53 protein-coding genes and 2 pseudogenes (2 of these 55 only partly in view) are annotated in these 57,671 nt (G+C 37.2%); 9 read left to right on the forward strand and 46 right to left on the reverse strand.

Annotated features, from left to right (window positions below; translation table 11 throughout):
• On the reverse strand, nucleotides 1-933 hold the 5' portion of the coding sequence (locus tag NSQ41_RS12465; RefSeq protein WP_339193020.1) for an MBL fold metallo-hydrolase. It extends 36 nt beyond the left edge of the window; 933 of the gene's 969 nt are visible here — the first part of the coding sequence; its start codon is at nucleotides 931-933; its stop codon lies beyond the left edge, outside the window.
• Between the two features lie 325 nt (nucleotides 934-1,258).
• On the opposite strand from NSQ41_RS12465, the gene proC reads away from it, so the two are divergent.
• A complete protein-coding gene (gene proC / locus NSQ41_RS12470) occupies nucleotides 1,259-2,095 on the forward strand; it encodes a pyrroline-5-carboxylate reductase (RefSeq protein ID WP_094246174.1) in 837 nt (278 codons plus the stop codon).
• Nucleotides 2,096-2,224: 129 nt separating this feature from the next.
• Nucleotides 2,225-3,250, forward strand: a complete 1,026-nt coding sequence (gene namA / locus NSQ41_RS12475) for an NADPH dehydrogenase NamA (protein ID WP_130157790.1) — start codon at nucleotides 2,225-2,227, stop codon at nucleotides 3,248-3,250.
• A gap of 904 nt (nucleotides 3,251-4,154) precedes the next feature.
• On the opposite strand, the gene rnz is transcribed toward namA, so the two are convergent.
• Nucleotides 4,155-5,084 (reverse strand): ribonuclease Z, encoded by a 930-nt coding sequence (gene rnz, locus NSQ41_RS12480; RefSeq protein ID WP_094246177.1) that lies wholly within the window; start codon nucleotides 5,082-5,084, stop codon nucleotides 4,155-4,157.
• Between the two features lie 177 nt (nucleotides 5,085-5,261).
• On the opposite strand from rnz, the gene zwf reads away from it, so the two are divergent.
• Nucleotides 5,262-6,737: a glucose-6-phosphate dehydrogenase gene (gene zwf / locus NSQ41_RS12485; RefSeq protein WP_066247642.1), complete on the forward strand. Its 1,476-nt coding sequence runs from the start codon at nucleotides 5,262-5,264 to the stop codon at nucleotides 6,735-6,737.
• 85 nt (nucleotides 6,738-6,822) lie between these two features.
• Here the strand turns inward: zwf and NSQ41_RS12490 are convergent, their stop codons facing one another.
• From NSQ41_RS12490 to shc, 8 genes are all read right to left on the reverse strand, one after another.
• Complete coding sequence (locus NSQ41_RS12490) at nucleotides 6,823-7,095, reverse strand: acylphosphatase (protein ID WP_094246179.1); 273 nt, start codon at nucleotides 7,093-7,095, stop codon at nucleotides 6,823-6,825.
• An 813-nt stretch (nucleotides 7,096-7,908) separates the two neighbouring features.
• Entirely contained in the window at nucleotides 7,909-9,087 is a 1,179-nt protein-coding gene (locus NSQ41_RS12495; RefSeq protein WP_327874122.1) for a sugar ABC transporter permease, read from the reverse strand.
• The gene (locus tag NSQ41_RS12500) at nucleotides 9,088-10,587 is read right to left on the reverse strand and encodes a xylose ABC transporter ATP-binding protein (RefSeq protein WP_130157813.1); all 1,500 of its coding nucleotides are present in this window, start codon (nucleotides 10,585-10,587) and stop codon (nucleotides 9,088-9,090) included.
• A gap of 91 nt (nucleotides 10,588-10,678) precedes the next feature.
• Nucleotides 10,679-11,767: a D-xylose ABC transporter substrate-binding protein gene (xylF, locus tag NSQ41_RS12505; protein ID WP_066247637.1), complete on the reverse strand. Its 1,089-nt coding sequence runs from the start codon at nucleotides 11,765-11,767 to the stop codon at nucleotides 10,679-10,681.
• 221 nt (nucleotides 11,768-11,988) lie between these two features.
• On the reverse strand, nucleotides 11,989-13,263 hold the full coding sequence (locus NSQ41_RS12510) for a response regulator (protein WP_311066304.1): 1,275 nt from the start codon (nucleotides 13,261-13,263) through the stop codon (nucleotides 11,989-11,991).
• A complete protein-coding gene (locus tag NSQ41_RS12515; protein ID WP_144596820.1) occupies nucleotides 13,256-14,689 on the reverse strand; it encodes a sensor histidine kinase in 1,434 nt (477 codons plus the stop codon). Before NSQ41_RS12515 ends, NSQ41_RS12510 begins: the two co-directional genes overlap by 8 nt.
• Nucleotides 14,686-15,672: a sugar-binding protein gene (locus tag NSQ41_RS12520; protein WP_339210034.1), complete on the reverse strand. Its 987-nt coding sequence runs from the start codon at nucleotides 15,670-15,672 to the stop codon at nucleotides 14,686-14,688. The genes NSQ41_RS12515 and NSQ41_RS12520 overlap by 4 nt, the downstream gene beginning before the upstream one ends.
• Before the next feature lie 344 nt (nucleotides 15,673-16,016).
• Complete coding sequence (gene shc / locus NSQ41_RS12525) at nucleotides 16,017-17,879, reverse strand: squalene--hopene cyclase (RefSeq protein ID WP_339196779.1); 1,863 nt, start codon at nucleotides 17,877-17,879, stop codon at nucleotides 16,017-16,019.
• Between the two features lie 192 nt (nucleotides 17,880-18,071).
• Between shc and NSQ41_RS12530 the strand changes: the two are divergent.
• A pseudogene (locus NSQ41_RS12530) lies at nucleotides 18,072-19,120 on the forward strand (DUF2515 family protein).
• Nucleotides 19,041-19,508: a CBO0543 family protein gene (locus NSQ41_RS12535; protein WP_338420485.1), complete on the forward strand. Its 468-nt coding sequence runs from the start codon at nucleotides 19,041-19,043 to the stop codon at nucleotides 19,506-19,508. The pseudogene NSQ41_RS12530 and the gene NSQ41_RS12535 overlap by 80 nt, the downstream one beginning before the upstream one ends.
• A gap of 194 nt (nucleotides 19,509-19,702) precedes the next feature.
• Here NSQ41_RS12535 and NSQ41_RS12540 read toward each other — a convergent pair whose 3' ends face one another.
• From NSQ41_RS12540 to gltB, 10 genes are all read right to left on the reverse strand, one after another.
• Nucleotides 19,703-19,966, reverse strand: coding sequence for a hypothetical protein (locus tag NSQ41_RS12540; RefSeq protein WP_339210036.1), 264 nt, complete (start codon nucleotides 19,964-19,966; stop codon nucleotides 19,703-19,705).
• 104 nt (nucleotides 19,967-20,070) lie between these two features.
• On the reverse strand, nucleotides 20,071-21,183 hold the full coding sequence (locus NSQ41_RS12545; protein WP_003353586.1) for an RNA-guided endonuclease TnpB family protein: 1,113 nt from the start codon (nucleotides 21,181-21,183) through the stop codon (nucleotides 20,071-20,073).
• A gap of 11 nt (nucleotides 21,184-21,194) precedes the next feature.
• A complete protein-coding gene (gene tnpA, locus NSQ41_RS12550; RefSeq protein ID WP_094245197.1) occupies nucleotides 21,195-21,593 on the reverse strand; it encodes an IS200/IS605 family transposase in 399 nt (132 codons plus the stop codon).
• A gap of 52 nt (nucleotides 21,594-21,645) precedes the next feature.
• The gene (locus tag NSQ41_RS12555; RefSeq protein WP_339210038.1) at nucleotides 21,646-22,158 is read right to left on the reverse strand and encodes an ATP-binding cassette domain-containing protein; all 513 of its coding nucleotides are present in this window, start codon (nucleotides 22,156-22,158) and stop codon (nucleotides 21,646-21,648) included.
• Between the two features lie 297 nt (nucleotides 22,159-22,455).
• Nucleotides 22,456-23,958 carry a hypothetical protein gene (locus NSQ41_RS12560; protein WP_094246182.1) on the reverse strand — a complete coding sequence of 501 codons (1,503 nt, stop codon included), beginning with the start codon at nucleotides 23,956-23,958 and terminating at the stop codon, nucleotides 22,456-22,458.
• A 161-nt stretch (nucleotides 23,959-24,119) separates the two neighbouring features.
• Nucleotides 24,120-24,671 carry a hypothetical protein gene (locus NSQ41_RS12565; RefSeq protein WP_094246183.1) on the reverse strand — a complete coding sequence of 184 codons (552 nt, stop codon included), beginning with the start codon at nucleotides 24,669-24,671 and terminating at the stop codon, nucleotides 24,120-24,122.
• A gap of 228 nt (nucleotides 24,672-24,899) precedes the next feature.
• Complete coding sequence (gene gndA, locus NSQ41_RS12570; RefSeq protein WP_063388147.1) at nucleotides 24,900-26,312, reverse strand: NADP-dependent phosphogluconate dehydrogenase; 1,413 nt, start codon at nucleotides 26,310-26,312, stop codon at nucleotides 24,900-24,902.
• Between the two features lie 110 nt (nucleotides 26,313-26,422).
• A complete protein-coding gene (locus tag NSQ41_RS12575) occupies nucleotides 26,423-27,646 on the reverse strand; it encodes a DNA polymerase IV (protein WP_242009269.1) in 1,224 nt (407 codons plus the stop codon).
• A gap of 266 nt (nucleotides 27,647-27,912) precedes the next feature.
• Nucleotides 27,913-29,394, reverse strand: coding sequence for a glutamate synthase subunit beta (locus NSQ41_RS12580; protein WP_144596811.1), 1,482 nt, complete (start codon nucleotides 29,392-29,394; stop codon nucleotides 27,913-27,915).
• Nucleotides 29,395-29,439: 45 nt separating this feature from the next.
• A complete protein-coding gene (gene gltB, locus NSQ41_RS12585; RefSeq protein WP_063388145.1) occupies nucleotides 29,440-33,999 on the reverse strand; it encodes a glutamate synthase large subunit in 4,560 nt (1,519 codons plus the stop codon).
• Between the two features lie 128 nt (nucleotides 34,000-34,127).
• On the opposite strand from gltB, the gene NSQ41_RS12590 reads away from it, so the two are divergent.
• A complete protein-coding gene (locus NSQ41_RS12590; RefSeq protein ID WP_063388144.1) occupies nucleotides 34,128-35,030 on the forward strand; it encodes a LysR family transcriptional regulator in 903 nt (300 codons plus the stop codon).
• A 194-nt stretch (nucleotides 35,031-35,224) separates the two neighbouring features.
• Here NSQ41_RS12590 and NSQ41_RS12595 read toward each other — a convergent pair whose 3' ends face one another.
• Nucleotides 35,225-36,346 carry a tripeptidase T gene (locus tag NSQ41_RS12595; protein WP_339196787.1) on the reverse strand — a complete coding sequence of 374 codons (1,122 nt, stop codon included), beginning with the start codon at nucleotides 36,344-36,346 and terminating at the stop codon, nucleotides 35,225-35,227.
• A gap of 150 nt (nucleotides 36,347-36,496) precedes the next feature.
• Between NSQ41_RS12595 and prli42 the strand changes: the two genes are divergently transcribed.
• Nucleotides 36,497-36,592 (forward strand): stressosome-associated protein Prli42, encoded by a 96-nt coding sequence (gene prli42 / locus NSQ41_RS12600; protein WP_153028099.1) that lies wholly within the window; start codon nucleotides 36,497-36,499, stop codon nucleotides 36,590-36,592.
• A gap of 425 nt (nucleotides 36,593-37,017) precedes the next feature.
• On the opposite strand, the gene NSQ41_RS12605 is transcribed toward prli42, so the two are convergent.
• From NSQ41_RS12605 to lpdA, 6 genes are all read right to left on the reverse strand, one after another.
• The gene (locus tag NSQ41_RS12605) at nucleotides 37,018-37,995 is read right to left on the reverse strand and encodes an aromatic acid exporter family protein (RefSeq protein ID WP_339196790.1); all 978 of its coding nucleotides are present in this window, start codon (nucleotides 37,993-37,995) and stop codon (nucleotides 37,018-37,020) included.
• A gap of 77 nt (nucleotides 37,996-38,072) precedes the next feature.
• Nucleotides 38,073-38,510: a BrxA/BrxB family bacilliredoxin gene (locus tag NSQ41_RS12610; RefSeq protein WP_063388141.1), complete on the reverse strand. Its 438-nt coding sequence runs from the start codon at nucleotides 38,508-38,510 to the stop codon at nucleotides 38,073-38,075.
• Between the two features lie 117 nt (nucleotides 38,511-38,627).
• The gene (locus tag NSQ41_RS12615) at nucleotides 38,628-39,863 is read right to left on the reverse strand and encodes a dihydrolipoamide acetyltransferase family protein (protein WP_063388140.1); all 1,236 of its coding nucleotides are present in this window, start codon (nucleotides 39,861-39,863) and stop codon (nucleotides 38,628-38,630) included.
• 30 nt (nucleotides 39,864-39,893) lie between these two features.
• Nucleotides 39,894-40,877, reverse strand: a complete 984-nt coding sequence (locus NSQ41_RS12620; protein WP_339210040.1) for an alpha-ketoacid dehydrogenase subunit beta — start codon at nucleotides 40,875-40,877, stop codon at nucleotides 39,894-39,896.
• Nucleotides 40,878-40,890: 13 nt separating this feature from the next.
• Nucleotides 40,891-41,883, reverse strand: coding sequence for a thiamine pyrophosphate-dependent dehydrogenase E1 component subunit alpha (locus NSQ41_RS12625; RefSeq protein WP_339196793.1), 993 nt, complete (start codon nucleotides 41,881-41,883; stop codon nucleotides 40,891-40,893).
• A 17-nt stretch (nucleotides 41,884-41,900) separates the two neighbouring features.
• Nucleotides 41,901-43,322, reverse strand: coding sequence for a dihydrolipoyl dehydrogenase (gene lpdA, locus NSQ41_RS12630; protein ID WP_339196796.1), 1,422 nt, complete (start codon nucleotides 43,320-43,322; stop codon nucleotides 41,901-41,903).
• A gap of 211 nt (nucleotides 43,323-43,533) precedes the next feature.
• On the opposite strand from lpdA, the gene NSQ41_RS12635 reads away from it, so the two are divergent.
• A complete protein-coding gene (locus tag NSQ41_RS12635; protein WP_063388136.1) occupies nucleotides 43,534-43,782 on the forward strand; it encodes a DUF2627 domain-containing protein in 249 nt (82 codons plus the stop codon).
• Nucleotides 43,783-43,802: 20 nt separating this feature from the next.
• Here the strand turns inward: NSQ41_RS12635 and NSQ41_RS12640 are convergent.
• Nucleotides 43,803-43,895: pseudogene (locus NSQ41_RS12640) on the reverse strand (sporulation transcription factor Spo0A); the annotation flags it as partial.
• Nucleotides 43,896-44,079: 184 nt separating this feature from the next.
• Nucleotides 44,080-44,292, reverse strand: a complete 213-nt coding sequence (locus NSQ41_RS12645) for a hypothetical protein (protein ID WP_339210041.1) — start codon at nucleotides 44,290-44,292, stop codon at nucleotides 44,080-44,082.
• Nucleotides 44,293-44,767: 475 nt separating this feature from the next.
• On the opposite strand from NSQ41_RS12645, the gene NSQ41_RS12650 reads away from it, so the two are divergent.
• Complete coding sequence (locus tag NSQ41_RS12650) at nucleotides 44,768-44,986, forward strand: helix-turn-helix transcriptional regulator (RefSeq protein WP_339210042.1); 219 nt, start codon at nucleotides 44,768-44,770, stop codon at nucleotides 44,984-44,986.
• Between the two features lie 72 nt (nucleotides 44,987-45,058).
• Here NSQ41_RS12650 and NSQ41_RS12655 read toward each other — a convergent pair whose 3' ends face one another.
• The 17 genes from NSQ41_RS12655 to terL all read right to left on the reverse strand — a co-directional run.
• On the reverse strand, nucleotides 45,059-45,616 hold the full coding sequence (locus tag NSQ41_RS12655) for a transporter substrate-binding domain-containing protein (protein WP_339210043.1): 558 nt from the start codon (nucleotides 45,614-45,616) through the stop codon (nucleotides 45,059-45,061).
• 587 nt (nucleotides 45,617-46,203) lie between these two features.
• Complete coding sequence (locus NSQ41_RS12660) at nucleotides 46,204-46,878, reverse strand: hypothetical protein (protein WP_339210044.1); 675 nt, start codon at nucleotides 46,876-46,878, stop codon at nucleotides 46,204-46,206.
• Nucleotides 46,879-47,120: 242 nt separating this feature from the next.
• Complete coding sequence (locus NSQ41_RS12665; RefSeq protein ID WP_339210045.1) at nucleotides 47,121-47,327, reverse strand: hypothetical protein; 207 nt, start codon at nucleotides 47,325-47,327, stop codon at nucleotides 47,121-47,123.
• A 59-nt stretch (nucleotides 47,328-47,386) separates the two neighbouring features.
• The gene (locus NSQ41_RS12670; protein ID WP_339210046.1) at nucleotides 47,387-49,924 is read right to left on the reverse strand and encodes a phage tail tape measure protein; all 2,538 of its coding nucleotides are present in this window, start codon (nucleotides 49,922-49,924) and stop codon (nucleotides 47,387-47,389) included.
• Nucleotides 49,924-50,133 carry a hypothetical protein gene (locus NSQ41_RS12675; RefSeq protein WP_339210047.1) on the reverse strand — a complete coding sequence of 70 codons (210 nt, stop codon included), beginning with the start codon at nucleotides 50,131-50,133 and terminating at the stop codon, nucleotides 49,924-49,926. The genes NSQ41_RS12670 and NSQ41_RS12675 overlap by 1 nt, the downstream gene beginning before the upstream one ends.
• A gap of 107 nt (nucleotides 50,134-50,240) precedes the next feature.
• Complete coding sequence (locus NSQ41_RS12680; RefSeq protein WP_327856772.1) at nucleotides 50,241-50,588, reverse strand: hypothetical protein; 348 nt, start codon at nucleotides 50,586-50,588, stop codon at nucleotides 50,241-50,243.
• Nucleotides 50,589-50,678: 90 nt separating this feature from the next.
• Nucleotides 50,679-51,197 carry a hypothetical protein gene (locus NSQ41_RS12685; RefSeq protein WP_327856773.1) on the reverse strand — a complete coding sequence of 173 codons (519 nt, stop codon included), beginning with the start codon at nucleotides 51,195-51,197 and terminating at the stop codon, nucleotides 50,679-50,681.
• Between the two features lie 15 nt (nucleotides 51,198-51,212).
• Nucleotides 51,213-51,641, reverse strand: coding sequence for a hypothetical protein (locus NSQ41_RS12690; RefSeq protein WP_339210048.1), 429 nt, complete (start codon nucleotides 51,639-51,641; stop codon nucleotides 51,213-51,215).
• A complete protein-coding gene (locus NSQ41_RS12695; protein ID WP_339210050.1) occupies nucleotides 51,634-51,963 on the reverse strand; it encodes a hypothetical protein in 330 nt (109 codons plus the stop codon). Before NSQ41_RS12695 ends, NSQ41_RS12690 begins: the two co-directional genes overlap by 8 nt.
• A complete protein-coding gene (locus NSQ41_RS12700) occupies nucleotides 51,960-52,274 on the reverse strand; it encodes a hypothetical protein (protein WP_339210051.1) in 315 nt (104 codons plus the stop codon). Before NSQ41_RS12700 ends, NSQ41_RS12695 begins: the two co-directional genes overlap by 4 nt.
• On the reverse strand, nucleotides 52,271-52,576 hold the full coding sequence (locus NSQ41_RS12705) for a phage head-tail connector protein (RefSeq protein ID WP_339210052.1): 306 nt from the start codon (nucleotides 52,574-52,576) through the stop codon (nucleotides 52,271-52,273). The genes NSQ41_RS12700 and NSQ41_RS12705 overlap by 4 nt, the downstream gene beginning before the upstream one ends.
• 12 nt (nucleotides 52,577-52,588) lie before the next feature.
• Entirely contained in the window at nucleotides 52,589-52,753 is a 165-nt protein-coding gene (locus NSQ41_RS12710; RefSeq protein ID WP_339210053.1) for a hypothetical protein, read from the reverse strand.
• A gap of 62 nt (nucleotides 52,754-52,815) precedes the next feature.
• The gene (locus NSQ41_RS12715; protein ID WP_339210054.1) at nucleotides 52,816-53,628 is read right to left on the reverse strand and encodes a hypothetical protein; all 813 of its coding nucleotides are present in this window, start codon (nucleotides 53,626-53,628) and stop codon (nucleotides 52,816-52,818) included.
• A 114-nt stretch (nucleotides 53,629-53,742) separates the two neighbouring features.
• Nucleotides 53,743-54,399, reverse strand: coding sequence for a DUF4355 domain-containing protein (locus NSQ41_RS12720; protein WP_339210055.1), 657 nt, complete (start codon nucleotides 54,397-54,399; stop codon nucleotides 53,743-53,745).
• A gap of 98 nt (nucleotides 54,400-54,497) precedes the next feature.
• Complete coding sequence (locus tag NSQ41_RS12725) at nucleotides 54,498-55,364, reverse strand: minor capsid protein (RefSeq protein ID WP_339210056.1); 867 nt, start codon at nucleotides 55,362-55,364, stop codon at nucleotides 54,498-54,500.
• On the reverse strand, nucleotides 55,357-56,637 hold the full coding sequence (locus NSQ41_RS12730) for a phage portal protein (protein ID WP_339210058.1): 1,281 nt from the start codon (nucleotides 56,635-56,637) through the stop codon (nucleotides 55,357-55,359). The genes NSQ41_RS12725 and NSQ41_RS12730 overlap by 8 nt, the downstream gene beginning before the upstream one ends.
• 17 nt (nucleotides 56,638-56,654) lie before the next feature.
• On the reverse strand, nucleotides 56,655-57,671 hold the 3' portion of the coding sequence (terL, locus tag NSQ41_RS12735) for a phage terminase large subunit (RefSeq protein ID WP_339210059.1). Its footprint extends 579 nt past the window's final position; 1,017 of the gene's 1,596 nt are visible here — the last part of the coding sequence; the start codon falls outside the window, past its right edge — the gene reads right to left on this strand; the stop codon is at nucleotides 56,655-56,657.

Below are 57,671 nucleotides of genomic sequence, written 5' to 3' on the forward strand. Positions count from 1 at the left end.
AACGCCATTTTCTATTCTTTTGTTAATTTTTCCATATTGTTCTAAATAATCAAGCTGAGCAACAGTTTCTGATATAGCAAATAAAAGCTCTTGTTGATAAGCAGACGGAAAAAGAAGCTTGCAAAGAGCAAACACCGTCATTTCCTGTTTTTCTAAATGCTTTAATACGGTGAGCGCGCGTTCATGCTGTTTGTCTAAACGGTTCCGAATCAACAGGTGAGGATCGAAAAATTCATCTTTATGACCCGGAAAGACAACAGAAATCGGAATATGCAAAAGCTTTTTCAAAGATTCATTATATTGCAGCTGAGGTTTTGGACGCTCTTTTCCTTCATACGGCATTTCAAGAACAGGATTGGAGGAAATGGTTTTCAGCAAATGATCGCCGCCGATCATTCGGCAGTCTTCCTCATTGTACAAAACGATATGGCTTTGGGCATGTCCAGGAGTCTCAATGACTGTAAACCCAGGCATCCCGTCTATTTCATCTCCTTCTTGAATGGAGGAGGTCAGCGGATGATTGCGTGGATATAAGGAAAGATCAAGATGATCTAAGTGTGACTTAAACGACTCTGGGACGGCAAACTGCTTCAACAATTCTAAAAAAAATTCCTTTTGCCGATCAAAAAAACGCACATCATGAGAAAGCCAAGGAGCAAGCAAACGATGGCCCAAAACACGAAGATCGCCATCAAAAAAATCGAGCAAACCGATATGGTCAGGATGATGGTGGGTAAGAATGACTTGCTCAATATCCTCAGGCACAAGCCCTATTTCCTTCAGCTTATGTTCAAAAACTCTCCACGCTTCCTCCGTTTTCATCCCTGCATCCACTAATGTCAATGCGTCCCCTTTTACAACATACACGTTCACATCTTTAATCGGATAAGGTATAGGGATCGTTATTTTATAAATTGCATCTTTGCTGAACATTTTTGCAAACCGCCTTTAATTTTTTAATATAACTTATTTTACACATGATAAATCAATTTGTCATTTTATTCAAATAATTCATAAGTATACTTGACAAGCCGTAGGAACTGATAAAAAATTAATTCTACAACGCTTTTAGAATTTAAGGCAGGGAAACATTTCATCATACAAGCCTATCCAAAGCATGCGCTTCTGTTGCTTAACAGATGAATAGTAAAACGTTTTCTCGCTACCTTTCCAACTGAATCTCTTCTCTTTTAAACTAAGTTTATAGGGAAGAAGTTCAAAAGAAACATATAAAACAATCAGGAAGGAGTCTCTTTTTATGTACAAGTTTGGATTTATCGGAGCCGGATCTATGGCGGAAGCTATTATATCCGGATTGATCAACGGGAACAAGTGCCGGAGAGAAGAGATCGTTGTGACAAACCGTTCCAATGAAAAGCGGCTCGAGGAGCTGCAAAAAACATACGGCGTCACGATGACAAAAGATAAAAAGCATTTGTTTGACAACACAAAAACGATTTTTTTCGCGATGAAGCCGAAGGACGTTGACGAGGCAGTAAAAACAGTCCGCGAATACGCAACAGAAAACCATCTTGTTATTTCCATGCTCGCAGGCGTTTCAACGAAAGCAATTGAAACATTATTCAACAAACGTATTCCCGTCATTCGAGCAATGCCGAATACGTCCGCTACCATCAGACAATCAGCAACCGCCTTGGCACAAGGACAATATGCAACGGATGGTGACCTGTCAGCAGCTGTTGAACTGTTTCAATTGATCGGAACAGTTGAAATTGTTGAAGAAGACAAGCTCGATGCCGTCACAGGACTGGCAGGAAGCGGACCAGCCTATATTTATTACATAGTAGAAGCAATGGAAAAAGCAGCAGAAGAAATCGGGTTAGAAAAGTCCATGGCGCGCTCCCTCATTGTTCAAACACTTTATGGGGCAGCATTAATGTTAAAAACGTCTGACAAAGAGCCGTCTACTCTAAGAAAAGAAATAATGAGCCCAGGCGGCACAACTGAAGCCGGCTTAAGCGTCTTAAACGATCATCACGTAGATGAAGCTATTATAAGCTGTGTGAAACGGGCAGTCGAACGGTCAAAAGAATTAAACAGCGCTTTGGAGGAAAAACTGGTGAACGAACAATAATCTGAAATCGGATTCGGGTTCAGCGAGCAATACTGAACCCCTTTTTTATATTTACCAAGCAGATCATATGACAAAAATAATCATAATTGCTAAAATTTCAAAGGAAATATTTAGGGAGGCGAATAAAAGATGAAAGACCGATTATTATTTTCTCCATTTACGATTAAAGATGTCACATTGAAAAATCGAATTGTCATGTCGCCGATGTGCATGTACTCAGCCGCAAATAAAAAAGGATTTCTTGAAGATTTTCATTTCACACATTACATTTCAAGAGCGGTGGGACAGGTGGGCCTCATCATTCTTGAAGCAACAGCTGTTACGCCGGAAGGCAGAATTTCTGAATTGGACCTCGGTATATGGGAAGATGACCATATTATAAAATTGGCTGAACTTGTGCAGCAAATCAAATCATACGGAGCGAAAACAGGTATCCAGCTTGCTCATGCAGGAAGAAAGTCAAATGTGAGCGGAGACATATTCGCCCCATCTTCAATTCCTTTTGATCAAAACAGCCGTACACCGAAAGAACTGACAAAAGAACAAATAAAAGAAACGGTTGAAAAATTTCAATTAGGAGCAAAACGAGCTAAGGACGCAGGCTTTGATATCATCGAAATCCATGCAGCCCACGGTTATCTCATTAACGAATTTTTATCTCCGCTATCAAACAAGCGCAATGATGAGTACGGAGGAAGCTTAGAGAACCGCTACCGGTTTTTAAAAGAGGTTATCCAAGCCGTAAGGAAAGTGTGGGAAGGCCCGTTGTTTGTTCGTGTTTCCGCCAGTGACTATGTTGAAGGCGGATCGACGATAAATGATTACGTACAAATTGCTAAATGGCTGAAAGAGGATGGTGTCGATTTGATTGATGTCAGCTCAGGAGGGCTTGTCCCGGCAAATATAGATGTTTATCCCGGGTACCAAGTGCCATTTAGCGAAAAAATCAGACAGGAAGCAAACATCAAAACAGGGGCAGTCGGCTTAATTACTTCACCTTTGCAGGCGGAAGAGATTTTAAAAAACAACCGGGCGGATCTTATTTTTGTCGCCCGCGAATTATTGAGAAATCCATATTGGCCTTACCATGCAGCTAATGAACTAAACGCAAAAATTGAATCGCCGACACAATATGAACGCGGATGGCGCGTATAAATCGAGTAGGAGGGAGCGATTAACTCCCGTCCTCTCACACCACCGTACGTACGGTTCCGTATACGGCGGTTCAATTAAGATAATTGACGCAAGTTTTCATAACTTCCGTGAATAGCTGTTCTCTTTATGCCAGTGGTCACTCCACCCTCCAAGAGATCTCCCACGGGATTCACCGCTTCCTCCCTCAAGTGAGGTACTACGTTTTCTGTGTTCATCATGACTCACTGAATGCCAAGGGCTATTCTCTCTTAATTGTTCGGTCCTTCTTAGTTGTTCTAGACCAACTAATACTATGACCTCTGCTGACTTCTGACTGTTCAGCTATCTATCACTAGATAGGTTACCAAGGTTACTTGGCGTGCCAGCCAGACCTCCCCGGGTAAGAGTGTAATCTTTCCTTCCATCCATCTGCTTCATTTACTCTGTATCACCTTCGGCAGAAAGGGCTTTGTTTTGTCTTGCAAACTCACCCAGTGATACCTAGCCTCATATGAAGTTCGTGTTCCGAGAGACCCAAAGTTTGCCGCTCGCTTCCTTCAGATTCCGCGTCACCACGGACACCCTTGCGTTAAGCTAACTGCTACTTCTGCCTTCGCAGCTCGGGACTTTCACCCTATAGATTACACCCATGCCGGGCGCACAAGAAGAAGCTGTCTCAAAAAAGCCTTTTGAGGCAGCTTTTGTTTGCATATTGCATTTTCCAAAGCATACAGTGAGTGTTGAATCAACATATCATTCTTTCATTGCCGCAACCGAAAAAATTTTGAAAGTTCAGAGATTCTGCAAGAATCATGTCGACGATTTTTTTGCCCGATTATAGGACTAAATATACCTGTAGACGATTCTTTTATTCTATGTAAAAAAGGCGGCGAAAGTTTCATTTTTGGCATCCCCATACCATTTTCTACTTTTTAGGAATTGGGACACATAAAAAATCATGGGCAAGGCTTGCTTCAGGAAATACAGCCCTTGCTTCAGCCAGAAGCATTTGACAATCCTTTTCGCCTTGATATCGCGAGCTAATATGCGTCAGCCATAACGTTTTTGCGTTTGCCTCTAAAGCAATTTGCGCTGCTTGAACTGTTGTCGAATGAAAATAATTGTAGGCCAAAAGCTCTTCATCCTTTGCAAATGTCGCCTCATGCACTAAAACATCCGCATCCTTTGATAATTCGACGCTTTGCTTGCAATATCTTGTATCACCCAAAATCGAAACAATCCGTCCTTTTTTGACAGGACCTAAAAAATCTTTTCCATTCAAAACTCTTCCATCAGCAAGTTGGACTGTTTCGCCATTTTTTAATTTTTTGTATATAGGTCCTGGTTTTACTCCAATTTCTTTTAATCGATCCGCTAAAAGTGTTCCGGGCAGATCCTTCTCTATAATCCGATAACCGAATGAAGGGATGCCGTGCTCCAATTTCTTTACCTTAACGATGAATTGATCATCCTCAAAAACGGTTTCATCGTCAAATATTTCTTTTGTAATAAGCGGATATTTAAGATGAGTAAAGCTTAACTTCAAAGTTTGTTCCACAAATTCTTTAATGCCGGGAGGACCGTAAATTACGAGCGGGCTCTCGGCGCCATGAAAGGATCTTGTTCCTAACAAACCGGGAAGTCCGTATATATGATCACCATGCAAATGCGTAATAAAAATTTTTTCAATTTTTGCCGGTTTGATGTTCGTATATAAAATCCGGTGCTGTGTCGCCTCGCCGCAATCAAACAGCCAAATAGAACCGCGTTCTTCAAGCAATTCAAGCGCAATGGAAGACACATTTCGATGTTTGGCCGGCAGACCAGCACCTGTTCCTAAAAAATAAAGATTCAACGTTCGCTCCTCCAAATGTCTTTTTATCTGTTATTATAATACATTCATTCAATATTTAGCAGAAAAATCAGCAAATATTATTTGCGTTACAGTACGTTTACCTTTAAAATTAAATATTTGAACGGGTACATATTTTTAGCAAAATTTATAGCAAAACGATAAAGTGAGGTACGTTCAGTGAATACAATCCAGTTACCAAAAGCAATCATCATTATATTCGGAGCAACAGGAGATTTAGCAAAACGGAAATTATTCCCATCCATTTACCGTTTATATCAAAGCGGTAAGATCAGCGAAGAATTCGCGGTCGTTGGCGTGGCAAGAAGACCATGGACGAACGAAACGTTCAGGGAAAATGTTAAAGATTCCGTTGAAAATGCAGTTTCCGTCAACAGCGATCTAACATCCTTTACTTCGCATTTTTATTATCATCCGTTTGATGTATCGAACCAGTCTTCGTATCACAGCTTAAAAAGCTTACTTTCCGACTTGGATGAAAAATATCAAACGGAAGGGAACCGAGTCTTTTACTTGGCGATGGCGCCTGAATTTTTCGGAATCATCGCTAACAATTTAAAAGAGCACGGTTTAAAAGATACAAACGGATGGACAAGACTTGTCATTGAAAAGCCGTTCGGCCATGACCTAGCTTCCGCCCAAAAATTAAACGATGAAATCCGCGCCGCATTCGATGAAGAGCAAATTTACCGAATCGACCACTATTTAGGAAAAGAAATGGTGCAAAATATTGAAGTCATTCGATTTGCCAATGCGCTTTTTGAACATTTATGGAATAACCGTTTTATTTCCAATATTCAAATTACTTCAAGCGAATCACTCGGCGTGGAAGACCGGGGCAACTATTATGAAACATCCGGTGCGCTCAGAGATATGGTGCAAAACCATATGCTGCAGATGGTGGCCTTGCTTGCGATGGAACCGCCAATTAAATTAACGACTGACGAAATTCGTTCCGAAAAAATTAAAGTGCTTCGTGCTTTACGGCCAATTCAGGAAAATGAAGTCGACAGCTATTTTGTAAGAGGCCAATATACAAAGGGAATAATTAATGGAAAAGAGGTTATCGGCTACCGAGAAGAAGCAAATGTAGATCCCGATTCCAATACAGAAACGTTTGTGGCCGGAAAGATTTTGATTGACAATTACCGTTGGGCAGGCGTTCCTTTTTACATTCGCACAGGAAAGCGGATGAAAGAAAAATCAACAAAAATTGTTGTCGAATTTAAAGATATTCCAATGAACCTATACTTTAAAAAGGAAAGCGACCGCGTTCCAAACTTGCTTGTCATCCATATCCAGCCTGATGAAGGGATTACGCTTCATCTCAATGCCAAAAAAGCGGGAGTAAGCTCAGAGGCTACACCAATTAAGCTTTCTTACAACAATAACGGCATCGACGGCATGAACACTCCGGAGGCATATGAAAGATTGCTATATGATTGCATGCAAGGCGATGCCACGAATTTTACCCACTGGGATGAAGTCGCCTTATCATGGGCATATGTTGATCCGATTTCAAATGCATGGTCCCGTAAAAAAGCAGCCTTCCCTAACTATGAGGCAGGCTCGATGGGTCCTAAAGAAGCGGATGAACTTCTTGCCAAAGACGGCTTCCATTGGTGGCCGATCTAATGACATTTTTCAATTTAAAAGTGTTGCCTTATTAAAACACCCCTTGTACAAATAGGGGTGTTTTATCATATTGATGCTTTAATGATTAATAACGAATATCAAACTTTTGAAAGCCTTCCACTTCATCATGTTCCGTTAATTGTATATTTTCAACTTTTGAAAAAGGACTACCTTTTTGAATAGAGGCAAGAAAGTTCTGTAAATTTTGCTCCTCTCCTTCTGCAACGATTTCAACCGTTCCGTCCATCTTGTTTCGAACCCAACCGGAAATTTGGTGCTCGACCGCTTTTGATTGCGTAAAATATCGAAACCCCACTCCTTGCACACGTCCTGAAACAATGATATGGTATTGCTTCATTTTTTCACTCCTTTCATAAATATTCTTCATTTCTATCTTAATTTATTTTTTACCGAATTTAGATATAAACGAAACGGTTTGTGAAAGAATTAATCAAAAAAGTGATAGTTAAAAAATATATCCAATAGAGGCTGTCTAAAAAGTCAAATCCTCATTGAAAAATATCAATCTATCAACATTTCTAAAACATTAAAAGAGCGTCTATAAGCCGAAAAACGACTTATTAAACATCCCCATCCAAATTATAGAAAGTAAAGTTCGTAGGGGGGAATTTACACAATAATTTGGACTTGACCAAAGAATTTTGCAAGTTAAAAAGATAGAAAATCAATATAAGATGGAAAAAATCCAATCACAACTAACGCCAACCGAATGAAAAATATTAGAGTTCATAGATAATACGTGAAATTGCAGATGAAATGTTCATTTCCATCCGAACGGTCAAAAACCATGTCAACAACATTTTAAAAAATGGAAGAAAAAAGCAGCAAAAAAATTAGGCTTATTTAAGAGGTAAGTTTAGTTATCGAACTTCTTAATTGCTTCTAGAATTACCTATAGGCTTTTTTATTTATGTGATTTTACATTTAATAAATCACATTCCGTCCTTAGTGATTTTCCTTCGTTGAAATACGATGCCTAAATGACCACAAGGATAGGAAATGAAATGAGGTTTATTCCAAGCTTTCCATAGTTTGATATAGTCTTCATAATTATATACAGCATACTGGTGCATTTTTTACCAATACAAATAGGGCTGAAACTATGAATGATATCCAAAGTTCAGCCCTTTTGTAGCAGATTTTTAACTACTTATTTTTTTTTACGGCTTGCAATATCTATCCAGACTGCTAGTACAAGAATACTTCCTTTCACAATGTACTGCCAATAGGTGTCCAACCCCATAAGGGACATTCCATTATCGAGCGATGTCATGACCATGGCCCCTATAATCGCACCAATAATCGTTCCAGATCCGCCCATTAAAGAGGTTCCGCCAATGACACATGCAGCGATAGCATCTAATTCATACATCTGGCCAGCCGAAATGGTAGCAGAAGAAAGACGAGCTGTTAACACAATTGCTGCAACGGCTGATAACAATCCGCTAAATACAAACAGCATCATCGTGCGACTTTTAATATTAATTCCTGATAAACGCGCAGCTTCTGAATTTCCGCCAATTGCATAAATATGACGGCCAAATGTTGTGTTATTCGCAATAAATGAAAAAATGACTGCCAAACCGATAACAAATATAATGGGAAACGGAATTCCTTTATAGCTGTTCATCGTGATGACGAATAAAACAATGAGTGAGCTAAGAAAAAGTATTTTCATGATTTCCAATGAAAGAGGCATTACTTCAAATCCATAATTTAAGCGAGTTTTTCGTTTTCTTATTGTTAAAATAACCAAAATGACTACTGCTAGTATGGCCAACACAATCCCAAACATATTTGTAAAATAGGCACTTCCAAGGGCAATAAAATTCGCATCAAAAATAGGAATGGTTGTTGATTTCGTTATTCCCATTAAGATGCCGCGAAATGCCATCATACCGCCTAAAGTGACAATAAATGCAGGAATTGCCTGATAGGCAACTAGCCAACCCTGAAGTAGGCCAACAATTGCACCAGCAACTAACGTGACAACAATGACAACAATCGTTGGCATTCCCATCCAGTTACTAAATATGGCAGCAATACCTCCTGTAAGGCCTACAATGGATCCGACAGATAAGTCAATGTGTCCGGCAACAATAACGAGGACCATTCCAATCGCTAAAATAGAAGTAACAGACATTTGAGTGAATAAATTTGAAAGGTTACGCGCTGTTAAGAATGTATCGTTCAAAATTCCAAAGAACAGCCAAATCGCAACTATGGCACCAATCATCGTATAAGCCCGTACGTCAATTTTTCCGATTATATCTTTCAACGACTTTTTTTTGACATTTGTCTTTTGTTGAGCCGTCACTTTTAATTCCATTTATTTCCCTCCTCCCGTTGCTGCTGACATAATTTTTTCTTGTGTGGCTTCTTCTTTCGTCAGCTCTTTCACAAATCTGCCTTCGTTCATGACCAGAATTCGATCGCTCATACCAAGTATTTCAGGCAACTCTGATGAGATCATAATGATTGCGACTCCTTCATTAACCAGCTGATTCATTAATTGATAAATCTCATATTTTGCCCCTACATCAATTCCCCGTGTAGGTTCATCTAAAATTAAAATTTTCGGCTTAGACATCAACCATTTGGCAATAACGACTTTTTGCTGATTCCCTCCCGATAATGCTCCAACTTTCGTTTCAAGAGATGCCGTTTTAGTTTTTAACTTCTGGACAAACTGTTGGCTTGATTTCATTTCTTCATTATGGTTCATAACGCCCCATTTGCTAATTTTTTTCAAACTGGCAAGAGTGGTATTTGTTTTCACATCCATACTTAAAACAAGACCAAAGCGTTTTCGATCCTCTGTCACTAATGCTATCCCTTCATTAATAGCATCTTGAACGTTGCGAATGTGAACCTTTTTACCTTCTATCCATACCTCGCCTTCCCGTTTTCCCTCATATGCTCCAAAAAGACTTGTGGCAAGCTCTGATCTACCAGACCCCATTAATCCAGCTATTCCAAGGATCTCTCCTTTTCTAAGTGAAAAGGAAATATTATCATTTACCTTCATTTTTGGCATGTCTGGATGCCAGACAGAATAGTTTTTCACTTCAAGAATCGTTTCTTTTGGAGTTCGTTCAGCTTGCGGATATCGTTCCGTTAATTCTCTGCCGACCATTAAAGAAATAATTTCATCCTCACTTGTTTCATCTTTGGATAGAGTTGCAATGGATTTTCCATCACGTAAGACGGTTATAGAATCAGCTAAACGAAAAACTTCAGGCATTTTGTGAGAAATGTAAATACATGTTACCCCTTTTTTTCTTAATTCCTCTAAAATTCCCATTAATATTTCGACTTCACTCTCTGTTAAGGCAGCTGTCGGTTCATCTAAAATCAATATCTTCGTATTTTTAGACAAAGCTTTGGCAATTTCCACAAGTTGTTGCTGCCCGATGCCAAGTGAATAGATTTTCGTTTGAGGAGCCACATTTAAACCTACTGCATTTAACCATTCGGATGACTCATAAAACAATTGATCCCATTGGATGACGCCATATTTTTTCGGTTCTGCTCCTAGAAAAATGTTCTCTCCAACTGTCAAATCTTTAACGAGTGCAAGTTCTTGGTGAATAATTGCAATCCCTGCCTTTTCTGCATCTTTAATATTGCGGAAATGTACAGGGGTTCCGTTTATACGAATCTCTCCTGAATATGTTCCAGTTGGATATAATCCACTTAATACTTTCATTAACGTCGATTTACCCGCTCCATTTTCACCACAGAGCGCATGAATTTCACCTTTTTTCACTTTAAATGTTACACGGTCTAATGCTTTCACTCCGGGAAACTCTTTTGTTATTTGATCCATCTCTAACGAATACAACCATCTTCCCTCCCATTCGCAGCATGATAGAATGAGAAAGGTCTGACTCTTTTGTAAGAGTCAGCCTTTATAACATTTAATTCTGTTTTGGCCATTGATCTTTTGGAACATTTTGATAGACATCTTCTAATTTGTGAAATCCATCTTTAATGACAGTATCTAGAACATTTTCTTTCGTTACAGCAATAGGATCGAGAAGGATAGATGGAACATCGATTTTACCGTTCGGTATTTTTTGATCTGTTTCGATTTTTTCTCCTTTTGCAACAGCTACAGCTATTTCAGCCGCTTTCGTGGCAATAGCATGAATTGGTTTATAAACCGTCATTGTTTGCGTTCCTTCCACGATGCGTTGCAGCGCAGCCAGCTCTGCATCTTGACCAGACACAGGGATTTTCCCTGCCAGTCCTTGAGCCGCTAATGCTTGAATGGCGCCGCCAGCTGTGCCATCATTTGCTGCTATAACTGCTTGAATATTATTTTTATTTGCTGTTAAAGCGTTTTCCATATTTTTCAATGCTTCTTCAGGCTTCCAGTCCTTTGAGAACTGATCATAAACAATCTTAATATCCCCTTTTTCTTCAAGCGGTTTTAACACATTCATAGCTCCTTCACGGAATAGGTGAGCATTATTATCTGTATCGGCACCACCGATGTATACATAGTTTCCAGTCGGTGCTTGCTTAACAATCTCTTTCGCCTGCATTTCCCCAACTCGAACATTGTCAAAAGATACATAGTAGTCTACATCTGCATTTTTAATCAGGCGGTCATACGAAATAACCTTAATTCCTTCTTTATGCGCTTTGTCAACAATAGCTGCTGTAGCTTCTGCATTATGTGGTACAACAACTAACACATCTACCCCTTCGGAAATTAATTGTTCTGCTTGATTCAATTGAGCGGCATCATCGCCATTAGCCGCAAGCGTTTTTACTTCTGCTCCTAATTCTTTTACCTTTGCTTCAAACAGGTCTTTATCGCGCTGCCAGCGCTCCTCCTTTAACGTATCCATTGAGAAACCAACCACAATTTTGTCGCCATCTTCTTTTGCTTGACTGCTTTTGTCCTCGCCTCCCGATGAAACAACGCCGCATCCTGTTAAAGCAGAAGCTAAAACAAGTGATGCAGCTGCCATCGATAAAGTTTTCCACCATTTCTTCATTTGAAACCCCCCTCGTAATGTTTACGCTTTCATTTTTAAGCCTATCACGCATATGAAAACGATTTCTTTCTTATTTCCTTCACTTTTTCGACTTATAAAGGGACATTTTTCACCTGTAAAAATTTTACTGACTACCAAAAAAGGACTCTTTTAATATTTGTCAAAAAAGTGCTAAAAAAAGATCACCCCCCCTGCACGTATAGGAGAAGTGATCGAATTTATCATTTATTTTTCTGCAGTTGGTTTCGATACTCTTTTGGCGTCATTTTTGTAACTTTTTTAAAAACTCGGCTAAAATAGTTAGGATCGTTATAACCAACATAATAAGAGATTTCTTTTACGTTAAGGTGGTATTGTTTCATCAGTTCTTTCGCTTTTTCAATACGCATGTGTGTTAAAAAATCAGAGAATGTTTGGCCCGTTTCCTGTTTAAATCGTTTACTAAAATAGTGTGGATGAAAATTCATCAATTGAGCGACTTCCTCTAGTGTAATATCTTCGTGAAAATGATCAGAAATAAATTGAAGTGCTATATCTAGTCCCTTCGTATTCTCTGAATTTAGTAAAGTTCGATTCTTTTCTTTCTTGTCTGAATCGTGTGCAGCCTCTACTTCTGAAATATGTTTTACCCGTCCAAAATACGGTTGAGATGTTACAGCCAGAAGAGCTTCTTGATATGACTTTTTAAAGCCTTGAATATCCTTTTGCAAAGTACCAATTCCTATTTTAATTTTTTTGTTTGTTCGTTTTTCGATTTCCTTCAACCATTTCATGGAAAGAGTAATCCATTGATTTCTCGTCATGTCCTGATCGGAAGGAAAAGAAAATATCGTCATACGATGATCGATTAAAGGACTGCATATACACTCTTGTTTATTTTTCATATACCTTTTGACAATTTGGTATAAATCTTGTTTCTCTTCCATCTTTATATCGGAAAATTCAATGACAAAGGCTACGCTAGTTCGGTGAGGGATTTTTAACAGAGAAAGCAATTCATCCACGTCTGTTTCTGATACTGCATCCATCATAATCATTAGGGCACATTCGGATTCACTAATTGAAAAAAGGTGTCCCAGCTTTTCTTTCATTTTCAGTTCCTTCTCACGATTTAGCAATTCTTCTTCTAATTCTGATATACATTTTTTCAACACAGAGACAATTTTCTCTTTTTTAGCTGGTTTTAAAATATAATCATTCACACCGAGTTCAATGGCTTCTTTTGCATAGGAAAAATAATCAAATGCAGTTAATATAATGATTTTAATCTTAGGATTTTGTTTTTTTATTTCTTCAATCGCCTCCAGTCCTTGAATACCAGGCATTTTTAAATCCATAAATATAATTTCCGGCTGATGCTTTTCCATCTGTTGTATCGCCAATCGGCCATTTTCAGCATGAAAAATTTGAAATTGATTGGGCAAACATTTTTGAATCATCAATTCTAACCCTTCACGCTCTAGAGGTTCATCATCTGCAATGAGAAGTTTATACATGCATCTTTTCCCCCCTTACTCTTGGTAATGACAACAAAATCGTGGTGCCGCGACCTTGCTTGCTTTTAATATCCACGATATCATGTACTTGGTAAAATAATCGCAAACGTCGAAACACATTTTCCATTCCTAATCCTGTTGAATGTCCTGTTGATTTTTTAATTGAAAAAGATGGTGACTCGAGTATTGTTTTCACAATCTTTTCATCCATCCCTACACCATTATCCGAAATTTTCACCAACACTCTTCCTTCTTTTTCTTTGACGCTTAACTCAATAACAGCTCCTGATTCCATTGATTCGATCCCGTGGACAAAAGCATTTTCAAGCAAAGGCTGAATCGTAAGTGCAGGTATTGATTGGTCTAAACAATGATTATCAATCTCCATTTGAAATGAAATACGGTCACGAAATCGTGCTTTTTGTATGGCAAAATACTCTTTTGCATTTTCAATTTCTTCACGCAGCATGACAGGTTCGTTTAATTTCCGCAAATTATATCGTAATAAATTGGAAGTAGAAATGGTTAGTTCACTCGTTTTTTCAGCTCCTTCAATATATGCAAGCTTTGAGATCACATTTAATGTGTTAAATAAAAAGTGCGGGTTAATTTGACTTTGAAGTGCTTTTAACTCTAATTCTCTCATTAATTTTTCTTTTTCTAGTATTTCCATATTTTTAGAGATTAATTTTCGTAAATTTTCAATCATCTGATTAAACACTTTTCCTAGTACCCCAACCTCATCATTTGGCTGGTATATCGGCACGTTCGTATTTAAGTCTCCCGCAGCGACTTGTTTAGCTGTTTGAACAAGCTGCTGAATGGGAATGACGATACTTCGAGACAGCCAGATAGCAAATACGATACTTAATGCTGTGGTTACAATAAACAAACTTCCTCCCCATTTATTCATATTTTCGTTAATTGCCAACATACTATTATACACAGGCTGGTATTCACTCAATTCCATGTCTACTAGTTGTTGGCTATCCTCCCGAATGAAAGAAGCAACTCTTTCTATTTCTTTGAATTGATCAGCTTGATCCAGAAATTTTTTTTCTTTTAAGTTTGTTAAAATAGCTTCTTCCAGTTGGAGAAAAGTATTGATCATATTTTTGTAATTATCAACTACTAAAGCATTACTGGCCGAATTGTTGCTTAAATTATTTTGCAGAGCTTCTAAATTAGCTTTATGTTTAATTAGCAAGTTAAGATTTTCTTTGTCTTGATATATGAGATAGCTGCTTAAATAGCGAAGATTTTCTTGAGTTTCATTGGAAATTTGTTTGTATAAGTAAATACGATGGACCATGAAGTCATAGCTCTTTTGAACTTTTTTTCCACTATCAAAAATAAAAAATGCTATAGTATTGAGTAAAATGACGAGCAATGGAATAAAGATAAACAATTTTGTCCGTATATTCACGGTGTTACCTCCATTTGTACGTTTGATGCATCTACTTTTTTGCTTGAAGTAAAATATACGTTTGGAATAGGTTGTCCTTGCAAATGCTTGGACATTAATTGAACAGCAATAAAACCCATTTCATATGGTTTTTGAATGATGGTTGCTGTAATCTCTCCTTTTTTTATTGCCAATAATGTTTCTTCGACGTCATCAAATCCAAAAATTTGAATATCGGATCGTTGCAAATTTTTCACAGCCACTGTCATACCAATTGCATCTAAAGCACTTGTCCCAACCATCACTGAAATATCGGGATATTTTCTTAACATAATATCAGCTTGAATGGACGCTTGTATTCTTGAAATATTGGATGCTTGGACTTCCACTACTTCTAACCTTGGATGTTGTTTAATAACTGACAAAAAACCATCTAGCCGCTCCTGTTGATTGTCAGATGATTCACTCCCAATAATAACCCCAATTTTATGCTGCCCTGTTGTCATATCTACCACGGTTTTCCCAAGCAATTGACCAGCTGCAAAATTGTCTGTCCCTATATAGGATAGACGACGGCTCGCTTTAGCATCTGTATCAATTGTGATAATTGGAATATTTTTGGATATTGCTTTATTAATGATTGGAGTAAATGCTTCTTCATCCAAACTTTGAACAATGATTCCATCTACTTTAGAAGCAATTGCTTTTTCTAATAGCTTAATCTGTTCTTCAATACTTGTTCGTAACGGAGCGACATATTCAACTTCTACTTGAAACTTTTTTGCAGCATCCTGAGCACCTTTTTCTACTTTCCGCCAGTATGGATTATCGAATTCTTGAGCAATAAGAATAAAATGCGGAGGTTCTTCATGTAGGGAAACCCTTTTGTCAAGAGCTTCCACTGTCTCTTCCATCTGCTTTGACGTCCATATAAATTGAATAAAAACATATAGAAACAAAATAATTAAGAATAAAAAAGTTAATGTCCATCTTTTGTTTGACATATATTTCACCTTTAGCTCAAATAAATTGTAACCGTTTACAGTTAATCCGATTAAATATTTTGATAATCTACAAGCCTTATATCTATTAATATTATTATAAACTAGTGCGATTTCCTTTTTATTTTTCATAAATTTCTCATGTATGACTCCTCATAGGGAAATAATTCATAGCTTTTGTCTTACACTGATCGCTTTTTCCCTTTAGGAGTCTCGCGAATTTCACTTTAAATGAGGATAGCTTTCCATTGAAACATCGTTCTACTATTTTTCGGTAAAAAGGTTAAAAATTAATTATCAAAAATGTTACGGCCGTAGCTTTTTGCGTACAAATTTCCATCCTCTAATCACCATTTCTTTACAAAATGAGCCAATGCCAGCAAAGGAAAAATATATTCATAGCTTGGATAATGAATGTAAAATCCGCCAGGTAAGCCTTGACCTTTTGGGTATGTGATTGTCCATGAATTTTCATCTTTTGAATTTAATAAATAGTTCACTGCTTGATTCATTTGTGGTGTAACCGTTTCTTCTGCCGCTACCAAAGCGTCTAATGCCCATGCGGTATGCACTCTAGTACTAGCTGGTAAAGGGATAAATTTTTTCTGTATATCACTTTTACAAGACTCTCCCCAGCCCCCATCGTCATTTTGAATGGAGTATAACCATTTCACAGCCTTTCGTACGGCAGGATGATCTCTTCTCACCTTTACTGCGATTAAGCCTGTTAATGCACACCATGATCCATAAATATAACAAATTCCCCATCGTCCATACCAAGAACCATCACTTCGTTGATTTTTTAAAAGCCACTTTACCCCTTGCTTTATAAACGTTTGATTGTAGCTTGATCGTGTAAAATTCCCTAAAAACTCCAACGTTCTTCCCGTTAAATCAGGCGTTGATGGGTCAAGAAGCATTTTTTCCCCGCCTTCTATCGGAAGCCAAGATAGCAATGACTTATTGACATTTTTTTCGAACGATCCCCAGCCTCCATCATCGTTTTGCATAGACAGGAGCCATTTCATTCCTCGATCCCAAAAGGAGCGATTATTTAATGCTTCTTTTCGCAACGCGCGTAAAGCCGCTGTTGTATCATCAATATCCGGATTCATCGTATTAATATTTGAAAATCCCCATCCCCCCGGTATTTGATACGGATTATGAACAGCCCAATCACCATATAGATAGTGCTGGCGAGAAAGCAAATATTGATTTGCTCTTTGAATAGCAGCTGACGCAGATGGCACACCAGCTTCTTGTAATGAATAGCTTAATAATGCCGTATTCCAAACAGTTGCCGTCGTGTATTGAATATGAGTATGTCCATCTATTGTTGTCTTCATTGACTTTAGCCCTTGAACAGCCCGAACAATAACTGGATGCTTTTTCGAATATCCTAGAGCCATCAGAGCAAAAATCATTAAAAATGTTGAACTAAAGTAGCTATAAAAGGTACCATCTTGTTCAATTCGATTTAACATATATTGTTCTGCTCGATGTAATGCCAATCGATGAAGCTCAAAAGGAATACCTACTAATTGTTTCATGCCGTCATATATAAACGAAAAAAAAGAACGCCATTCAGAAGAGTCCAAGTCCCAAAGGTCTTCAATTCTATGAACATATAAGTCTGATAAGTCAGGAGTATGCTTTGTCTTTATACTAAACTTGCGATCAGCAGCAATCAATATTGGTATTAAATTGGCTCTTGCATAAACGGAAAAGTCAAAAAAATTTACAGGAAAAGTAGTCGGAAATAAAATGAATTCGATCGGCAGATGAAAGGATTTAGGCCATTTGATTTGGTCCGTTAAAGCAAGCATGACTTTCGTAAACATATTTACTTTTCCAATGCCACCATGGTTTATGATAAACTTCCTAGCTAGTCGCATGTTTGTATTGTTTTGATCGATGAATCCCGAATAAAGTAAAGCATAGTATGCTTCAACTGTTGTGGATAGATTTCCCTTCTCTTCATCGTAAAACAGCTTCCATGCTCCGTTTCTCTCCTGTTTACTTAATATCCTGTCAACGAGTGATTGAATGAATTGTTCATCATGAATTTCCAATGTTCGTAATAAGATAATCATATAACAATCTGTGGCAATACCCGTTTCAAATGGGAAATCCCAAGCTCCGTCAAAATTTTGCCTCTTTAGGATTAATTCCGCCAATCGATTGATTTCAGCTTCAATTCGTTGTTTCATCCTATTCACCACCACTTCATGTAGTAAGTTTTAGCTTATTCCTATACATATTCAGCTTTTATGGAAGCTATTCGATGAGGGAGGAATAGGATGGTCTTTCCATGGTTGAACAACAATAAATTGATCGATCAACAGCTTTTGAAAATTAAGGAAGATCTCGTCGAAAAAATGAAATGTAACGTAAATCAGCCTATGCCTCCATTACAAACATGGGAACAAAACATCATTGATTCCATTGTGAACGTGACAAATACACTCAACACTAACAACGTAACTAGAACAGCTGCATATTTAAATTTTTATATCAGGCATCCAGACATCCATTGGGCGCTCTTAGGACATATGGTTTCCCGGAATGGAGGATGGCATATGACAGATTTAAAAGGAGACTTGTTAACAAGGCTAATATCAGAAAAGGAGCAAAAAAACTACTTTTTATTTTTAGAACGTGGAAATTGGTTAATCTTTCAAGATGTATTCCCGCAATTTTTACTTTATCACCACAGCTTGCGCATGAAACGAAACTTATTTTACCTCCTCCCCTATTTAAACGTATCAACATTTATGGAAACAATCTGGAATCACTATTGGGAAAACAGAAACTATTATCTACTGGCAATCGCAACGGTCATCAATGAACAAAACTATTTAGAAAAACATGTTATTCAAAATCATCATTTTCAAAAGACCGTATTAAACACGATTGGCTTCAAGCTTTATGATTTTTTGCGATTTAATCACATCATCTTTCCGTATGTTGAAAATGAAACAAAGCCTGCTTTAATCGGAGCGACGCTGCAGCATTTTGCATCGCTTCATGAACGAATTATGTTAGGTAAACGTTTATATTCTTTGCTTTTTCACCAAGAGAACGTTTTACAAGGAGTGCTGCGTTGGGCAAAAAAAATAAGCATACAGGTTCGAGAGCAGATTACTGGGGGCACCTCTTTCATCATGTGAAAGAATCATTGCCAGGCACAATCTATAAACGAAGGACAAAAAAGTGCGAGTTGAAAAAAGGAGAGCCGCGCATTTACAGCCCTCAATTAAAATTCGCTTGGGGAAATATCAAACACGAAGACGCGGACAGTGGAGATTGGTTCCATGATTGGAAGGTCATCCACTATTTAAAAGAAGAAACATTTTCAGGCGGGGATATTTATGAAGATTATTGTAAAACAATCGAAAAAATTGAACTTACCATCATGGCGAAAAAAGCAATTTTTCTTAGAAAGGAATAATATTGCTTTACTTGCTGCAACACTTTTTGCCTCTTTACTTGGAACATACTTAGATTTGATTTTTGTTGAATGCAGATTTTACGCCTTTCCAAAACGATTGTTCCCGAAAATCTTCTCTATTAACATCTTGTTTACGCTCGTCATTCTACCTATTATCACCGCCTCATTTTTAATCGTCATGCATAAAATCCGTCCTTTTGTTCGCCCAATCCTACTTTGCTTAATTGGTATTTTAGCCTGCATTTTTGAACAAGCGGCTGAACGAGCGGGCGTGTTTATCCATTCTTCTGATTGGAATCATTTCTATTCTTTTTTTGGATATATCCTTTTCTTTATAATTATATGGAGATTTTACAGCATACTGGTGAATTCTCCCCAAAACAATTAGGGCTGCAACGTTCAGCCCTTTTGAAGCTGTCGATTACGGGAAAAGAGGCTCCCAATAAAAGGATCAATGAGATCTTTCTGGAGAATGATAAATCGGTGATTTTTTCGGTCTTGACAATAATTGATGTTTTAAGCACGACAGCATAATTAACGGCATCGATTTTGAAATGGCTGAAGCATCTAGCAAAAATATTATTATATTTGATTTAACACATAATCTTCCAATTCGCTTTCGCTGTATTGATTGGCAACTTGATGAATTTTCCCGTTTTTCAGCAATAATATTTCATCGGCCAATTTATGGGCGATCGGGATCATATGCGTGGAAAGAAGAACAATATTTCCCCTTCTGGCATAAGAAACGAGCTTCTTATAAGTTTCAGCAATGTTAATCGGGTCTAAAGATACTAGCGGCTCATCCAACAGCAATACCTTCGGTTTTAGTGAACTACCCTCCACTTACCACCCTTGCGGGTCGCTTGAAGTGGGGGCTTCTCGGGTAATCCTATCTAACGATAAGAAATTGACCGAGCTTACCCTCTCGTTCCGAAAGTTATTATTCTTTATGCTAATATGCGTAATCCTTCATTTTTGATATTGATTGCTGAATTGTGATCACGATCTAATACAAAACCGCAAGAACATTCATATACACGTTTAGATAATGGCATTTCTTTTTCCTTGCCACAACAAGAACATTTCTTAGTAGAAGGGAACCACTTATCGATTTTTACAAGTTGTTTCCCTTGTTCTTTTAGCTTGTATTCTAAGAAAGTAGTGAACATACCCCAGCCATTATCATGAACACTTTTTCCAAAATTGAGGGCTTGAGACATTCCTTTCATGTCTAAGTCCTCAATGATAACTGCGTCATAGGTTGATGCTAATTCTTTTGATTTATGGTGAAGAAAATTCTTGCGTTGATTGGCAATTTTCTCTTGTAACTTTGCTACTTTCAAACGTTGTTTTTCCCAACGTGCAGAACCTTTTTTTCTGCGAGAAAGAATTCGTTGTGCTTTTGCCAGTTTGTCTAATGCTTGTCGATAGTACCGTGGGTAATTGGCTTTCTCACCCTGTTCACTCTCGACATATAGACCGTCCATAGCAAAATCTAAGCCAACTACTTTTTGAATCTTTACTGACTGAATATCTTTCTCGTATTCTGTCAAAATCGAAATATAATATTTACCTGTCTTTGTTTTAGAAATAGTACAAGATTTGATTTTATAATCAGCAGGTATTTCTCTATGTCGGTTCATTTTCATTGGCTTTTTGATTTTTGGTAGTTTGATATGACCATTTTCTAGCTTAATATTGCCGTTGACCATATTGGTTGTGTAAGATTGTTTATTTTTCTTGCTTTTGAATTTAGGAAACTCCGCACGACCTTCAAAAAAGTTCTTATAAGCATTTTGCAAATTGATCTGTGCGTTTGCTAAAGCTAAAGAATCCACTTCTTTTAGGAATGGAAATTCATCTTTGTATTTCGCTGGTGTCGGGAATGCTTGTTGTTTAAGCGTTTCTTTATCGTTTTTGAATTTCTCATACGTTTCCTTACGTTCTTCCAGCATCTTATTGTAGACAAAGCGAACACAACCAAATGTTTTGGCTAATTGGATTTTCTGTTCTTTATTCGGATACAAACGAAATTTGAAGGCTTTGTTTTGTTTGGCCATATCAAATCACCTCACTTCTGACCTTGATTTTCAATGTATTTTTTTATGACTTCTATTGGTGCACCGCCTGTTGTAAGCAGGCAAAAGCTTCTTGACCAAAACATCTCTTTCCATAGTCTTTTTCGGATATGAGGAAAGTTTTTCTTTATCAGTCGAGAACTTGCACTCTTATAAGTATTGATGAACTTCGATAATTCAGAATTAGGATGTGCTTTGAATAGGATGTGGATATGATCCTTATCATGATTCCACTCTGTCAAAGTAATGTTGTATTTTTTTCCGATCTCAATGAACATATCTTTTGCAAAATCAGATATTTCATCGGTGAACACTTCTCTGCGATACTTTACAACTAATACAAGATGATAATGTAATAGGAACACTGAATGATTATTACTATCCAATTTCATTGATATATCAATCCTTTTTTATATATAAGACTGATTATATCAAAACCTTTGGCTAAAGCCAACCGAAATTCATCTCCCACCTACTCATTGGGCTACGCCCTGCACATTCCTTGAGGATGGGAGACTTCTTTCGGAAATCCGTTAAAAAAGCAACGGCTAAAGCCAGCTGGTGCTTCATTCCATGCGAATAATTGATGACCAGTTCGTGGATAAACGACTGAATTCCTTGTTCTTCACAAAACCTTTCCAATTCATCTTTCGACATATTCAAATGATAGATTTTTTGAATAAAATCTAAGTTGTCAAAGCCAGATAAAAAATCTAGAAAAATTGGCTTCTCTGAAACATAATGAACAAGCTCATTAAGCTTTTTGTTATCTTTTATTATAATCGTGCCGGAATCATAAGCTAGAATGCCGGACAAAATTTTCATCAATGTCGTTTTTCCCGCACCATTCCTCCCTAATAGACAATAGATATTATTTGGTTCTAATGTAAATTGAACTCCTTTTAATATTTCCATTTTCGCCAGATACGACTTTTTTAAATCCGCAACTTGAATCATCTTTTTCAACCCTAACTTATGTTAATTTTTAACATTTCCCTCTATATTTAAAGAGGAGACAACATAATCCCATTGTTGATTCTTAATTGAAGCTGACTGCAAGCCAACGCGACCGCTGTCTTCCCAGCCTATATAAAATGAAGCGAAATGTTGATAAGCTGTCCATGACCGATCGCTGTTGAAAAAGCAGCAAAAATTAGCATAGTGAATAATGTGACAAAAATGGTGCGTTTTATTAATAAATTTTCGTAGAAGCCGATTGTTTAGGTAAATTCCAAGCACGCCATCATTCAAAAATCAATGAAATCGCTCATAAAAGAAGCCTCTTATTCGATCGATTTTATGAAAAATTAAAAATAAAATTGTACAAACACAAATGAGACTTAGCATTTCTCCTAAAAATAAATTGTTTAAACCTATTAGACGCAGCAAGGATTTTATAGCAGCAACGAAGGCAAAAAAGAGAACGATTAAAATCCCGCCTAATTTTTCAAACGCTTTTTCGTCAATAAAATATTTTTCAAATTGATAAATAAACGTACAATAAATGATTAGACTGGAAAATATAAAGGCAAATCCTAATAAAATAAAGGATAATGCTGCCAGATCAGCAGATATCAACTTCGCAGAAATTAGTAAAATCACCACAATGAAGTATTGAACCCATAAAATATACGAAAACATAACAGACGTTTGAATGATCGAAAGTTTATGTCTTTTACAAAGCAAAATGATATTCGAATGATTATGATTCATGAATAGTGAAATAAATAGAAAAACTGTAAAAAGGGATATATCATTCACCTTTATAGGAAGAGATTCGACAAATAGAAACAGCAGAACAGTTAATGTATACGTCACGAAAAAATGGCTGTTGATGATCCCGTTTGATCTTATATAATTGAAAAAAATATATAATGACTTCTTTTTAGGCAAATGGTATTTAGAAAAAGATCGGATTATTTGCTTTTCAATGAATAAATAATCGCAGGCTTTATGAAAGAAAAACAAGCAAATTCCTATTAAAACAATGCCCAGCCAAAACAGCCATCCATGTATTCTCAACTCATATAAATTGACTTCGGTAGGGACAAATTTTATTACAAAATCCGCAAAATCTCCGTGAATAAAATAACGAACGGCAGAACCAACAAAAAATTCAAGATCTTCTTTTTTTCCATTGATGAATAAACAGAGAAGCAAATAAATGAAAGAAATAATGAACCGATTGCTTCCAAAGGGGTAGCTTCGCTTGAACACAAATAATAAAAATTTTATAAATGCCAGCACAAACCCATAGAAGAACAAAAATGAAAAGATTTGCAGAAGAAAAACAAAGCCTGCATAGGAGTTGTAATATGTCTGTACGATAAAAAAAGGCAATGACACGAGCAAAAGAAACAGCCATATTAAAAAGAAGCCTAAAAATTCATTAGTGATGATCAATTTCTTCTTTATGTCTGCTGAAAATCTGCTTTCAATTGCAAAATTGCGAATTTCATCGCTAACACCGCTTCCAGCCTGAATTATACACAGCTGCAAAATATATAAGATAATCAATAAATTCAATGTTTTTATGGGCAAGGAAATATGGTGAAACAAGATTTGGAATAAGACCGCAAGTACAAACCAGAATATATAAGCAGCCAAACATACAAAAACAGCATATCTTTTCAGTATTTGAAGGATCGGATTAAAAATATTAGACTTCAATCCAATTCCATCGCTTAAATAAAAAAGCCTGTTTATAAATACTTTGATGATTTTATTCGTTAATAAATAGCATAATTTTAAATACATGTCTTATCATACTCGCTTACACAAGTTTAGATCGGTTTTCTCGTGAATAAGGATGAATCATGTGATATTTTAAGAGTACTAAATTTTAAAAGCCGCTTTTAGTGCACCCTTTATAATAAACTGCATAACTTCATCCTGATGCCATATTAGAAAAGATCACGTCACATAATGTATTCTTCATCAAATACGTAACCTCCTAAAAATGTAAAAGCCAAATAGACGAATAAAGAAAAAATGGTGAAAAGGAGCGGCTTTTTCCAGCTTAAATTCGCCATTCTTTTCAATAGAATAAAAAGAGCAAAAAGACCTGAGAGTAAAAACGGATTGGCTACAATGAAAAAAATATTCGAAGTATCTCGGAACATAAACAATTGCCAAATAATCGATAGCGCTAAAAAAGAAGTGAAAATAAGATAAACTCTATAAAATAAAGAAAATTGTAAAGGAATTCTAAATAGAAATTTTACGAAAAAATGAGTAATGGAAGCTCCTACAAATAATTGCATTATGACTGATAATATAATAAACACGAGGACAATTCCGAAAATTGCATAAGCCGGCGCCCCTTCTTTTTTCAGCATGATTGGAATATTTTCCGCCTCTGAGCCCATCGATATATAGATGGACAGAATGATCGAAATGAACGACAATGTAAAAGCAATAAAAAACAATACATAGCTGGAAAATTTATTATCCTTTATCCATTGGATCATTTTTTATCACTCATCTCGCTTTTTAGCAAATGAATTATAAGTCTAGTTTTATATCTTAATGGAATATATAACCTTTATTTGAATTTATAGTAATTTATGTTGAAATTTTTATCAAGAAAAATTTTGTATTTTTCTTTTTCAAAATGAAAAATAGCAGAACGGTGCTCACGAGAAAGGAAAATCATGGCGAAATGAAAAAGCATCGGTTAAAACCGATGCTTTTTATCGTTATTTATTCAGCCAATCTGTATGGAAGATGCCTTCTTTGTCAACACGCTGATACGTATGAGCGCCGAAATAATCGCGCTGTGCTTGAATTAAGTTTGCCGGCAATGTTTCAGTGCGGTAGCTGTCATAATAAGCAAGAGCGGCAGAGAAGCACGGCACTGGAATTCCTCTTTCGATGGCAATCGCAATAACTTGTCGTAAAGCTCCCTGATAGCTTTCAACAATTTCTTTAAAATAAGGGTCCAACAGTAGGTTTGGAAGATCAGGGTCGCGATCGTAAGCGTCTTTGATTTTTTGCAAAAACGCTGCGCGGATGATGCAGCCGCCGCGGAAGATCATGGCAATATCGCCGTATTTTAAATTCCAATTATATTCTTCGCTTGCTGCTTTCATTTGCGCAAACCCTTGAGCATAAGAACAAATTTTACTCATGTACAGCGCTTTTCGAACGGCTTCAATGAGTTCTTCCTTGCTTCCTTCATAAGGCCGTACATTCGGTCCGCTCAACAGTTTGCTTGCTTTAACACGCTCTTCCTTCATGGCGGAAATAAAACGGGCAAATACTGATTCAGTAATGATCGGAAGAGGGATTCCTAAATCGAGCGCGTCTTGGCTTGTCCATTTTCCTGTTCCTTTTTGCCCGGCGGTGTCAAGAATGACATCGACAAGCGGTTTTCCTGTTTCTTCATCGATTTTTGTGAAAATATCTGCTGTAATTTCAATTAAATAGCTGTCGAGCTCTCCTTTATTCCATTCAGCAAACACTTCATGAAGCTCTTGAGCATTTAACCCAAGAACATGTTTTAAAATGAAGTAAGCTTCGGAAATTAATTGCATATCTCCGTATTCAATGCCGTTATGCACCATTTTTACGTAATGTCCTGCTCCATCTGGACCAATGTAGGTGGTGCACGGCTCACCATTTACCTTAGCGGCGATCGCTTCAAAAATTGGACGCACAAGCTCATGAGCCTCTTTTTGTCCTCCCGGCATGATGGAAGGGCCTTTTAAAGCTCCTTCTTCCCCGCCGGAAACCCCTGTGCCAATAAAATGGATGCCGCGTTCAGCGAGCTGTTTGCTGCGGCGTTGAGTATCTTTATAATATGTATTTCCGCCGTCAATTAAAATATCTCCTTCATCGAGATATGGAAGAAGCTGTTCAATAGTTGCATCAGTCGCAGCACCCGCTTTAACCATTAGTAAAATTTTTCGAGGCTTTTCAAGAGAATTGACAAATTCCTCTATACTATACGTTCCGACGATTTTTTTTCCTGCTGCTTCTTTTAGCATTTCGTCTGTTTTTTCTGAAGAACGGTTGTAGACAGAAACGCTGTAGCCTCTGCTTTCAATATTCAATGCTAAATTTTTTCCCATTACTGCTAATCCGATAACACCTATTTGCTGTTTTGACATATGAATACGTCCCTTTCTATTTCGAATAACTATTCTACAGAACTGAAAATACCATAATTAATAGATTGTTTTCAAGTCAAAGCCATATACAAAGTACAAGTTTAAAAAACTTATTTAAAGAAAAAATCTTTCCCGAAGCTCGAGCCGAAAGAATCAATCTCTTTATGCATGCTCAATCCTTTTTTGATAATTCCTTCTCCATATTTTTCAGACAATTTTTCTATCGCCTGATGGAGCGGTTCATTTTTCGCTTCTTCTTCAAAAGTAAATAGATCAAGCTGTTTAAAAGCATTTTTTTTGTGCATCACATCCTGCCCTGTTATGCCGAGCAGGCGCACAGGCTCGTTTTTCCACAGCTTTTGAAAAACAATCAAAGCATGCTGGAAAATTGTTCTTTCATCATCGGTTGGGTTTTCTAATTTCATACTTTTTGTTACAGTCGTCCGGTCTTTATAGCGAAGCATCACTGCAACTTTTGTCGCTACCGCCTCTTTTTTCTTCAATCGGAGACTTACCGATTTCGCCAAACTTTTTAGGGCATTCTTTAACTCTTCTTCATTTGTTTCATCTTCGGGCAGCGTCATCTGATTTCCGACGCTTTTAAAATCATAAACGGACGATGGATCAACCGGGCGATGGTCAATGCCGTTTGCTTTTTCTTTTAACCTTAATCCATTAATACCAATTATTTTTTCTAGTTGAACGTCGTTTCCTCTTGCAAGGTCACCGATTGTCCGAATTCCGATCTTCTTTAATTTTTCAGCTGTTTTCGCCCCTACGCCATGCATCTCTTCTACATCAAGAGGCCACAATTTCTCTTTAATATCCCTCTTCCTTAAAACCGTTATGCCTAAAGGCTTTTTCATATCAGAAGCTGTTTTAGCCAAAAATTTATTCGGGGCAATTCCGATGCTGGACGGCAGCTCCAACTCATCAAGAAGCCGCTGTTGAATTTCTTTTGCCAGATCGAGCGGATGTCTTGCGACGTCTGTGACATCCATATATCCTTCGTCTATAGAAACCGGCTCTACAATCGGTGTGTATGAACATAAAATCGCAAACATTGCTTTCGATGCTTTTCGATAACGATCAAAACGGGGCTTTTTGACAATTAAATTCGGGCAAAGCTTCTTTGCCTCCCATACTGGCATGGTCGTCTTTACCCCAAACGCTCTAGCTTCATAGCTGCAAGTCACAACAATTCCTTTCCTCTCCTCCGGGTTGCCGGCTATCGCAAGCGGCAGCCCTTTTAACGACGGATCAAAGGCAGCCTCAACAGATGCGTAAAAACTATTCATATCAATATGCAAAATAACGCGGCTCATACACATCACCCAATATCATTGTACCATACATAAATAAAAGAGGCTCCCTTGTTCTTTTGAATGGGCGGACAGAGCTGAATGAAGCTGGCATTTCTTGCTGCCTGCTATGCAAATGCTTTAAAAATAAAGGAAAGGGGGTGTCTAATAAGTCGTTTTTACGGCTTATTGACACCCCCATTAATGTTTTAGAAACGTTGATATATCGGTGTTTATGATTTTTTATTTTCAATGGCGATTGGACTTTCTAGACAGCCCCGGGATTTCAAAATATAATTTTAAGGTAAATTCGTCGCTCCCATTAAGAAGCGATCCACTTCCCTTGCGGCACCTCTTCCCTCATGAATCGCCCAGACAATCAAGCTCTGTCCTCTTCTTGCGTCACCTGCGGCAAATACGCCTTCTACATTTGTTGTAAATTTGCCGTACGGAGCGTTCACTTTCCTGTTTACCGTTTCAACGCCAAATTGCTTCAGAACAGGCTGTTCCGGCCCTTCAAAGCCGATTGCGATAAAGACTAAATCGCACGGCCATACTTTTTCTGTGCCGGGTATTTCTTTAAACACCGCATTGCCGTTTTCATCAAATGATTTTTCCATTTGAATCGTATGCAATTCTTTTACATTGCCATTTTCATCGCCGACAATTTTCTTTGTTTGGATGCAAAATTGACGAGGATCCTGTCCGAATTTGCTTTTGGCTTCCTCATATGCATAATCTAACGTAAAGACCAGCGGAGCTTGAGGCCATGGATTGCCTTCCGCCCGCTCCTTCGGCAAGGCTGGATGTTTACCAAATTGCACAACGCTTTTACACTTTTGCCGCAATGCTGTCGCTACACAGTCAGCACCTGTATCACCGCCGCCAATGACGATGACATGCTTATCTTTTGCATCAATAAACTTTTTGTCTGCAAAATTAGAATTGAGCAGGCTTTTCGTCGTTTCTGTTAAATAATCCATCGCAAAGTGCACGCCGTTTAATTCTCTTCCTTCAATCACAAGATCACGCTGCTTTTGCGCTCCTGTGCATAAAACAACAGCATCATATTGGGAGCGAAGCTCATCAGCGGTGATGTCTTTGCCTACTTCCGTATTAGTTATAAACGTAATTCCTTCTTCTTCTAAAAGACGCACTCTTCTTTCAACAATTTCCTTCTCAAGCTTCATATTCGGAATACCGTACATTAATAACCCGCCGATTCGATCAGCCCGCTCATAAACCGTAACGGAATGTCCCGCTTGGTTCAATTGATCCGCACATGCCAGACCGGCAGGACCTGACCCAACAATAGCGACTTTTTTACCTGTGCGCTTTTCAGGAATTCTCGGCTGAACCCATCCTTCGTCAAAGCCCTTATCGATTATTGCGCGCTCGATGCCTTTAATGGCAACAGCAGGATCTGAAATCGCAACCGTACAAGATCCTTCACACGGTGCAGGGCAAACCCTTCCGGTAAATTCAGGAAAATTATTTGTTTTTAAAAGACGGTCCAGCGCTTCCTTCCATTTACCTCTATAAACAAGATCATTCCATTCAGGGATTAAATTATGAATCGGACAACCTGATGTTAAGCCGTTAATCTCCATTCCCATATGACAGAAAGGAGTCCCGCAGTCCATGCAGCGGGCACCTTGTCTGGCAAGTGTTTCATTTGAAAACGGGAATGAATATTCCTTCCAATCATCAAGGCGGGAAAGCGGATCACGTTTTTTCTCTTCTTCTCGTACATACTCCATAAAACCTGTTGCTTTTCCCACGAGTCTCCCCCTCCTTTTCATCCATTCACTAGGTGTGCAATGAGGTTAATTTGCAACAGCCTGTAAAGCGAATGGTTCACCGGCGGTTGTTTTCTCATTCGCAACCGCTTCAAATGCTGCAAGTACAGCTTCTTCTTTCGTAAGACCTGAATTTTCCATTTTTTCAATCGTGCTGATCATTAGTTTGTAGTTTCTAGGTATCACTTTAATAAATCTTCCGACATACTCTTCCCAATGATCTAATATATGCCGGGCCTTTGGACTTTCTGTATATTGGAAATGCTTCGAAATCATGTCATATACAGTGCGGATTTCTTCTTCATCTTCAAGAGATTCAAATAACACTAATTCCTTATTGGCTGTTCGTTTGAATTTCTCCTGATCATCCGCCAATACGTAAGCAATGCCTCCGGACATACCAGCTGCAAAGTTTTTGCCGACAGATCCGAGAATGACAACACGTCCTCCGGTCATATATTCACAACCGTGATCGCCGACACCTTCAACAACAGCATTCACACCGCTGTTTCTTACACAAAATCTTTCGCCGGCTCGCCCTTGAATATATGCTTCACCGCTCGTTGCACCGTAGAACGCCACATTTCCAATAATGACATTGTCACTTGATGCAAAAGATGCTTCTTTCGGGTGACGGACAATTACTTTTCCGCCGGATAAGCCTTTTCCAATGTAATCATTGGCGTCGCCAGTAAGCGTCATCGTCATTCCTTTCGGTACAAACGCTGCAAAGCTTTGACCTGCTGAGCCGTAGAAATGAAGATTGATCGTATCTTCCGGCAGCCCCTCTTCGCCATATTGTTTTGCAATTTCGCTGCCTGTAATGGTTCCAACGACGCGGTTCACATTTTTAATGTTCAAATGGAGTTCAACTTTTTCTTTCCGTTTAATTGCCTCTTCAACTTTCGGCAATACTTCGTTCACGTCTAATGACTGGTCGATTTTATGGTTTTGCGGACGTGCAAATGTTCGCGGACCCTCCACTTGATAAAGCAAGCGGGATAGGTCAAGATGCTTTGCTTTCCAATGTTTTTTTGCACGGTCGCTAACCTTCAATACATCTACTCTTCCAACCATTTCATCAATAGTTCGGAATCCGAGGCTTGCCATGATTTCGCGAACTTCCTGCGCGATGAAATACATGAAATTAACAACATGCTCTGGCTTGCCCATAAATTTTTCACGAAGTTCAGGATTTTGCGTTGCCACTCCGACTGGACATGTATCAAGATGACATACACGCATCATGACACATCCTAGAACGACTAGAGGAGCGGTTGCAAAACCAAATTCTTCTGCCCCGAACAATGCCGCCATCACAACATCACGGCCTGTCATCAGCTTGCCGTCTGTTTCAAGAACGACTCGGTCACGCAATCCGTTGAGCATAAGCGTTTGATGTGTTTCACTAAGGCCGAGCTCCCACGGAAGTCCGGCATGCTTAATGCTCGTCTTTGGAGATGCCCCGGTACCGCCGTCATAGCCGCTGATTGTAATAACGTCCGCTGCACCTTTCGCAACTCCAGCAGCAATCGTTCCTACTCCAGCTTTTGAAACAAGCTTGACGCTGATTCGGGCATCTCTATTCGCGTTTTTCAAATCATGAATAAGCTGCGCCAAGTCTTCAATTGAATAAATGTCATGGTGCGGAGGCGGTGAAATCAATTCCACACCCGGTGTAGAGCCGCGAACTTTTCCGATCCAAGGATACACCTTTTTGCTTGGCAGCTGTCCGCCCTCACCTGGCTTTGCTCCTTGAGCCATTTTAATTTGCAGCTCGTCAGCATTGACTAAATAATGGATTTTCACGCCGAAGCGGCCGGAAGCTACTTGTTTTATGGCACTTCGCTTCAAATCTCCATTTTCATCTGGAACATAGCGGTTCGGATCTTCTCCACCTTCACCGCTGTTGCTTTTTCCACCGATGCGGTTCATCGCAACCGCCAATGCTTCATGCGCTTCCTTGCTTAAGGAACCGAAGGACATTGCTCCTGTTTTAAAGCGGCGTACGATCGATTCCACCGGCTCAACTTCTTCAATAGGAATCGGTTTTCTAGATTCATTGAATTCAAACAAGTTGCGCAAAAACGTCACTTGCTCTTCATTGGCCATCTTCGAGTATTCTTTAAATAACTTATAATCGTTTTTCCGGCATGCCCATTGCAGCGTATGGATCGTTTTCGGATTGAATGCATGGTGTTCTCCGTTTCTTCTCCATTGAAATTCACTGCCTGGATCGAGCGTTTCATCTCGATAAGTTGTTTTAAATCCTTGAGCATGACGCATTTTCGCTTCTTTTTCAATTTCTTTTAATCCGATTCCGCCAATTTGCGAGGCTGTTCCAGTGAAGTATTCCTCGATGACTTCTTCTCCAATGCCGACCGCTTCAAAAATTTGGGCTCCGCGGTAGCTTTGAATCGTAGAAATTCCCATTTTTGACATGACTTTGACGACCCCGTCTGTCACCGCTTTTTTAAATCTTTTTACTGCTTCTTTATATGAATATGGAATCGTTCCCTTTTGAACAGCATTTCGCACTGTTTCTAAAGCTAAATAAGGATTGACCGCATCTACACCATATCCTATTAGAGCCGCAAAATGGTGCACTTCTCTCGCTTCTCCGCATTCAACAATAATGCTTGCTTTCGTGCGGGTTCCTTTTTTCACCATATATTGATGCAGAGCGCTTCCGGCAAGCAGTGCTGGAATTGCTGCATATTCTTCGTTTACTCCGCGATCTGATAAAACTAGAAGTGTAGCGCCGTTTTCCACCGCTTCATCTGCAGCTTGAAAGAGCTGATCCAATGCATTTTTCAAATCATCTTTAAACAAAGCCGGCAAAGTGACGCATTTAAATTCAGGATACGGATTATTTTTCAAAGCAGCGAGTTCTTCATTCGAAAGAATTGGAGATTCTAAGCGAATGCGTCGTGCTGCTGATGGATCAGGATCGAGAATATTTCCTTCTTTTCCTAACAGTGTCATCGTAGAAGTGACGATCGATTCACGAATCGCATCAATCGGAGGATTCGTTACTTGGGCAAACAATTGTTTAAAATAATTAAACAAGCTTTGCGGGCGATCTGACAGCACTGCAAGAGGAGTATCATTTCCCATTGCGCCGATCGGATCTTTTCCATCGATCACCATTGCTGCAATTGTTTTTTCAACATCTTCATACGTATAACCAAACGCTTTTTGGAGTTTGGTTAGATCGTCAACCTTTTCAACATCTTCAGGAACATTGATGTCGAAAATAGAAATCATCTGATCATTGATCCACTGGCGATACGGTTTTTCTTTGGCGATTTCTTCTTTGATTTCCTGATCAGAAATGATTCTTCCTTCTTCCAAGTCAATCAACAGCATTTTTCCTGGACTCAGCCGGTCTTTATAAAGCACATTTTCCGGTTCAACATCAATCACACCGACTTCTGATGAGAAAATAATGTAATCATCTTTCGTCACATAGTAGCGGGCTGGTCTAAGTCCATTGCGGTCCAAAATAGCTCCGATCTGCTTTCCGTCTGTAAACGAGATGGCCGTTGGACCGTCCCACGGCTCCATAAAACAGCTGTGAAACTCATAAAATGCTTTCTTATCATCATCCATTTCATCATCCCAAAACCATGGTTCAGGAATAAGCATCATCGCCGCATGCGCCAGCTTTTTCCCTGCCAACACAAAAAATTCAAAAGCGTTGTCTAAAATGGATGAATCGCTTCCGTTCATATCTAAAATAGGTGTGATTTTTGTCAAATCATCCCCGAAAACGTCTGAAACAAACAGCTTTTCCCTTGCAGCCATCCAATTCACATTGCCGCGCAATGTGTTGATCTCGCCATTATGGATTAAATATCTGTTTGGATGCGCTCTTTCCCAGCTTGGGAACGTATTGGTGCTGAATCGGGAGTGGACTAGAGCAAAAGCTGATTGAAATCTCTCGTCCTGCAAGTCTACATAAAATTCATCTAATTGTTCAGGCGTCAAGAGACCTTTATAAACAATTGTCCGGCTTGATAAACTTGCAAAATAAAATTCATTATTTTGAACAAGACGTTCTGCTTGTTTCCGAATAACATACAGCTTTCTCTCAAAAGTAAGCTCGTCTTGAATATCATCGCTCGCCCCAATAAATACTTGTCTGATGAAAGGTTTGCTCTCTTTTGCAAGCCAACCGATCTTTTCAGAATTTACCGGCACAGTTCTCCAACCTAATAATATTTGTCCTTCTTTTTCAATGATTTTGTTGATTTCTGTTTCATAATGTATCCGATCATGTTCACGACTCGGCAAAAAGACCATTCCGACTCCATATCGTCCTTTTTCTGGAAGATTCATTCGTCCGCAAGCAACTTTAAAATAATTGTGCGGAATTTGAACCATAATGCCTGCACCGTCTCCAGTTTTCGGATCGCTTCCTTGTCCGCCGCGGTGCTCCAATTGACAAAGCATGTGAAGGCCTTTTTTGACAATATCATGAGAAGGTTTCCCCTTCAGATGAGCATATAAACCGATCCCACATGCATCATGTTCAAATTCAGGACGATAGAGACCTTGTGCCTTTGGTAATCCTATCTGTTTCATCTCTTCTCCCCCATTCTCATGCCGATAAGTCTGTATGTATAATTGTAGTTTTCAAAAATAATATTAACAATATATAATTTAGATAATAATAATCTCATTTTGATATAAATTGCTTGGGGGTGAGTCAAATGGAACTGAGACAGCTTATATATTTTTGGGAGGTTGCGAAGCGGGAGCATGTTTCAGAAGCTGCTGAAGCCCTTCATGTCGCACAGTCGGCTATCAGCAGGCAAATAGCAAATTTAGAGGCGGAGCTCGGAGTGGAGCTTTTTGAAAGGGAAGGAAGGAATGTTAAGCTTACTCCAATTGGACGTCATTTTTTGCCCCATGTCGAGACGGCTTTAAAAGCGATCGAACACGCCAAACAGCAAATTGAAGAATTTTTGGATCCGGAAAGAGGAACAGTTAAAATCGGCTTTCCGACCAGCTTGGCAAGCCATACAATGCCGACTGTTATTTCCGCTTTTAAAGCAAAACACCCGAACGTTTCCTTTCATTTGCGACAAGGTTCTTATAAATATTTAATTGAAGCCGTCAAAAAAAGAGAAATCGATTTAGCTTTTCTCGGTCCTATTCCGACGGATGACAACGATGTGAAAGGGGATATTTTATTTACGGAATCCTTTGCAGCCCTTTTGCCGCACAATCATCCGCTTGCGCACAAAAAAAGCTTAGTGCTGACTGAATTGCGTAATGAACCGTTTGTGACGTTTCCAGAAGGTTATATTTTGCATAAAATCGTGCATGAAGCGTGTCAACAGGCTGGATTTTCCCCAATTATTTCATCGGAAGGGGAAGATTTAGATGCCATCAAAGGGCTCGTATCGGCAGAAATTGGCGTAACATTGCTGCCTGAAAGCACTTTTTATGAAACAATGCCTCGTTTTACGGTAAAAATTCCGATTGAAATGCCTCGTGTAAGCAGAAATGTCGGCATTATTATATCGAAAAATTACGAGCTGGCCCCGTCCGTTAAAGTGTTTTATCAATTTGCTAAAGAGTTTTTCTCAGTACTAGAAAAATATCAATAAAAAAGATGCTCTTCCAACACGACGCTGGAAGAGCGGAACGGCTGTCAATTCTTATTATAGAAGCCGGAGGTTGTAAAAACTATCAGAGGTCTTGCAGATGTTTTAGAGCTGTCAATTCTTATTATGAAGCCTAAGGCCTGGCACATCGGATCGTTTGCTGAGTGACAAGCTTCCGGCTTCAAATTTTCAAAGCTCTATTGGTTTGCTACCTCTTTTATAATGGCGACAACTAATTCTGCTGTTTTGACAAGCTCCTCGATCGGCATTTTTTCATTTGTTGTATGAATTTCCTCATAACCAACAGCAAGATTAACAGTCGGAATGCCGAAGCCAGCGATAATATTCGCATCGCTTCCGCCCCCGCTTTTTAACAATCTGCTCTCTCTGCCGATTGTTTTGATAGCTTTTTTAGCAATTTGAACGACCTTATCTTCATCGGTAAACGTAAATCCGGGATACATTACGTTAATATCCACTTCTGCTTTTGCTCCCATTTCGGCAGCTGCTGTTTCAAAAGCTTCCTTCATTTTTTGTACTTGCTGCTCCAATTTTTCAGGTACAAGTGAACGCGCTTCAGCTAAAATTTCAACGCGGTCGCATACGATATTTGTTTGCGTTCCCCCTTCAAAACGGCCGATATTTGCCGTTGTTTCTTCATCGATTCGGCCTAAAGGCATATTGGCAACTGCTTTTGCTGCAACCGTAATAGCGGAAATTCCTTTTTCTGGCGCAACCCCGGCATGAGCGGTTTTTCCGTGAATCGTCGCTTTAATTTTTGCATGTGTCGGCGCCGAAACAATAATGTCTCCAACTTTTCCGTCACTGTCCAATGCATACCCGTATTGCGCGGTAATCAGTTTTGAATCAAGCGCTTTTGCCCCAATTAAACCTGATTCTTCTCCAACCGTAATGACAAACTCGATTTTCCCGTGAGGAATGTTATTTTCTTTTAATACACGCACCGCTTCCAGCATTGCGGCAAGGCCCGCTTTATCATCAGCGCCTAAAATCGTTGTTCCGTCCGTCACAATATATCCGTTTTGTATAGAAGGTTTTACCCCTTTTCCAGGTACGACCGTATCCATATGAGAGGTAAAATAAATCGTATCAACGCCTTCTTTCGTCGCCTCTAGCGTACAAATTAAATTTCCTGCTCCATGTCCTGTTTTTTCAATTGATTCGTCTTCTATTACTTGTAGTCCAAGCTCGGTAAATTTTTGCTTTAATACATTTGCTATTTCCCGTTCAAATTTTGTTTCTGAATCAATTTTCACGAGTTCTAAAAATTCATTCACTAGCCGGTTTTCCTGAACCATTTTGTCTTTCCTCCTAATTATGTATTCATGTTTAGTGTAACCGATTTTGATTCCGCTTGTGAAATCAAAAAGAAGCTGTCGATGAAGGTTGTCCCCTCTAAAAAATCGTTGTACAATGTTTTATAAATCATGTATGTGGAGGGAATCATGATGACAAGCAAAAAAATGCAAAAGTGGGTTGTTTATATTATGTTAGGTTCATTGCTGATCACCTCAATTTTAACAGGCATCACTATGTGGCTTTAAAAATTCAACATGCACTTTTTACACCACATAGGCTGTTTGGTGAAAAACAATTTCTTTCAAATCGGTGCTTCCTCCTCTCGATTGCTCGTCCTCATACTACCTTTTGTTACATATTTTCCGATAAAGTCCATGAATTCCGCACATTCATTTTCGCAAAATCAATCTCGTCCGCTGCGGACTTTTGGCATCGTTGCCGCGAATTTTTTTACAGATCACGCTGATTTATTCCATAGCTGTTCACGAATATTTTCAGATCATGCGAACCGATATGGTGAACATTCTTAGCCGATTTTTTTCAGCAGACACGGTCCATTCTTCTGTTTGTATTTTGAAAAGTGCAGCTCGTAAAGGCGTTTCTTCTAAACATATGTATGAAAAAAGCATTGACACGATCTCTCGTTTTATTGTGCTCAATGACAAGAGCTTCATCCTTTTCCTTTTTTGGCGTCGGCAAGACCTTTAAACTGGCTTTTAATAATTAAATATTGCTCCATTTCATATAAAAAATGATAAAGCCTTGCTCTCGTTTCAAATTCCTTTCTTGTTTTCGGAAGCGGTGCCCTTTCCATCTCTTTTTTGATGTCATCTAGCTTTTTTAAAAATTTCTTTGCTGTATTTCCGGAATGAATGTTGTCTTTTAACTCTTCAATAAACTGTGCAATAAGGTGCGCTTGTTCTACGTTTGCGGTGATCATCGTGAACGTCGGCAGCACTCGTTCAATGATTTCTAATTGTTTTTCTCTCATTTTAAAATATGCATAATATTGGTCTTCATGTCTTAGCAAACGATTTTCTACATTTCGGAGCGCCAATCCTTTCCCTTTTTCAATGAGATCGGCTGTCTCAGGAATTTCTTTTCCATCCCACGTATAGTCGCCTTCTCTTAAAAAAGCTACAATTTTTTCAAAAATAACCGCAAAGTTTTTTTCTACTTCTTTTCGATAAACATTAAGGTCATTTTCCAGGCTCGGCATATACAGATTCATTAAGAGCGCTACTCCGATCCCTGTCACAATAATCAAAAGTTCGTTTTGAACAATATCCAGCGTTATTTGACCTGCTTCATATAAGTGCAAAATAATAACAGAGCTCGTTACAATGCCTTCTGTCGTTTTAAAAAGCACCATTGTCGGTATGAAAAAAAGCAACAGAAATCCAATGACAATTGGATGGTAACCAAAAATTTCAAAAAAAAGAAAAGAAAACATCATTCCCGTTATACAAGCAAAAAACCTGGACCAAGCGCTTTTCAATGATTTCTTTTTTGTTACTTGAATACAAAGAATCGCGATGATGCCGGTGGAAACAAAATGGTTTAAATCCATCAGCTGTGCTAAAAATATCGCTAGAGGAGCACCTATCGCTGTTTTTAACGTACGATAACCGATTTTAAATTTTCTCATTACTCATCACCATCATTTTCCTATTCTCTTTTCGAAATAAAAAAGGCGCCACATCTAAAAATGGCAGCCTTTTCTTTTTATACTTCGTCACAATATTGCTCGAATGCCTCTTGTAATTTTTGGACAACAGACATCGGCTCATGTCCTTCGATTTCATGGCGTTCAATCATGGTAACGAGCTTTCCATCCTTGAGCAGCGCAAAAGATGGAGAAGACGGCGGATAACCGGTAAAATAAGATCTAGCTCGTTCCGTAGCTTCTTTATCTTGACCTGCAAATACAGTCACTAATTGATCAGGACGTTTATCATAATGAAGCGCATGATATGCAGCCGGTCTTGCGATTCCTCCTGCACAGCCGCAAACAGAATTAACCATTACTAAAGTGGTTCCTTTTTTCGTTAAAGCTTCATCCACTTCTTCCGGTGTTTTCAATTCCGTATAGCCAGCGGCAACGATTTCCTCACGCGCTTGGCGAACTATGTCGTTCATGAAGAAATTAAAATCGATGCTCATTCATTCGCACCCCTTTCCCTTTTTTTCACCATTATATTGTTATCTTACAATAACAGCAATCTTTGAAGCAAATGTTAACCAATGTTGCTTAAGCATTATTTCTAATAACTCAAAGGACTAATATACGGATGTCGTTTCTTTCGAAATACCTTCTAATATTTGTTTTACTCTTTGCAAAAATCTTCCGCATACTACCCCATCTAATACTCTATGATCGAGAGAAAGGCAGAGATTCACCATATCGCGCACGGCGATCATTCCGTTTTTCATGACAACTAATCTTTTCACAATCGTTTCTACTTGCAGCAAAGCCGCTTGTGGATAGTTAATAATTCCCATTGATTGAATAGAGCCAAATGAACCTGTGTTGTTAACGGTAAATGTACCGCCTTCCATTTCCTTCGCTTCTATCGTTCCCGTTCTAACCTTTAAAGCAAGCTCGTTAATTTCTCGAGCAATTCCTTTAATGGATTTTTCATCAGCGTGTTTAATAACTGGTACATAAAGCGCATCATCTGTTGCAACAGCGATCGAAATATTAATGTCTTTCTTTTGAATAATTTTATCCCCCGCCCAAGTCGAATTCATTTGCGGATATTCTTTCAACGCTTCTGCAACGCTTTTCACAAAAAACGGGAAAAATGTTAAAGGAAAACCTTCTTTTGCTTTAAATTCTTCCTTGATCGAATTTCTTAATTCAACTAACCCAGTTACATCGACCTCAATCATCATCCAAGCATGGGGAATTTCTGTTTTGCTTCGCGCCATATTTTGAGCAATGGCTTTGCGCACCCCAGAAACAGGAATTTCAGTATCACCGGCTGTTTTAGGTGATTTATAGGATTTCGTTTCTTGGATCAAGGAGCCCTTTTTCGGTATATTACCTGCTTCAATCAGCTTCAACACATCTTTTCGGGTAATTCTTCCGAAAGCTCCCGTTCCGTTGACTTTTTCTAAATCAATATCATGTTCTTGAGCTAGCCGGAGCACTGCCGGAGAATACCTGTTTTTCATAGTCTTCTTTTCCGTTTCTTCTTTTTCAGCCGGCTGATGGTCATTAGCATAAAGACTGTCTTTTGGCTGAATGTTTTTTTCTTGTTCAACCGCCACAGCCTCCACTTCAATTCTGCAAATAACTTCGCCAACTTGGAGAGTATCTCCCTCCTCAGCTAAAAGCTCTTTAATTACACCTGTATATGATGAAGGAACTTCTGCATTTACTTTATCCGTCATAACTTCTGCAATGGGATCATATTTGTTGACCTTATCGCCGATGGAGACGAGCCACTTGCTGATTGTTCCTTCTGTCACGCTTTCTCCTAATTGAGGCATTTTCATTTCTTCGATTAGCACGTTGATTCCTCCTTGAGATTAGGGTCAACTTTAAAACTCTGCCAATTCTCTCATCGCTTTTTCAATTTTTTCTGCATTCATCATAAAAAATTTTTCCATTGTCGGTGCAAATGGCATCGCAGGTACATCCGGGCCTGCAAGCCGTTTAATTGGTGCATCAAGATCAAACAAACAATGCTCTGCAATAATGGCGGATACCTCGCTCATTACACTGCCTTCTTTATTATCCTCAATCACGAGAAGCACCTTGCCGGTTTTTGAAGCGGCCTCAATAATAGCCTCCTGATCAAGCGGATATACCGTTCTTAAATCTAAAAGGTGGACAGAAATTCCATCTTTTTCTAATCGTTCAGCTGCCTGCAGAGCAAAATGAACGCACAATCCATATGTAATAACGGTAATGTCATCCCCTTCCAGCTTGACATCCGCCTTTCCAATCGGCAAAACATAATCATCTGCCGGAACTTCCCCTTTAATGAGCCTGTATGCCCGCTTATGTTCAAAAAATAAGACAGGATCATCATCGCGTATCGCTGCTTTTAATAATCCTTTTACGTCATACGGCGTAGAAGGTATGACAATTTTCAAACCAGGCTGGTTGGCAAATACCGCCTCAACAGACTGAGAATGGTATAAAGCACCGTGCACTCCTCCGCCAAACGGCGCCCGAATCGTAATCGGACAGTTCCAGTCATTGTTGGAGCGATACCGTATTTTCGCTGCTTCTGAAATAATTTGATTGACAGCCGGCATAATAAAATCAGCAAATTGTATTTCACAAACAGGGCGCATTCCGTACATGGCCGCTCCTATTCCAACGCCAGCGATAGCAGATTCAGCAAGGGGAGCATCGATTACCCTCTCTTCTCCAAACTGTTCATATAACCCTTGAGTCGCTTTAAAAACTCCTCCTTTTTTCCCGACATCTTCTCCTAGTAGAAATACTTTTTCATCTCGCTCCATTTCTTCACGAAGTGCAGCTGTAACTGCTTCGATATATGACATAATTGGCATCTTTTTTCCTCCTTCAGTTTCCATACACATGTTTCAGTGCATGTTCCGGAGCCGCATAAGGCGCATTTTCTGCATAATCAGTTGCTTCATCGATTACGCTTGCAATTTTCGTCTGCATATTTTGTTCCAATTCCTCTGTTAACAATCCAATTTCTTTTAAATAGGATGCAAACGTATAAATCGGATCTTTTTTCTTAGCTTCTTCGATTTCTTCTTTTGTCCGGTAGCTCCGATCATCATCATCGCTCGAATGGGGTGTAAGGCGGTGCACAAGCGCTTCAACCAATGTCGGTCCCTCTCCTCGGACAGCTCTTTCTCTCGCTTCCTTCACAACTTTATACACTTCAAGAGGATCGTTTCCATCTACAGTCACCCCGTGCATGCCGTACCCTGCTGCTCTGTCTGACACTTTTTCGCAAGCTAATTGCTTTTGAATCGGAACGCTGATGGCGTATTGGTTATTTTCACACATCAAAATGACAGGTAATTTATGTACTCCAGCAAAATTCGCCCCTTCATGAAAATCTCCTTGGTTCGAAGATCCTTCCCCAAAGGAAACAAATGTGACAAAATCCTTTTTATCGATTTTTCCTGCTAAGGCGATTCCAGCTGCATGAGGAACTTGAGTTGTAACAGGGGATGAACCAGTTACAATCCGATTTTTCTTTTGGCCGAAATGTCCTGGCATTTGCCTGCCCCCGGAATTCGGGTCTTCCGCTTTTGCAAATGCTGATAGCATTAATTCTTTCACGGTCATTCCAAAGTGCAGGACAACGCCTACATCACGGTAGTAAGGCAAGATATAATCCTTTGTTTTGTCCAAGGCAAAGGCTGCACCAACTTGAGCGCCTTCATGCCCTTGACATGAGATGACAAATGGGATTTTTCCTGCTCGGTTTAAAAGCCACATCCGTTCGTCCACTTTTCTTGCAAGAAGCATCGTTTCATACATGTTTAATACGTCCTGATCCGTTAAACCTAAAGACTGATGACGATTTTTGGGCATGACAAGACCTCCCTAGCTTATATATGTATTGCTTTGCCATTTACCGCAAGAGCCGCTTCCATTATCCCTTCTGACAATGTTGGATGGGCATGAATCGTACGGGAGAGTTCCCAGGAGCTTGCATCGAGAAAGCTTGCTAAACTTCCTTCAGAAATCAGCTCTGTTGCATTTGGTCCGATAATATGAATTCCTAAAAGATCATCGGTCTTTTCATCTGCGACAATTTTGACAAACCCTTGCGGTTCTCCATAAATGAGCGCTTTTCCAACTCCTTGAAAAGGAAATTTTCCGATTTTGACGGTATAGCCTTTTTCCCTCGCTTCTTGTTCTGTTAAACCGATACTTGCAGCTGCAGGATTCGAATAAATACATTTAGGGACTTTTTTGTAGTCAATTGGCAAAACATTCTCTCCTGCAATATGTTCTACGGCACGTATTCCTTCTTGCGATGCGACATGGGCAAGCTGAAGACCGCCGATGACATCACCGACTGCATAGATGTTTGATTCCTTTGTTTGATAAAACTCGTTTGTCACAATATAGCCATTATGGATTTCAATTTCGGTATTTTCCAATCCAATTCCTTCTGTGTTCCCTTTTCTCCCTATTGACAACAGCAGTTTTTCACTGTGCAAACTGATTTCTTGTCCATCCTGTTCGATGAACACTGTGATTCCGTTTTGTATTTCTGTTTTTTCAGGCAAAATCGATATATTCGTAAAAATGCGGACTCCTTTTTTCCTCATTAGCCGTTCCATTTCTTTACTTATTTCAATATCTTCTGACGGCAAAATTCGATCCGCCATTTCAAGGATCGTGACTTCAACTCCGAAATCAGAGAGCATAGATGCCCATTCCATTCCAATCACTCCGCCGCCCACAATGATAATAGATGAAGGAAGGCGTTGTAATTGCAATGCTTCATCTGACGTCAAAATAGTCTCGCCGTCAATCGTTAATCCAGGCAATTCACGAGGGCGCGATCCAGTTGCAATAATAACGTATTTCGGAAGTAAAATTTGGTTTTCCTCCCCGTTTTCCATCTCTACAGAAACTGTTCCCGGCTGCGGAGAAAAGATGGACGCACCTAAAATTCGTCCGATGCCATGAAACACATCGATCTTTCCCTTTTTGACTAATTGCCTGACCCCTTGATAAAGTTGAGAAACTATCTTTTCCTTCCGCTCCTGCACTTTATCAAAATTGACTTGAACATTGGACAGCTCGATTCCAAAGTCGCTGCTTTTTTTTGATTGAGCAAATATTTCAGCGCTTCGCAATAAAACTTTGCTCGGGATGCAGCCCGAATGCAAACAGGTCCCTCCAAGCTTTGATTTTTCAACAATAGCTGTTTTCATTCCGAGCTGGGATGCCCGGATCGCTGTAACATATCCTGCCGTTCCTCCTCCTAAAATCACTACATCATATTCTTTGGCCATGAAACTCTCCTTCCTTCATCTCTTCTATGTATGCTAAAAAACCGATTTTTAAAAATATTTATATAGAAAAGACGTATGCTCCTTGTCCATTCATCGTTAATAAAATGGCATATCTTCATCATAACATGTTTATTTGTATTGACAAATTGTAATATGATCGTAAAAATGAAATTGATTCGCTCTATTTTAACAGAAAGGGATATAAAGTCAAATGATAAGGCTTATTGCATTGTTGATTATGGTGATTCCAGGGATCCTGGCGGTTTACGGAATTAAATTAATGAGAGACATGCTTTTTGGCATTTTACAGCCCCCGTTTCCTTACTTATGGCTGCAATTTTTAATGGGTTTATTATTTTTCCTAGCAGGATTGTTCTTTATAGGAGGATTTATTTTGCATAGAGATAGAAAACGCAATCGAGTTCAGCCGCGTTTTCAGAAAAAAAGTAACCGCCGTTAGGCTCAGCGGTTACTTTTTTTTCAGGAGGCCTTATGCTCCAATCTCAATTTATCTGCCACCATTGCAATAAATTCCGAGTTCGTCGGTTTGGCTTTTGACATGCTGACTGTGTAAATCCTTTATGTATCAAGGGTTGGAAAATTTTCAGATAATTAAATATCAACTATATTTATAGGTATCACTTTCAGATATTTATTGACCAATAGTGTCACTAACATTATCGTATCATTTCATATTACTCTGGACAAGCTCTTTTTTATTAAAAACCGCACTCAAACGAGTGCAGTTTCATTCATCTTATTCTAAAGCCTCTTCCCATTCGATATGGTAATTATGCACTTCTAATTTATGCACTTTTCCATCAATCGTTTTAATTTCAATACTGTCAATGTCAGCATTTAATTCATTAATAAGTTCATTAGCTTTTAATAATGCCTCTTCTTCATTCGCTGCCAGCACTTTTGTTGATACATCTAGAACAATACTTCCAAATGGTAAATATTCGTTCATATTTTTCTCTCCCCATTTTATTTAAATATTTTTCGCAACAATCTTCCAGTTATCTTCCCAGCAACTCTGCGACCGATACGCTTGCCAATCGTCCCTTTTTGCACCGCATTTACATCCCCAAGAAACTTAGCAACGAGTAAAGAAACTTCCGAAACTGATTAATCGTCATCCCATCCCCTCTCCTATGCCATTTGTCATATAAATTCGACAGAAATTTCTACATTTCCTGTTTCTTCTGCTGTTGTACGAAAAAAATTCCTGCAAGCAAGTAAATTTTTTACCGATCAGACATTTGTAACCATTCACCTTCTTTGATAATCATTTTTTCACCACCTTGTACATAAAATATTAACTGTAGTGTATATTTTTAATACTGTAGTGTTGATTTAATAATAAACACTTCAGTGTGTATTGTCAATACTTAAATTGAAATTTTGCACATTACAATTTATATTAGAGTTAAGGAGGATTGAAAATGATTAAAGTACACCTTTCACGGATTATGGGCGAAAAGAAACTGAAGATTGCCGATGTGGCTAGAATGACAGGATTGCACCGAAATGGTATTACGAAACTATACAATGAGGAAACTGATGGAATTAAGTTTGATACTTTAGAGAAATTATGCAGAGCTTTAGAATGTGATATAAGCGATTTACTGGAAATTGTCGATGAAAAAGACCACTCGAAATGAGTGGTCTTAATTATTAACGCTATTGTCCATGTTAATATTCGTAAACGGTTACCTTTTTGAACGAAATTCTCTTTAATTTCGATCTCCTAGATATTCCTGTTGGATTTTTTCTAATTTACCTGTTTCTTTAAAATTTAAGATCATATCATTGAAAAAGTTTAAAAGTTCTGTATCTTTTTTTCTTACTGCCATTGCATAGCTTTTCTTCGGTACAAACTCTTCTCCATTAGGGAGATATATAGCTCCCGTAAAATATGTATACGTCTTAGTTAAATCTGTTTCTACGAGGTTATCAATACCCGGCACAACATCAACATCTCCACGTTTTAAAGCAATAATCACATCGTCAAATGTAGGAAATTCTCTTAGTTCAACTGGAATATTATTTGATTGAGCCATTTCTTTTATTACTGCGATATTAAAGTCTCGATATACTTTTAAATCGTTTGTCCATTCTGTCTGAACGGGAACAATAATTTTATCTATATCGTACTTTGCCTTGTTTTCAATTTTACTTTGCACTTGTTGCTCTTCCTTTGTTTTATTTTCTTCAACAGTTTTTTCTGAACTGCAACCTATCATACTCATAAATACCAAACAAAATATTGTTAAAAGCAAATTTTTTTTCAAACTTAATCACCTCTTTACGAAATTTTCCTACTAATTATAACATTACTATGTGAACCAAAAAAGGAACGGTAACTTACCGTCCCTTATGAGCGTAATTTTAGTCCATTTACTTGGACAATACGAAATGGATAATCTTTTTACATTAACTCTTTTTATTTATAACTGTATTATTTATTTTGGACGAAGAAAAAAATGAAACGAGTGGAATTATTTTAAATGGTGATGAGTGATGAAAAAATACAAACTGAAAAGCAATATTGGGGAACTAATTGAAAAGAGTGGATTGATTACATAAAAACACGTAAATGTGCAACAAAAACAGCTTTGGAATTGAAAAAATGGAGTAAGTTTCCCGACTTTGGAGAAAGCCTTTATTTTAGCGAAAATTGTAGGGTGTAAAGTGGACGATCTTGCGGAGCTGGTTGAGGTAGATGAGAAGGAATATTAATTTAATTGTTATTAATGGAGTTCAAATTAAAGAAAACGATAGCATTTCCAGTGAATTAAAAGCAACTAGTGCAAAAAATTAAGCTACCTCATTCTTGGCAGCTTATTAATTATATGTATTATTATGTAATTTAATCGAACTATTCATTTTCCTTTTTAACTTTTTCTAAGTCCTTTTCTAAATCTTCTTTTAGATTATCAAGATATGTTTTCGGAACTTTAATGTTATACTCATCGTATAAGCTAATAAATTCTTGAGATAATTTTCTTGCATCATCAGAATACGATTGTAATGATCCACTCGGAGAAATTGCGTATTCTACAAATTCTTTATGAGCCTTATACATATCAACCGCAAGTTCATATACTTCTTTATATTCATCTGGAGGATTTTTGAGTTTTTTTAGATCCCTTTCTGTTTTATCTAAAGATCTCTGTAGTTCTTCAATTTTTCCATCTTGTTCAAATTCACTTTTTTGAGCTGCAACTGCACTGTCGAAATCATAATACCGTTCGCCACCAACTTCAACACCAAATGTGTCATTAAAAATCGCATCATGCCATACATCAATGTATGTATTAACCATTTCTTCTGCATCGGCACCTGTATTCAACATGTTCATTATTAAGAAATTCAGATTTTCTCCAAATTCTTCTGCTTCTTTTTCTTTCTTTTGTTGATATAAGTAATAACCACCCCATCCTAAAGCACATGCTAATACAAAATACAAAATTAGCAAAATGGTAATTCGTTTTTTTCTGCTTTTTTGAGGTTGTTCTAATTCTACATATGTAGTGTTATTTTGTTGTTCCATATACTCACACCTACCATTAAGATATTTAAGTATATTTTACCAAAAATAATGTCAAAATTAATTCAAAAATAATACAATTTGCATAATCTATACACAGCCGAATAAAACAGTGTGTATTCTGCTCAATTTTTTAAAAATTAGCCGATTTTAAATGAGTTTTTTAGGTGGTAAATACAATCCCTATATAATCCTATCCCTCTTATCAAATCGGCTAATTTTCATTAAAACGTACAACAAAAATCCTAAAACTGTGCAACCTTTGCCAATCGGAATGCAGACCGTTTGCGTTTAATGGGGACTTTATATTGAATACCTATTAACTTATCAAATTTAAAGTATTCAGCCATTATTTCAAAGTCTGTGTAGTATCGTCTAATACGTTTCATGATGTCTCGATTTTCTGTGTATAGGCAATAAAAATCATTATCCATTTTCCAAACTTCTGTCATTTGAACACCTCCAAAAACTCCAAAAAATAAAAAATAACCTCTCCGTAATTGGAGAGGTTTTATCTTATTGGCATTCTAACACCAGCACCTTTTAAACCATTTGTTTGCTTTTTAATAACATATTTAGCGATTTTATTCATTTCACTATCATCAATTTTATGTTTCACATCAAAATGGAAAGTATTATTTATAATATTTTGGTGGTTATTTGTTGAATTATGTACAGATTTATTTAACATACGATCTCTTAATCTTTCAAAGACAGCATCAGCAAACGGAGCCATGTAACGTTTATTTTCTAACGGTAAGATAGCTTCTCTTCCATCTTCCCCTAAACCTACAATGCTGGGTTGATCGAAAAATCCACCTGTTTTGTACCATTTTAAAGAAAAAGTTGGAATTTTTACAGATAAATCACCAACTCCAAATTTTTTCCAATTTACGTTTATATGAGGAAGCTTCGGTTTTGGGATACTTATTTTTAATCTTGAAAAAGCCGATCTTATTGAATTTATGATACCCATTACGATGCTTTTGGCTGAGTTTATAGGTGAGGTTATTGCTGACTTGACACTATTAAAGATACTTCTAGCCTTTGATAAAATTCCGGAAAAAATACTAGACATTGAGGATCTTAACGAATTAAATCGACCGACTGTATTACTGTATATACTCGAAGTCACTGAAGAAACTGTTGATCTAATTGAATTCCATATATTTGAAAACACACTTTTAATTGAAGAAAGTATTACTGAAATAAACGACTTTACACTATTAAACTTACTACTAATACTATTATAAATGCCTGTAATGAGTGAAACGACTGTTGATTTAATAGAATTCCATATATTAGAAAATATACTTTTTACAGATGATAAAAGATTTGAAATAAACGATTTAACTGAATTAAACTTACTGCTAATTGAATTGTAGATTGACGTTACAACAGTAACTACTAATGATTTAATACTATTCCAAATACCTGAAAATATACCCTTTATTGTATTTAAGATTGTATTTATGACAAGTTTAATAGAATTAAATACTTGCTTTACGACCCCAGAGATAATCTTTAATACTCCATCTAGTATTTTTTGTATCCCATTCCATGCACCTTTCCAGTCGCCAGTTAATATGGAAAGGACTGTCTTAAAAATGCCTTGAACAACATTTAATGCACCTTGAATGATCGTTTGAACATTTAAAAATGTAGATGTAAGAAATGAAACAATAGTTGATCCATATGTATTCCACAAATTTGTAATTACTGTTAAAACAGTTTGAATAATTGTTTGAATTGTTGACATTGCGGTTTGAATAATTGTTTTGATTCCTGTAAATGTTGTGTTCGTATTGGAATAAAATCCCGAAAATGTTCCGATTACTGATTGAACAACATTAATAAATCCACTGAAAACAGTACCGATAGCACTAAAAACTGTGGAAATAATTGTTTGTATTGTCGGCATTTGTGATTGTATCCAATTTGCAAATTGATTAAGTAACGGGAGAACATGTTGCTGAATAGGTGTAATTAATGCCACTTGTAAACTGCGCCAAATTCCCTGTAACGCTGAACCAAGCGTATCATATTTTACTTGATTTATTTGACCAAGTGCATCTTTTGATAATGACGCTGTATTTCCGATGTTAGCTAGTGCTGATATTCCCGATGCTTCCAAATCTTCAAACATGGTACCGAAAAGCTGAACTCCAATTCTATTCTTTTCCAGTGGGTCTTTTACATTATTTAATTCAGTCATGACTTGAGTAAATGCTTGTTGTGCGGATTCTCCTCCTGCTGCAAACTTAGACATCATGTCATTTGCATTAAGTCCCAGCGATTGAAAAGCATCAATAGTTGTTTTTGATCCATCTTTTGCTCGGATATTAAACTCTTTCATTGCATCTGCTACTTTGTCAATAGAGAACTGTCCATTTTTTGCCCCATCAATTAATACATTTGTAAACTCCTCTGCTGAAAATCCAAGTGCTTTAAATTGAGGGGCGTATTCATTTAAAACATCAAGCATATCACCATTTTTATTTGCACCATTTTGTGCTCCTTGTGCGATCAAATTGTATGCTTGATCTGCAGTAATTCCGAATTGCTTCATCAATGAATTAGCTGCATTTGTTGTTTCAGCAATATCTAATCCAAACGTATCTCTTAAAGCTATTGCATTTTGTGTTGTTTTTTCCAATTCTTTTCCTGCTAGTCCAGTATTTTGTTTGACTAATGCCATTGCATCCGCAACATCTGCAAAGCTTTCCCCATATCCCTGAGAATAGATATTTTTAAGACTTTGTTCCATACTTTTCATTTCATTGTCTGTTGCACCTGTTTGTGCTTGCAACTGCTTTAATGATCCGTCTATATCACTTGCCATTTTAATTCCTGCTACCCCCGCTCCAGCTAAAGCTGTACCAAGTCCAGCTAAAGCACCTGTTGCTAATGCACCTAAATTCTTCCCAAATAATTTGCTTTTCTTGTCAGTGCTATCTATTTTATTTTCTGCATTACTCATTGCCTTTTCAAATTGAGAAGAATCTAATTCAATCGTTGCACCGTATTTACCTAGATCGTATTCTGCCATTAGTTTTCACCTCCTTTAGATTCAACTTTGTATCCACCGAACGATCTAATAGCGTCTAAATCAGCATGTCTTCGAGGATTTTTAAATCTGCTTATTTTGTCTAACATTTCTCTTCCTTCTTCAGTTTCCATTAAATCACGGACAATAAATTGCTCAGTCAAAGACAAAAAGATGCCATATGGAAGATTTAAAACTTCTTCGTATGACATCTTTGATTTTTCCATCAAATATGTAATATCGTTCATTATTGATTTTGAAAAAATAGAAGATTTCTTTTCCGACTTACCGAAAAAGTTTTCCGGTAAAGTCGGAAATATTAGTTTTTTTCTTCAATCTCCTTCAATTCGTTAAAAAAGATTTTTATAATTTGATTTATTTGTTGATCGCTAAAATTTTCATCAATATATTTTTGAGTGATTTTTTTGCTTTTTGATTCGTCTTGAGATAAAATCAAAATAACTGATTGACTTAATAACTCGGAAATTTTCACTGGATCAGCATTTTCACCATCTTTTTTTACAATTTCAGCAATTTTCATTTGTAATGCTGTCACTTTTTTTCTCAAACCTGTTTTCGGCTGCTTCGGTAATTTAAAAACATCTTTACCAATTTTGATTTCATATGTTTCATCTAAAAATAAATCTAAATCATAAACGTTAGACATAGATACTCTCCTTTCTATTTTCATAAATAAAAAAATGGAAGGGAATTACCCTTCCTTGTAACTGTTATGTATATTCATTAGTAAAACAAATTAAATCTCTTCTATGATTTCAACGATATTTCCACTATTTTCATCCATAGCTAGTGTAAATTCCCATGAAAACGCTGTAGCTTCTTCATTATTAAATGTCCACTCAAGACCTGATTTGTTTTGTGCATTATACATTAATAGTGTAATTTTCTTTCCATCCTCTTTTGTATGAACAAATTTAAGTTTATTCGTAGGAATAGTTCGTTTATCGTTGATTGTTAATGTTCGAATACCTGCTGTTGTATCTTCTGAAAACTTACTCGCAATAAATTTATTGATTACACTTAAATCAAAAGTGATAATACCAGCATTAAAAGTTACAGTCTGAGAAGTCATGAAAGTCTTTAAAATCTGATTGTTAACACCACCTCTCACATCGACAGTTTCATATTCAATTCCTAATGTGGCTTCCCCGTTTGATTCTCCTACTTTCGTTTCAATTTCAACGGGATTCCCCAATTCGTCTACAGTTTCTTCAACAACAAATAACTCACCTGAACCAAACAAAATTTCTGACATAAAGTTCATTCCTTTCTATTTAACTTTTAAATGAAAATACATAATTTGTTCATAAACATCTAAATCTTCGTGAAACAAAATACTCCCGCCAATCATTAAGCGAGAGTGAAAAATTGTTTTACTATTTAGTTGAAAACTTGGTTGATTTCCCATATGAAACATTTCAATTAACCGATCAGATATTGAATCTAACATATCCCTTTTTGATACAATCGTGATTTTCAAACGATATTCTTTTATTTTCCCATGTACCGCTACTGAGTATGGAAAAATATCATAGACAATATAAGGGAAGTCAATAAAACTACCATCTTCATTCAATTTAGTTGTGTCGCCATAAGTTTTAGGTACACCGTCAAAAATTTTCTTGTTGGATTGACTGTGATTCAACAGTTGGACTAGTTTCGTATCTGATTTCAAATATTGATATATTTCACTAATCATCAACTTTCAGTCCTTCACTGATCATTTTTTTAATTTCCCCTAAATTTTGTTCAATTGAATCTCTTATGTATGGTTGTGGCTTTATATTTTTAACGGTTGAGCCTTCATGCACGATTGGTGCATACTCTACCCCATTAGCCCCAACAAACACTTTACTTTTTGATTCTTCATGTTCTGCTTCAGCACCCGAATTTCTTCTCAAATGTCCCGATTTAACTGCGGATCTTAATTTTACTTCTCTTGTTAGATACATCGCTAAATCATTCGCAACATTTTGACGTTTCTTTTTCATATCTTGAATAGCTTTTTGAAATTTACTCACTGATATTCACCTTCGTAACGTACTAAGACTTCATAATGCTTATCAAAATCTTTCACTTCGGTAATCTTGTATTTTTTGTTTTGATAAACAATATCTTGATTGATTTTTAGTTTTTCATTTGGATATGTAAACATTCGATACTGAACATCAACCGTAACTCCATATGAGGACTCAGCTAATTTAGTGGAAAAAGGTTCCCATTCCATTAAAAATGGATCGGTTATGGCTTCTCCAAAAATCGGCTCATCAAAAGCGTTGTAGCCAATAATTTCACCTTCAGTAAAAATATAAGCTGTTTTGGTGAGTCTCATATGAATTTCATCCTTCTATAGCTATTTAGTCTGTTTACTAAATATGGAGGCAAATTTTCTCGATATGATTCAGTTAAACTTCCCTTAGTTTCTGATTGAATATTTTCTACACCTTTATTTTTATATAAAAAAATTGCAATATCTTCGACAATTTCGCCAATTGGGGAAGTAATTTCTTTAATATTGCAATATTCTTTAACAAAATTTGTTGCTCTTGAAAGATAGAAGTTAAGTACAGAATCTTGACTTGTATCATTAATTCCTAGTGGAATTTTCATATTTTCAATGGAAGGTGATGACAATTTAGATCACCTCTACTTTGTCGTTTTTTTCCGTACATTCGTACGTGAAACAGTTTTCTTTACCGATTCTTTTTCTTCTTTTACTTCCTCATATGTTGGATCATTTTTACATCGTTTAATGTGGTCTGGATGAACAACTTCCCAAACTAGACCAGTTTCTTTATTTTTAAATTTCATACCTTCACATCAACTCCTTTAAAAAAGAGATAGAGGAAAATCCCCTATCTCTTAGTTATGTATTAGGATACTGTCGCAGTTAAAACAGCCATCGCTTCAGGTCTTAATACTTCAGCACCATAAACGAATAGACCTCTTACCCCATCAGAAAATGAAGATTCAAGGCGAATCGCTTCAGTTTTCTCGATTTGTTTAGCAAAACCTACAGCTGATTTATGAAGAGCCATAATTTTTAACTTACCTGTTACATTTGGGATTTCTTCAGAAACAACCACTTGCATACCATTGATTTTCTGACCTTCAACCACGCCATTTTCAAGTACGTTAGGATTGCTTGTAAAACGATCATCTTTTGAAAGTAATCCTAGAACGTCAGCGTTGATCACAACAAAACGATTGGAATTAGGTACTTTCTTTTTAGAAAGTTTTGTACCTAAGTCAACAATGTAATCATAGACATTTGTTTTATCCAATGCAATTGGAGTTGTATCATCACCGATTGTGTTATCAGCGTGAACACCAGTATATAGACCTAAAATATAAGAATCCATCACTTCTTTAGCTGCCATTGCCTCATCTTCTGTTACTGTGTCTAAAACATCACCAGCAGCTTGAACAGCATCTACATCATCAACTTTAATTGCAAAGTATTTCTTTTGGTCTAAGTTTAGTTCAATCGGAGTAGTTGACACGTCATCCCAAGTGATTGATCCTGCATAATCTTTTAAAGTAGATGCACCGATACGGTTAAAAACAACTTTGTTCCCTTCTACACGTGTAGGTGAAGTTGTTACTAAATCCGCTACAGATGCCTTGTGAAAATTCGCTAAAAGTTTACCTTCCCAAACGCTTGGAATAAATGAAGTAATTGCCATTTAAACATCAATCCTTTCAAAAATTATTTTTTATTTATTTGCTTTTTTCTTTAACGTCTTAAAGCATAGAAACAAGACAATATAAAAAGCCATGCTTTAACGCATGACTAATTTTTAACTATTTTTTAACGCTTCATTGACTAATTTTTGATCAAGTTTTGCAATCTCATCAGATGACATTGACATCAATTGTTCTCTCGTTAATGTTTTCGGCTTTTCTCCGCCTTCTTTTGGAGTGAAACCATTCGATTTCATTCGCTCATTTACAGATTGCTGTAAATAATTAGTCCACACTTCTTTTAAACGATTTAAATTCGCTTGAGTAACTTCTTTACTTTTTGTACCTTGTTCATCATCATCCGATTCAATTTTGATGAAGAAGTCAATTAAATCGGCAGGTAATTTATTGTCTGACATAAATTTAAATGCTTCATTTTTTAAAGATTCACGTAATTTATCACGTTTGATTTTTTCAATTTCACGTTTAAGTTGTTCCATTTGTAAGTCTTTTTCATCTTTTCCGCTTGTTCTCTTTACAATCTCTTCTTCAATGATTCTCGGCATTGTTTTTTCTTTAAACGTATTGATTGCTTTAGTTGCATGACGATCCTTTTCTGATTCTAACCATTTTGCTAAATCTTTGTCTGATTGAAGTAACTCTTGAATCTCTTCAACACTTACTTTTTTGAAGCCCTGAAGATATTCTTTTACTTCATCAGATTCCTTATTTTTCTCAATAAACTCTTTCACTTGTTCTAAAGTTAATTCCATAATTAAAACCTCCCTATGCCCTTCTAACACTTTTTAAAGCCCTAGAAGTGCAATTTTTTATTTTTTTAGATATATAAAAAAGCCGCTAGAATTAGCGACTAGATTCCATTAGCTTTAGACCATTCCTCATAAGTTTTGTATGGTATGTATTGCTTTGTTTCATTATCTTTTCTGAATTTCTTTTCATTTGAAATGTACGGAATTAAATCGCAACGACAATTGGGATGTCGTGGAATTTTGGGTTTTTTGGGATCATCTAAATCAAATACTTTTCCATCAAGTTTCGCACAAATTTCACATGTATTTTGTTCCAAAGTAGCTAACCATTCCACTTTTTGAACACCACTATCAGCATATATATTCTCTCTTGCTTGACCAATTATTCTAGCAGTTTCACTAACTACTAATTTTTTTGATTGATACGCTTTTGATTCAAATTGCTTTGTAATTTTTCTAGCCATTTTATCAATAGATTCTCCATCTTGCATTCCTCTTACAAGTATCGTTTTTAAAGCGTTTTTCAATGCTGTTTGATTATTCCAAATTCTTTCGCTAAAATGTTGTCCACTCCAGTCAAAATCCACAAATTCTTTTATGATGGCAGGATTTAATCTTTTAAAATCAATAGCAATTTCTAATGATTGCTCTAACTTAAAAGCAGTTTTGTAATACACATGAGCAAAAACAGTGCCTAGAATGGCTGTCAAAACAGTAATCTCTAATGCACCGATTTTTTGCAATTCTTGTTCTACTTTTCTTTCAAATTCTTTTAAAGCACCATTTTGATTTAATTGAAAATAATCAAGTAATCCATCTTTACCATATTGCATGAACAATTCAGCAAGATATTGTTTGATTTGATCTTTACTGTTTTTATATTGAAAAATTATTTGATTAAATTCTTTGTCGGTCAATTTATACATTTCTTCAACAATTGAAAGTAATTCTTTTTGAAACTCATTCATTTAGTTCACTACTTTCAAATTGAGGAATGTTATCTAAATTCATAGAATCTTCTTGTTCTTTAAGTCGTTTTAAAACCAAATCAACATCTGCAATGTCAGGATGCCATGATAATAATGTTTTCAGATCAACAAATGGAGCCAATTTCGTAATCATATCACTTATTTCTGCCTTATTCTGTGGAATATTTCGACTAAAGTTAAATTTAATGGTATAAGGGTCGTAATCTTTTCCTTGTTTATTTAAAATGTTACAAATCAATCGAATGCGTTTCCGCAATGCTTTTTCCATTTTTCGTTCTTTTGTTGATGCTCTCGACTCCATGCTGAAGAGCTTATACCCGAGTGCTACTCCTGACAAATTACTAGCGAACGATTCTGAAGTTAAGTCTGGAATTCCACTAAACTTATGTAGTAATTTATCTATCGTTTCAAAGAAATTTTTTTGGAATTCTGGATTCACGTCTTTTGTTAAAAATTTAGCCTGATTTACATCATCAAGTAACAAAGCTCCATCTTGACGCATTTTTTCTAAGTCGTCACTAGTTGTACCATTCATACCTCCAAGTGCTAAATAAGCATTCACCCAAGATTCAATCTCGTTAGATGTATCAGACAACATAATTTCTAAGGCATCAATCATTGGGATTAATGGTTCAAAGTCACCGAGTTCTTCTTCTGAATTCTGAAATACAACAATTGGTGTTTCTCCAAAATAATGTTCTTTCATCTCTTCTAAAACTAATGGATCTCCTGAAAAATAATAAACACCTTCATGATCGTATGCTTCAACTTTTAATATTTTTTCATTACCGATTGTTTCATACCAGGGGCGAACACCAAATTTAACTTTTCCAACACTATCTTTTTCAACATACATCTCTCTTGGAGAAAAGTGTTTGAATTTTAATTGACCATTTTCATCAATCCAATGCAATTCATAAGTTTTTCCATAGATACTACACGATTTCACAATCTCTGCGTTTTGATCCTCTTCGTCATTTAAGTAAAAAATGGTTCTTAACTCATTAATAAACTTATCATCATTCGTTGTACTTAAATAAGAAAGTGGCTTCGATGCAAAATAACCTACTATCGTATCCGTAATTAATGCTGGATACCCAGTTACAATTTTATTGTTCGGTTTTTTCGGATCAGGTAAACTACGATTTAATATTTTATGATTTCCAGTATAGTAATCGAACAATTTATCATATCTTGCTAATTCTTTCTTATGATTATTAATTGCTTCTTGAATTTGTTGGGCTGTAAGCATGTTATCACCTCCGTTTTTTAAATTCCTAAAATTTTTCGATCAAACGTTTTAATACGTTTATTCTTTTTAAGCATCTGAACCGCTCCAAATAAAGAGTCTGGGCAATCATCATGTTTTGCCTTTGCTGAATAATCTTTAATTTGCAAGTTGTAAGCATGGTTGTCTTGATTGAATAATATTTCACCTGAATTGACCTCAGGTTGTAACGATTCAATACGAGCATGTTTATTACCTTTCGTTTGAATTCCGCTAACTGGTAGATATATTTTTTCATTCCAAAGATACTCTTCAAATTTTTGTTTCATATACGACTGAGCTTGGATTGTTTCAAATCCAACACGATCAATAGGATATTTCTTTATTTTCTCTGCTGAAATCTTAAACAGTTCATCAGGCAACACCTTATGCATTGAACCATCAATGACATATTTCTGTTTAGTTTTCTTATGCTCTCCTAAAATAGTGATGGCTGAATAGTCGTTTCTCTTTCCTGTTTTTATGGCAGGGTCAACATACATCACAATATCTAATTCATTGAAATTAGGTAACGTATCCCAAAACTTCATCTTTTGGAAAATATATTCTCCTGCTGATTTTGGTTCGTTCATTAATTCCTTCCAAAATGCAACTTCACCATCGTTAATCTTCTTTTTCATCAAATCATAATAAGACCAACGCTCTTCCCAAAGGACTTCAGTTCCTTCCAACATTTCTTCTTTATGTTCATTAAAGAAAGATAGAGCTGTATTTTCTCTATCTGGATCTTTTCGATTTGTATATATTGACTCCCATTCTGACCATAGATCAACTCGATTGCTAAATTTCACAACCGCTTGTTTCCTGATTTTCTTCCAACCAGTTGTTTCATCGCTCAATAACTCCGAAATTAAACAATTTTCACTCAAAGTTGTACCGACTACAAGATAATTAGAATATGAATCTCCCAAGTTTAATACCGATTCTTTAAACAAATTCTTCACTTTTTCATTTTTCGATTCAGATTCAACCATTGCATCAGTCAGCAAATCATCACA

The organism is Aeribacillus sp. FSL K6-8210, assembly GCF_037963925.1.
Classification (GTDB): domain Bacteria; phylum Bacillota; class Bacilli; order Bacillales; family Aeribacillaceae; genus Aeribacillus; species Aeribacillus composti.

What these genes read in the sequence shown, in the direction of transcription:
- proC (WP_094246174.1), top strand. Translation starts at nt 1,259, where the DNA reads ATGTACAAGTTTGGATTTATCGGAGCCGGATCTATGGCGGAAGCTATT.
- namA (WP_130157790.1), top strand. Translation starts at nt 2,225, where the DNA reads ATGAAAGACCGATTATTATTTTCTCCATTTACGATTAAAGATGTCACA.
- NSQ41_RS12490 (WP_094246179.1), bottom strand. Translation starts at nt 7,095, where the DNA reads ATGAAGCAATACCATATCATTGTTTCAGGACGTGTGCAAGGAGTGGGG.
- NSQ41_RS12495 (WP_327874122.1), bottom strand. Translation starts at nt 9,087, where the DNA reads ATGGAATTAAAAGTGACGGCTCAACAAAAGACAAATGTCAAAAAAAAG.
- NSQ41_RS12500 (WP_130157813.1), bottom strand. Translation starts at nt 10,587, where the DNA reads ATGGATCAAATAACAAAAGAGTTTCCCGGAGTGAAAGCATTAGACCGT.
- xylF (WP_066247637.1), bottom strand. Translation starts at nt 11,767, where the DNA reads ATGAAGAAATGGTGGAAAACTTTATCGATGGCAGCTGCATCACTTGTT.
- NSQ41_RS12510 (WP_311066304.1), bottom strand. Translation starts at nt 13,263, where the DNA reads ATGTATAAACTTCTCATTGCAGATGATGAACCTCTAGAGCGTGAAGGG.
- NSQ41_RS12520 (WP_339210034.1), bottom strand. Translation starts at nt 15,672, where the DNA reads ATGTCAAACAAAAGATGGACATTAACTTTTTTATTCTTAATTATTTTG.
- shc (WP_339196779.1), bottom strand. Translation starts at nt 17,879, where the DNA reads ATGAAACAACGAATTGAAGCTGAAATCAATCGATTGGCGGAATTAATC.
- NSQ41_RS12535 (WP_338420485.1), top strand. Translation starts at nt 19,041, where the DNA reads ATGAAGATTATTGTAAAACAATCGAAAAAATTGAACTTACCATCATGG.
- NSQ41_RS12545 (WP_003353586.1), bottom strand. Translation starts at nt 21,183, where the DNA reads ATGGCCAAACAAAACAAAGCCTTCAAATTTCGTTTGTATCCGAATAAA.
- tnpA (WP_094245197.1), bottom strand. Translation starts at nt 21,593, where the DNA reads ATGAAATTGGATAGTAATAATCATTCAGTGTTCCTATTACATTATCAT.
- NSQ41_RS12555 (WP_339210038.1), bottom strand. Translation starts at nt 22,158, where the DNA reads ATGATTCAAGTTGCGGATTTAAAAAAGTCGTATCTGGCGAAAATGGAA.
- NSQ41_RS12560 (WP_094246182.1), bottom strand. Translation starts at nt 23,958, where the DNA reads ATGTATTTAAAATTATGCTATTTATTAACGAATAAAATCATCAAAGTA.
- NSQ41_RS12565 (WP_094246183.1), bottom strand. Translation starts at nt 24,671, where the DNA reads ATGATCCAATGGATAAAGGATAATAAATTTTCCAGCTATGTATTGTTT.
- gndA (WP_063388147.1), bottom strand. Translation starts at nt 26,312, where the DNA reads ATGTCAAAACAGCAAATAGGTGTTATCGGATTAGCAGTAATGGGAAAA.
- gltB (WP_063388145.1), bottom strand. Translation starts at nt 33,999, where the DNA reads ATGAAACAGATAGGATTACCAAAGGCACAAGGTCTCTATCGTCCTGAA.
- NSQ41_RS12590 (WP_063388144.1), top strand. Translation starts at nt 34,128, where the DNA reads ATGGAACTGAGACAGCTTATATATTTTTGGGAGGTTGCGAAGCGGGAG.
- NSQ41_RS12595 (WP_339196787.1), bottom strand. Translation starts at nt 36,346, where the DNA reads ATGGTTCAGGAAAACCGGCTAGTGAATGAATTTTTAGAACTCGTGAAA.
- prli42 (WP_153028099.1), top strand. Translation starts at nt 36,497, where the DNA reads ATGACAAGCAAAAAAATGCAAAAGTGGGTTGTTTATATTATGTTAGGT.
- NSQ41_RS12605 (WP_339196790.1), bottom strand. Translation starts at nt 37,995, where the DNA reads ATGAGAAAATTTAAAATCGGTTATCGTACGTTAAAAACAGCGATAGGT.
- NSQ41_RS12610 (WP_063388141.1), bottom strand. Translation starts at nt 38,510, where the DNA reads ATGAGCATCGATTTTAATTTCTTCATGAACGACATAGTTCGCCAAGCG.
- NSQ41_RS12620 (WP_339210040.1), bottom strand. Translation starts at nt 40,877, where the DNA reads ATGCCAATTATGTCATATATCGAAGCAGTTACAGCTGCACTTCGTGAA.
- NSQ41_RS12625 (WP_339196793.1), bottom strand. Translation starts at nt 41,883, where the DNA reads ATGCCCAAAAATCGTCATCAGTCTTTAGGTTTAACGGATCAGGACGTA.
- lpdA (WP_339196796.1), bottom strand. Translation starts at nt 43,322, where the DNA reads ATGGCCAAAGAATATGATGTAGTGATTTTAGGAGGAGGAACGGCAGGA.
- NSQ41_RS12635 (WP_063388136.1), top strand. Translation starts at nt 43,534, where the DNA reads ATGATAAGGCTTATTGCATTGTTGATTATGGTGATTCCAGGGATCCTG.
- NSQ41_RS12645 (WP_339210041.1), bottom strand. Translation starts at nt 44,292, where the DNA reads ATGAACGAATATTTACCATTTGGAAGTATTGTTCTAGATGTATCAACA.
- NSQ41_RS12650 (WP_339210042.1), top strand. Translation starts at nt 44,768, where the DNA reads ATGATTAAAGTACACCTTTCACGGATTATGGGCGAAAAGAAACTGAAG.
- NSQ41_RS12660 (WP_339210044.1), bottom strand. Translation starts at nt 46,878, where the DNA reads ATGGAACAACAAAATAACACTACATATGTAGAATTAGAACAACCTCAA.
- NSQ41_RS12665 (WP_339210045.1), bottom strand. Translation starts at nt 47,327, where the DNA reads ATGACAGAAGTTTGGAAAATGGATAATGATTTTTATTGCCTATACACA.
- NSQ41_RS12670 (WP_339210046.1), bottom strand. Translation starts at nt 49,924, where the DNA reads ATGGCAGAATACGATCTAGGTAAATACGGTGCAACGATTGAATTAGAT.
- NSQ41_RS12675 (WP_339210047.1), bottom strand. Translation starts at nt 50,133, where the DNA reads ATGTCATACGAAGAAGTTTTAAATCTTCCATATGGCATCTTTTTGTCT.
- NSQ41_RS12680 (WP_327856772.1), bottom strand. Translation starts at nt 50,588, where the DNA reads ATGTCTAACGTTTATGATTTAGATTTATTTTTAGATGAAACATATGAA.
- NSQ41_RS12685 (WP_327856773.1), bottom strand. Translation starts at nt 51,197, where the DNA reads ATGTCAGAAATTTTGTTTGGTTCAGGTGAGTTATTTGTTGTTGAAGAA.
- NSQ41_RS12690 (WP_339210048.1), bottom strand. Translation starts at nt 51,641, where the DNA reads ATGATTAGTGAAATATATCAATATTTGAAATCAGATACGAAACTAGTC.
- NSQ41_RS12700 (WP_339210051.1), bottom strand. Translation starts at nt 52,274, where the DNA reads ATGAGACTCACCAAAACAGCTTATATTTTTACTGAAGGTGAAATTATT.
- NSQ41_RS12710 (WP_339210053.1), bottom strand. Translation starts at nt 52,753, where the DNA reads ATGAAATTTAAAAATAAAGAAACTGGTCTAGTTTGGGAAGTTGTTCAT.
- NSQ41_RS12715 (WP_339210054.1), bottom strand. Translation starts at nt 53,628, where the DNA reads ATGGCAATTACTTCATTTATTCCAAGCGTTTGGGAAGGTAAACTTTTA.
- NSQ41_RS12720 (WP_339210055.1), bottom strand. Translation starts at nt 54,399, where the DNA reads ATGGAATTAACTTTAGAACAAGTGAAAGAGTTTATTGAGAAAAATAAG.
- NSQ41_RS12725 (WP_339210056.1), bottom strand. Translation starts at nt 55,364, where the DNA reads ATGAATGAGTTTCAAAAAGAATTACTTTCAATTGTTGAAGAAATGTAT.
- NSQ41_RS12730 (WP_339210058.1), bottom strand. Translation starts at nt 56,637, where the DNA reads ATGCTTACAGCCCAACAAATTCAAGAAGCAATTAATAATCATAAGAAA.